This window comes from Caldalkalibacillus thermarum (genome assembly GCF_014644735.1).
GTDB lineage: Bacteria > Bacillota > Bacilli > Caldalkalibacillales > Caldalkalibacillaceae > Caldalkalibacillus > Caldalkalibacillus thermarum.
Window position 1 is genome coordinate 1 of record NZ_BMKZ01000017.1, and the last position, 57,671, is coordinate 57,671.

59 protein-coding genes (1 of these 59 running past the window's edge) are annotated in these 57,671 nt (G+C 47.9%); 5 read left to right on the top strand and 54 right to left on the bottom strand.

Translation table 11 applies throughout. The annotated features are described in order from the left end of the window. Positions 1 to 153: 153 nt before the first annotated feature. The gene (locus IEW48_RS08325; RefSeq protein ID WP_188623407.1) at positions 154 to 741 is read right to left on the bottom strand and encodes a class I SAM-dependent methyltransferase; all 588 of its coding nucleotides are present in this window, start codon (positions 739 to 741) and stop codon (positions 154 to 156) included. 401 nt (positions 742 to 1,142) lie between these two features. Here IEW48_RS08325 and IEW48_RS08330 point away from each other — a divergent pair, with 401 nt between their 5' ends. After that, a complete protein-coding gene (locus IEW48_RS08330; protein ID WP_229703998.1) occupies positions 1,143 to 3,293 on the top strand; it encodes a thioredoxin domain-containing protein in 2,151 nt (716 codons plus the stop codon). On the opposite strand, the gene parC is transcribed toward IEW48_RS08330, so the two are convergent. After that, entirely contained in the window at positions 3,245 to 5,542 is a 2,298-nt protein-coding gene (parC, locus tag IEW48_RS08335) for a DNA topoisomerase IV subunit A (protein ID WP_188623408.1), read from the bottom strand. The genes IEW48_RS08330 and parC overlap by 49 nt on opposite strands. 1 nt (position 5,543) lies before the next feature. Then, positions 5,544 to 7,520, bottom strand: coding sequence for a DNA topoisomerase IV subunit B (parE, locus tag IEW48_RS08340; RefSeq protein WP_188623409.1), 1,977 nt, complete (start codon positions 7,518 to 7,520; stop codon positions 5,544 to 5,546). Positions 7,521 to 7,918: 398 nt separating this feature from the next. On the opposite strand from parE, the gene ispG reads away from it, so the two are divergent. Next, on the top strand, positions 7,919 to 9,016 hold the full coding sequence (ispG, locus tag IEW48_RS08345) for a flavodoxin-dependent (E)-4-hydroxy-3-methylbut-2-enyl-diphosphate synthase (protein ID WP_276529776.1): 1,098 nt from the start codon (positions 7,919 to 7,921) through the stop codon (positions 9,014 to 9,016). Positions 9,017 to 9,054: 38 nt separating this feature from the next. Next, positions 9,055 to 9,453 carry a hypothetical protein gene (locus IEW48_RS08350; RefSeq protein WP_188623411.1) on the top strand — a complete coding sequence of 133 codons (399 nt, stop codon included), beginning with the start codon at positions 9,055 to 9,057 and terminating at the stop codon, positions 9,451 to 9,453. A gap of 98 nt (positions 9,454 to 9,551) precedes the next feature. On the opposite strand, the gene nth is transcribed toward IEW48_RS08350, so the two are convergent. From nth to IEW48_RS08390, 8 genes are all read right to left on the bottom strand, one after another. Further along, the gene (gene nth, locus IEW48_RS08355) at positions 9,552 to 10,205 is read right to left on the bottom strand and encodes an endonuclease III (protein ID WP_188623412.1); all 654 of its coding nucleotides are present in this window, start codon (positions 10,203 to 10,205) and stop codon (positions 9,552 to 9,554) included. Positions 10,206 to 10,211: 6 nt separating this feature from the next. Continuing rightward, positions 10,212 to 10,955: a DnaD domain-containing protein gene (locus IEW48_RS08360; RefSeq protein ID WP_007505573.1), complete on the bottom strand. Its 744-nt coding sequence runs from the start codon at positions 10,953 to 10,955 to the stop codon at positions 10,212 to 10,214. A gap of 26 nt (positions 10,956 to 10,981) precedes the next feature. After that, entirely contained in the window at positions 10,982 to 12,271 is a 1,290-nt protein-coding gene (gene asnS / locus IEW48_RS08365) for an asparagine--tRNA ligase (RefSeq protein WP_371874847.1), read from the bottom strand. Positions 12,272 to 12,372: 101 nt separating this feature from the next. Next, a complete protein-coding gene (locus IEW48_RS08370) occupies positions 12,373 to 13,548 on the bottom strand; it encodes a pyridoxal phosphate-dependent aminotransferase (protein WP_188623414.1) in 1,176 nt (391 codons plus the stop codon). Between the two features lie 77 nt (positions 13,549 to 13,625). Beyond that, complete coding sequence (locus IEW48_RS08375) at positions 13,626 to 15,122, bottom strand: AAA family ATPase (RefSeq protein WP_188623461.1); 1,497 nt, start codon at positions 15,120 to 15,122, stop codon at positions 13,626 to 13,628. Then, positions 15,115 to 15,645, bottom strand: coding sequence for a hypothetical protein (locus IEW48_RS08380; RefSeq protein ID WP_188623415.1), 531 nt, complete (start codon positions 15,643 to 15,645; stop codon positions 15,115 to 15,117). The genes IEW48_RS08375 and IEW48_RS08380 overlap by 8 nt, the downstream gene beginning before the upstream one ends. Positions 15,646 to 15,753: 108 nt before the next feature. Further along, on the bottom strand, positions 15,754 to 16,230 hold the full coding sequence (locus IEW48_RS08385) for a hypothetical protein (RefSeq protein WP_188623416.1): 477 nt from the start codon (positions 16,228 to 16,230) through the stop codon (positions 15,754 to 15,756). Position 16,231: 1 nt separating this feature from the next. Beyond that, on the bottom strand, positions 16,232 to 17,002 hold the full coding sequence (locus IEW48_RS08390) for a hypothetical protein (RefSeq protein ID WP_188623417.1): 771 nt from the start codon (positions 17,000 to 17,002) through the stop codon (positions 16,232 to 16,234). Between the two features lie 222 nt (positions 17,003 to 17,224). On the opposite strand from IEW48_RS08390, the gene IEW48_RS08395 reads away from it, so the two are divergent. Next, positions 17,225 to 17,404 (top strand): hypothetical protein, encoded by a 180-nt coding sequence (locus tag IEW48_RS08395; protein WP_188623418.1) that lies wholly within the window; start codon positions 17,225 to 17,227, stop codon positions 17,402 to 17,404. Between the two features lie 66 nt (positions 17,405 to 17,470). Here IEW48_RS08395 and IEW48_RS08400 read toward each other — a convergent pair whose 3' ends face one another. The 12 genes from IEW48_RS08400 to dapB form a co-directional block, all read right to left on the bottom strand. Then, positions 17,471 to 18,772, bottom strand: a complete 1,302-nt coding sequence (locus IEW48_RS08400) for an amidohydrolase (protein WP_188623419.1) — start codon at positions 18,770 to 18,772, stop codon at positions 17,471 to 17,473. A gap of 67 nt (positions 18,773 to 18,839) precedes the next feature. Further along, positions 18,840 to 19,715: a ComEC/Rec2 family competence protein gene (locus tag IEW48_RS08405; RefSeq protein ID WP_007505585.1), complete on the bottom strand. Its 876-nt coding sequence runs from the start codon at positions 19,713 to 19,715 to the stop codon at positions 18,840 to 18,842. Continuing rightward, positions 19,712 to 20,902, bottom strand: a complete 1,191-nt coding sequence (locus IEW48_RS08410; RefSeq protein WP_188623420.1) for a tetratricopeptide repeat protein — start codon at positions 20,900 to 20,902, stop codon at positions 19,712 to 19,714. The genes IEW48_RS08405 and IEW48_RS08410 overlap by 4 nt, the downstream gene beginning before the upstream one ends. An 88-nt stretch (positions 20,903 to 20,990) precedes the next feature. After that, positions 20,991 to 21,374: an aspartate 1-decarboxylase gene (gene panD, locus IEW48_RS08415; protein WP_188623421.1), complete on the bottom strand. Its 384-nt coding sequence runs from the start codon at positions 21,372 to 21,374 to the stop codon at positions 20,991 to 20,993. A gap of 1 nt (position 21,375) precedes the next feature. Further along, on the bottom strand, positions 21,376 to 22,248 hold the full coding sequence (gene panC / locus IEW48_RS08420; RefSeq protein WP_188623422.1) for a pantoate--beta-alanine ligase: 873 nt from the start codon (positions 22,246 to 22,248) through the stop codon (positions 21,376 to 21,378). Further along, a complete protein-coding gene (panB, locus tag IEW48_RS08425; protein WP_188623423.1) occupies positions 22,245 to 23,096 on the bottom strand; it encodes a 3-methyl-2-oxobutanoate hydroxymethyltransferase in 852 nt (283 codons plus the stop codon). Before panB ends, panC begins: the two co-directional genes overlap by 4 nt. 332 nt (positions 23,097 to 23,428) lie before the next feature. Continuing rightward, a complete protein-coding gene (locus IEW48_RS08430) occupies positions 23,429 to 24,409 on the bottom strand; it encodes a biotin--[acetyl-CoA-carboxylase] ligase (protein ID WP_188623424.1) in 981 nt (326 codons plus the stop codon). Further along, a complete protein-coding gene (locus IEW48_RS08435) occupies positions 24,399 to 25,607 on the bottom strand; it encodes a CCA tRNA nucleotidyltransferase (protein WP_188623425.1) in 1,209 nt (402 codons plus the stop codon). Before IEW48_RS08435 ends, IEW48_RS08430 begins: the two co-directional genes overlap by 11 nt. Positions 25,608 to 25,820: 213 nt before the next feature. Beyond that, a complete protein-coding gene (gene bshA, locus IEW48_RS08440; protein ID WP_188623426.1) occupies positions 25,821 to 26,963 on the bottom strand; it encodes an N-acetyl-alpha-D-glucosaminyl L-malate synthase BshA in 1,143 nt (380 codons plus the stop codon). Further along, positions 26,953 to 27,690 (bottom strand): bacillithiol biosynthesis deacetylase BshB1, encoded by a 738-nt coding sequence (gene bshB1, locus IEW48_RS08445; protein ID WP_188623462.1) that lies wholly within the window; start codon positions 27,688 to 27,690, stop codon positions 26,953 to 26,955. Before bshB1 ends, bshA begins: the two co-directional genes overlap by 11 nt. A gap of 80 nt (positions 27,691 to 27,770) precedes the next feature. Further along, positions 27,771 to 28,160: a methylglyoxal synthase gene (gene mgsA, locus IEW48_RS08450; protein ID WP_188623427.1), complete on the bottom strand. Its 390-nt coding sequence runs from the start codon at positions 28,158 to 28,160 to the stop codon at positions 27,771 to 27,773. Positions 28,161 to 28,181: 21 nt separating this feature from the next. After that, positions 28,182 to 28,982, bottom strand: coding sequence for a 4-hydroxy-tetrahydrodipicolinate reductase (dapB, locus tag IEW48_RS08455; RefSeq protein ID WP_188623428.1), 801 nt, complete (start codon positions 28,980 to 28,982; stop codon positions 28,182 to 28,184). A gap of 130 nt (positions 28,983 to 29,112) precedes the next feature. Here dapB and IEW48_RS08460 point away from each other — a divergent pair, with 130 nt between their 5' ends. Beyond that, a complete protein-coding gene (locus IEW48_RS08460; RefSeq protein WP_188623429.1) occupies positions 29,113 to 29,976 on the top strand; it encodes a YitT family protein in 864 nt (287 codons plus the stop codon). Between the two features lie 109 nt (positions 29,977 to 30,085). Here IEW48_RS08460 and IEW48_RS08465 read toward each other — a convergent pair whose 3' ends face one another. From IEW48_RS08465 to spoIVA, 31 genes are all read right to left on the bottom strand, one after another. Continuing rightward, a complete protein-coding gene (locus tag IEW48_RS08465; protein ID WP_188623430.1) occupies positions 30,086 to 30,760 on the bottom strand; it encodes a zinc metallopeptidase in 675 nt (224 codons plus the stop codon). 100 nt (positions 30,761 to 30,860) lie between these two features. Further along, a complete protein-coding gene (locus tag IEW48_RS08470; RefSeq protein WP_188623431.1) occupies positions 30,861 to 31,709 on the bottom strand; it encodes a sporulation protein YpjB in 849 nt (282 codons plus the stop codon). Positions 31,710 to 31,766: 57 nt separating this feature from the next. Next, on the bottom strand, positions 31,767 to 32,363 hold the full coding sequence (locus tag IEW48_RS08475; protein ID WP_188623432.1) for a DUF1405 domain-containing protein: 597 nt from the start codon (positions 32,361 to 32,363) through the stop codon (positions 31,767 to 31,769). A gap of 122 nt (positions 32,364 to 32,485) precedes the next feature. Then, positions 32,486 to 33,283 carry a menaquinol-cytochrome c reductase cytochrome b/c subunit gene (locus IEW48_RS08480; protein WP_188623433.1) on the bottom strand — a complete coding sequence of 266 codons (798 nt, stop codon included), beginning with the start codon at positions 33,281 to 33,283 and terminating at the stop codon, positions 32,486 to 32,488. A 33-nt stretch (positions 33,284 to 33,316) separates the two neighbouring features. Next, positions 33,317 to 33,988 carry a menaquinol-cytochrome c reductase cytochrome b subunit gene (gene qcrB, locus IEW48_RS08485; protein ID WP_007505605.1) on the bottom strand — a complete coding sequence of 224 codons (672 nt, stop codon included), beginning with the start codon at positions 33,986 to 33,988 and terminating at the stop codon, positions 33,317 to 33,319. A 3-nt stretch (positions 33,989 to 33,991) separates the two neighbouring features. Next, positions 33,992 to 34,510, bottom strand: coding sequence for a Rieske (2Fe-2S) protein (locus IEW48_RS08490; RefSeq protein WP_188623434.1), 519 nt, complete (start codon positions 34,508 to 34,510; stop codon positions 33,992 to 33,994). A 156-nt stretch (positions 34,511 to 34,666) separates the two neighbouring features. Continuing rightward, positions 34,667 to 35,122 (bottom strand): DUF2487 family protein, encoded by a 456-nt coding sequence (locus IEW48_RS08495; protein WP_188623435.1) that lies wholly within the window; start codon positions 35,120 to 35,122, stop codon positions 34,667 to 34,669. 79 nt (positions 35,123 to 35,201) lie between these two features. After that, positions 35,202 to 35,753, bottom strand: a complete 552-nt coding sequence (locus IEW48_RS08500; protein WP_188623436.1) for a ReoY family proteolytic degradation factor — start codon at positions 35,751 to 35,753, stop codon at positions 35,202 to 35,204. Positions 35,754 to 35,838: 85 nt separating this feature from the next. Continuing rightward, positions 35,839 to 36,912: a hypothetical protein gene (locus IEW48_RS08505; protein WP_188623437.1), complete on the bottom strand. Its 1,074-nt coding sequence runs from the start codon at positions 36,910 to 36,912 to the stop codon at positions 35,839 to 35,841. Positions 36,913 to 37,033: 121 nt separating this feature from the next. Continuing rightward, positions 37,034 to 38,290 carry a tetratricopeptide repeat protein gene (locus IEW48_RS08510; protein WP_188623438.1) on the bottom strand — a complete coding sequence of 419 codons (1,257 nt, stop codon included), beginning with the start codon at positions 38,288 to 38,290 and terminating at the stop codon, positions 37,034 to 37,036. A 229-nt stretch (positions 38,291 to 38,519) separates the two neighbouring features. Next, entirely contained in the window at positions 38,520 to 39,860 is a 1,341-nt protein-coding gene (aroA, locus tag IEW48_RS08515) for a 3-phosphoshikimate 1-carboxyvinyltransferase (RefSeq protein WP_188623439.1), read from the bottom strand. A 75-nt stretch (positions 39,861 to 39,935) separates the two neighbouring features. Continuing rightward, a complete protein-coding gene (locus IEW48_RS08520) occupies positions 39,936 to 41,045 on the bottom strand; it encodes a prephenate dehydrogenase (protein WP_188623440.1) in 1,110 nt (369 codons plus the stop codon). Further along, positions 41,042 to 42,133, bottom strand: a complete 1,092-nt coding sequence (gene hisC, locus IEW48_RS08525; protein WP_188623441.1) for a histidinol-phosphate transaminase — start codon at positions 42,131 to 42,133, stop codon at positions 41,042 to 41,044. Before hisC ends, IEW48_RS08520 begins: the two co-directional genes overlap by 4 nt. A gap of 56 nt (positions 42,134 to 42,189) precedes the next feature. Beyond that, positions 42,190 to 43,071, bottom strand: a complete 882-nt coding sequence (trpA, locus tag IEW48_RS08530; protein WP_188623442.1) for a tryptophan synthase subunit alpha — start codon at positions 43,069 to 43,071, stop codon at positions 42,190 to 42,192. After that, positions 43,068 to 44,291, bottom strand: a complete 1,224-nt coding sequence (gene trpB, locus IEW48_RS08535; protein WP_188623443.1) for a tryptophan synthase subunit beta — start codon at positions 44,289 to 44,291, stop codon at positions 43,068 to 43,070. Before trpB ends, trpA begins: the two co-directional genes overlap by 4 nt. Then, positions 44,278 to 44,988: a phosphoribosylanthranilate isomerase gene (locus IEW48_RS08540; RefSeq protein ID WP_188623444.1), complete on the bottom strand. Its 711-nt coding sequence runs from the start codon at positions 44,986 to 44,988 to the stop codon at positions 44,278 to 44,280. The genes trpB and IEW48_RS08540 overlap by 14 nt, the downstream gene beginning before the upstream one ends. Next, positions 44,978 to 45,757, bottom strand: coding sequence for an indole-3-glycerol phosphate synthase TrpC (gene trpC, locus IEW48_RS08545; RefSeq protein WP_007504665.1), 780 nt, complete (start codon positions 45,755 to 45,757; stop codon positions 44,978 to 44,980). The genes IEW48_RS08540 and trpC overlap by 11 nt, the downstream gene beginning before the upstream one ends. Then, entirely contained in the window at positions 45,750 to 46,778 is a 1,029-nt protein-coding gene (gene trpD / locus IEW48_RS08550) for an anthranilate phosphoribosyltransferase (protein WP_007504664.1), read from the bottom strand. Before trpD ends, trpC begins: the two co-directional genes overlap by 8 nt. Further along, positions 46,771 to 48,351, bottom strand: a complete 1,581-nt coding sequence (gene trpE, locus IEW48_RS08555; RefSeq protein ID WP_188623445.1) for an anthranilate synthase component I — start codon at positions 48,349 to 48,351, stop codon at positions 46,771 to 46,773. The genes trpD and trpE overlap by 8 nt, the downstream gene beginning before the upstream one ends. 285 nt (positions 48,352 to 48,636) lie before the next feature. Next, positions 48,637 to 49,746 (bottom strand): 3-dehydroquinate synthase, encoded by a 1,110-nt coding sequence (aroB, locus tag IEW48_RS08560; protein WP_188623446.1) that lies wholly within the window; start codon positions 49,744 to 49,746, stop codon positions 48,637 to 48,639. Further along, a complete protein-coding gene (aroC, locus tag IEW48_RS08565; RefSeq protein ID WP_188623447.1) occupies positions 49,746 to 50,918 on the bottom strand; it encodes a chorismate synthase in 1,173 nt (390 codons plus the stop codon). Before aroC ends, aroB begins: the two co-directional genes overlap by 1 nt. Before the next feature lie 106 nt (positions 50,919 to 51,024). Next, positions 51,025 to 51,801, bottom strand: a complete 777-nt coding sequence (locus IEW48_RS08570; RefSeq protein WP_188623448.1) for a CheR family methyltransferase — start codon at positions 51,799 to 51,801, stop codon at positions 51,025 to 51,027. Between the two features lie 92 nt (positions 51,802 to 51,893). Next, positions 51,894 to 52,343, bottom strand: coding sequence for a nucleoside-diphosphate kinase (ndk, locus tag IEW48_RS08575; protein ID WP_007504657.1), 450 nt, complete (start codon positions 52,341 to 52,343; stop codon positions 51,894 to 51,896). A 95-nt stretch (positions 52,344 to 52,438) separates the two neighbouring features. Further along, entirely contained in the window at positions 52,439 to 53,398 is a 960-nt protein-coding gene (hepT, locus tag IEW48_RS08580) for a heptaprenyl diphosphate synthase component II (protein ID WP_188623449.1), read from the bottom strand. A 42-nt stretch (positions 53,399 to 53,440) separates the two neighbouring features. After that, positions 53,441 to 54,154, bottom strand: coding sequence for a demethylmenaquinone methyltransferase (locus IEW48_RS08585; RefSeq protein WP_188623450.1), 714 nt, complete (start codon positions 54,152 to 54,154; stop codon positions 53,441 to 53,443). Between the two features lie 21 nt (positions 54,155 to 54,175). Next, a complete protein-coding gene (locus tag IEW48_RS08590) occupies positions 54,176 to 54,889 on the bottom strand; it encodes a heptaprenyl diphosphate synthase component 1 (protein WP_188623451.1) in 714 nt (237 codons plus the stop codon). 61 nt (positions 54,890 to 54,950) lie between these two features. After that, positions 54,951 to 55,481 carry a hypothetical protein gene (locus IEW48_RS08595; RefSeq protein ID WP_188623452.1) on the bottom strand — a complete coding sequence of 177 codons (531 nt, stop codon included), beginning with the start codon at positions 55,479 to 55,481 and terminating at the stop codon, positions 54,951 to 54,953. 119 nt (positions 55,482 to 55,600) lie between these two features. Next, complete coding sequence (gene mtrB, locus IEW48_RS08600) at positions 55,601 to 55,825, bottom strand: trp RNA-binding attenuation protein MtrB (RefSeq protein ID WP_007504650.1); 225 nt, start codon at positions 55,823 to 55,825, stop codon at positions 55,601 to 55,603. Between the two features lie 41 nt (positions 55,826 to 55,866). After that, positions 55,867 to 56,496 carry a GTP cyclohydrolase I FolE gene (folE, locus tag IEW48_RS08605; RefSeq protein ID WP_268236558.1) on the bottom strand — a complete coding sequence of 210 codons (630 nt, stop codon included), beginning with the start codon at positions 56,494 to 56,496 and terminating at the stop codon, positions 55,867 to 55,869. A 140-nt stretch (positions 56,497 to 56,636) separates the two neighbouring features. Further along, a complete protein-coding gene (gene hbs / locus IEW48_RS08610; RefSeq protein ID WP_007504647.1) occupies positions 56,637 to 56,909 on the bottom strand; it encodes a non-specific DNA-binding protein Hbs in 273 nt (90 codons plus the stop codon). Between the two features lie 203 nt (positions 56,910 to 57,112). After that, positions 57,113 to 57,671 carry the 3' portion of a stage IV sporulation protein A gene (spoIVA, locus tag IEW48_RS08615; RefSeq protein ID WP_188623453.1) on the bottom strand. It continues 920 nt past the right edge of the window, so the window shows 559 of its 1,479 coding nt (coding positions 921-1,479); the start codon falls outside the window, past its right edge; the stop codon is at positions 57,113 to 57,115.

The following is a 57,671-nucleotide window of genomic DNA, read 5'->3' on the forward strand; positions in this document are numbered from 1 at the left end:
CTTCCCCCTCCTAACCTTAATCTTATCACTTCCAGTTCATATAGGGAATATATGTTTGTGCCCGATTCATCCCCCACTTACACTTCGTTTAGAAGTGGGGGTCTTCTCGGATAATTTATGATAAAAAGCACCCTGCTTCCTGCTGGGTGCCTTTCACCTGGATGGCTTGCGGGCCAGCATGGTCACCAATCCTTCCTTCTCCTGCTCATAGTAATAGAGAACATGCCATCCTTCAAACACGCTTAACAATTCTTGTGGCTGAAGTTTGTATGCCGGCCGGATATGGGGGTTGGCGTCATGTTCTGTTTGTAAAAACGTCTCCACAAACACAAGCCCGCTGGGTTTTAAAGTTCTTTTCACTTGCTCAAACAAGTCCCTTTGCAAATAATAGGTCTTAATCACCAAATCATACTGCGCTGGAGGCAGCTTGATCTCTTCCAAATCAACAACACGTCCATCAATAGGCAGTTGTTCTTCCTCTGCCAGCTTGGCCAAACAATTGATAGCTACGTCAGAGATATCCAAGGCGGTGACCCGAAACCCTTGTCTGGCTAAATACAGGCTGTTTCCGCCCAAACCACAGGCCAAATCAAGGGCTTCCCCTTTACAGTTACTTTTTAGTCCATTTGTTAAAACAGGCATTAACAGAGCAAGCCTTTTATTGGGCGGGGAAGGTTGAACCGTTTTAGCCAGCTTTGATTCATATTTATGATTCCATTTGATGCGGTCCTGTTCGGCCATCAGCCTAACTCCTTTGGTTGTAAAGCTTGTAGACCTGCAGTACTCTCGGTACTCTGTCTACAAGCTGAAGCAGGTGACATCCTCCTATTTCACATATCACGTTTTTCTTTTAACAATTGGCTAATGGGTTTTCAAACCTGATCTTTTTTGATGCAACTTCACGTATCACATCTTGTGTCTTAATAATAGAAGGGCCTGAGTTGTACTGTCGAAAGGCTTTTTGTGTATCCTGATTTCACCTCATATTTCGATTTTCTTATTGCAAAATCCTTCAAAGAACTATAAGAACTTCTTATAACACATAACACATAACACATAACACACTGTATCACCGAATTAATATCATGTGTTACAATAGGCATAATGGGAAGTTCTTCCTTGCCCATAAACCATCATGGCTTATGGACACCGGTCACTGTGAGGAAGCGCAACATCAATACGTTAAAAAGGATGTGTTTCTATTGGTTACAGACTCCAAAAATCCTAAATACACAAACCGATTAATACATGAAAAGTCACCCTATCTTCTTCAACATGCCCACAATCCTGTAGATTGGTACCCTTGGGGTGAGGAAGCCTTTGAAAAAGCAAGACGGGAAGATAAACCTGTTTTCCTCAGCATCGGCTATTCCACTTGCCACTGGTGCCATGTCATGGAGAGGGAATCATTTGAAGATGAAGAAATTGCTGATATTTTGAACAACCACTTTGTGTCGATCAAAGTGGACCGGGAAGAACGGCCTGATGTGGATGCAATCTATATGGCCGTCTGCCAGGCGTTGACCGGGCACGGAGGGTGGCCGCTGACCATTGTGATGCACCCTGATCAAAAGCCCTTCTTTGCTGCCACCTATCTGCCCAAAGAGGGAAAGTGGGGGCGTTCCGGACTAAAAGAGATTTTGCAAAAAATCCATCACCTGTGGCTCCATGACCGTCAAAAGCTCAATGAGGCAGGAGCAAACATTATAAAAGCCATCCAGGAGATGAAAAGCCGCCCAAAAGGAGCCGAGCTGACCAAAGAGATCCTGCATCACGCCTATGCCCAATTTGAGCGCACCTTTGATGCGGACTATGGCGGCTTTGGCCAAGCACCTAAGTTTCCTCTGCCCCATTCCTATTTGTTCTTATTGCGTTACTGGCAAATGACGGGGGAGCCAAAAGCCCTGGAGATGACGGAGAAGTCCCTGCAGGCCATGCACCGCGGCGGCATCTATGACCATTTGGGCTACGGATTTGCCCGCTACTCGGTAGATGAAAAATGGCTGGTCCCCCATTTTGAAAAAATGCTGTACGACAATGCCCTGCTGGCTTACAGTTATACGGAAGCTTACCAAGCCACAAGAAATCCTTATTACAAGCAAGTGACGGAAGAAATTTTTGAATATGTCCAGCGGGTGATGACCTCTCCAGAAGGCGGATTTTATTCGGCAGAGGATGCCGATTCGGAAGGAGTAGAAGGTAAGTTCTATGTATGGACACCGGAAGAAATATTCGAGGTGCTGGAGGAAACAGAGGCAGAACTGTTTTGTGACATTTATGATGTAACCGAACAGGGCAATTTTGAAGGGAAAAATATTTTACACCTGATTGATGTTGACCTGGAGCAAAAAGCAAAGCAGTACGGCTTGTCCCTTGCACAGCTCGAACAGAAACTGGCCGCTGCCCGGCACAAACTGTTTCTCCACCGTGAAAAACGGGTCCATCCCCATAAAGATGATAAGATTTTAACCGCCTGGAACGGTTTGATGATTGCTGCCTTGGCCAAAGCGTCCGCCGCTTTTGGGCGCTCAGATTATCTGGAGCTGGCCCGTAGAGCGGCAAACATGATTGAACGGCACTTAACCGACAGCGAGGGACGCCTGTTGGCGCGCTACCGGGATGGTGAAGCACACTATCTGGCTTACATCGATGACTACGCCTTTTTCATCTGGGCCTTGCATGAGTTGTATTTTGCCTCTTCAGACGCCTCCTGTCTACAACAGGCCAAATCCTTGCTGGATCAAACCCTGGAACGTTTCTGGGATAAACAAAACGGAGGCTTTTTCTTCTATGCCAAGGACGCCGAGCGGCTGATTACCAATCCAAAAGAGATTTATGACGGGGCCACCCCCTCCGGCAATGGAGTGATGGCCTTTAATCTGGTCCGCCATTACTTGCTGAGCGGTGAAGATGTTTACCGGGAGACTGCGGAAGCGTTGCTGCAGGCTTTCGGGCAGCAAATTAACGAGTATCCGTCCGGACATGCGTTTTCTTTGCTGGCCTTGCAACTTTCGAGCGGCAATCATGCCGAGCTTGTGATCGTGGAAGGGAAAGACCGGCATACTTATGACAAAATGGTCGAAACGGTGCAGCGGGCTTATCTGCCCTTGGCCGTTGTCTTGTATAAAACACGTGAGCAAAACCAGCGCTTGAATGCTCTGGCTCCGGCTCACCAGGACAAACAAGCGGTAGACGGCCAAACCACTTTTTATCACTGTGTCAATTTTGCCTGGATACACCTTCATCAAAATCTGCCTGGATTTAATTCATCCTGTTCCGTAAAAATCAGGTAATCCTTCACTTTAGTCAGGCTGTTCCTTTTCAGTAAAGCAGTTCCGCGACGGGCCCGGGTCATTTTCTCCACCTGGGCCAGATCGACGGAACGGAGCGCTCCCCGCCCTGTTTCAATCTGGATTTGAACCGGTTTCTCACCTTCAGGGATCACATATCCAGTCACTACCTCATCTCCCTCTTTTAGGTTAATGCCTTTCACCCCCTGTGCTTTCTGGCCCACCTCACTCACCTCTTCTCCGCTGAACCATAACAAATAACCCTGCTGGGTTCCTATCATGATATCTTCATGCCCAGTGGTCAGACGAACATCAAGCAGCTCATCCCCAGCTTTTAATTTCAAGGCTACCAGAGGTTTGGAGTAACGCTGGACCTCATACTCGGCCAAGGCTGTCTTCTTAACCATGCCCTGGCGGGTAAAGAAGAGCAGCTTCCGCTCGTCCTCAGCGAAATCAATGACATTGTGAGCGGCAATAATGCGCTCGTCCTTATCGATGGGGATCAGATTGCTGATATGCTGCCCCAGCTCTTTCCAGCGGATATCGGGCAGTTCGTGCACAGGCAGATAGAGATACCGGCCTTTGTTGGTAAAAAGCAGCAAGGTATGGGTGGTGTTAGACTCATACAGAAAGAGGAGTTCATCCCCTTCTTTCATCCCTGCCTCTTCCCCATTTGAGGCAGCATAGGAACGGAGGCTGGTCCGCTTCACATAGCCGTCCCTTGTCACAGTCACCATTACATTTTCCGACGGTACCAATACCTCCAAATTGATGTTCAACTCTTCGATTTCCTCTTGGATCTCAGTGCGCCGCCGGTCGGCATACTTCTCCTTGATTTGCACCAGCTCTGTCTTGATCACATCGATTAACCTGGCCTCACTGCCCAGAATCGCCTCCAGCCCCTCAATCTTGTGCTTCAGTTCCTGCGCCTCTTTCTCCAGTTGGGAAATATCCGTATTGGTCAAACGGTACAACTGCAGGGTGACAATGGCTTCTGCCTGCTGTTCTGTAAAACCGAACTGAGCCATTAAATTTTCTTTTGCATCTGCTTTGTTCTTGGAGGCCCGGATCGTGGCGATCACATCGTCCAGGATGGAGATGGCTTTAATCAAGCCTTGTACAACGTGCTCCCGCTCCCGGGCCTTGGCCAGATCGTACTGGCTGCGCCTTTTGACCACTTCTTTCTGATGGTCAATATAGGCCTGTAGCAATTGCTTCAGGTTAAGCAGCTTGGGTGTTTTGTTATGGATAGCGACCATGTTAAAGTTGTACGAAATTTGCAAGTCGGTATGTTTATATAAGTAATGAAGCACACCTTCCGCATCGGCATCCTTTTTCAGCTCTATGACAATGCGTAACCCGCTGCGGTCTGTTTCATCGCGCACTTCAGCAATACCTTCCACTTTGCGGTCCAGTCGGCATTCATCAATTTTGCGCACCAGCTGGGCTTTGTTCACTTCATAAGGGATTTCCGTGATCACAATTTGCTCCCGGCCGCCTTTGACAACTTCAAAGGAAGCTTTGGCCCGCAACACAATTTTTCCTTTGCCCGTTCGGTAGGCCTGTCTGATCCCGTCTATCCCCTGGATAATGCCCCCCGTGGGAAAATCGGGCCCGCGAAGAACGGTCATCAGTTCGTCCACCGTCACAGACGGATTGTCCAGTTGCATCAACACCGCATCAATCACCTCGCCCAAGGGATGGGGCGGGATTTCCGTGGCATATCCGGCGGAAATGCCGGTCGAGCCGTTGACCAGCAGATTGGGAAAGCGAGCCGGCAACACGGTGGGTTCCTGTGTCGTATCATCAAAATTAGGGGCAAAAGGGACTGTTTCCCGGTCGATATCCCTGAGCATCTCAGCGGCAATGCTGGACAGGCGGGCTTCTGTGTAACGCATGGCCGCTTGCGGGTCTCCGTCCATACTGCCGTTGTTACCGTGCATTTCAACCAGAATATGGCGCATTTTCCAATCTTGGGACATGCGTACCAAGGCATCGTACACGGATGCGTCACCATGGGGGTGGTAATTGCCGATCACTGTGCCCACAGTTTTAGCCGACTTGCGGAACGGCTTGTCATGGGTGTTTCCCTCTTTAAACATGGCGTATAAAATCCGCCGCTGCACCGGCTTCAGGCCGTCCCGCACATCCGGCAGGGCCCGGTCCTGAATGATATATTTGGAGTAACGGCCAAACCGGTCGCTGATAATCTCTTCAAAAGGCAAATCCAGAAATTTCTCCAGCACAGACAACCTATCTTCCCTCCCCTGTCAGCACAAGTTTTTGGTTCAAGAGCAGCTTTTCATCATCTTCCAGGTTAAAGGCGACGTTGTTTTCAATCCACTTGCGGCGCGGCTCCACTTTATCCCCCATCAGAATGGACACGCGCCGTTCGGCTCGGGCCGCATCATCCAGGGTGACCCGGATTAAGGAGCGGGTTTCCGGATTCATCGTGGTTTCCCATAATTGGTCCGCATTCATCTCGCCCAAACCCTTGTAGCGCTGAATGGTGTAGCCTTTGCCCACCTTTTTGATTGCCGCAGCCAGCTCATCCTCATCCCAGGCATATGCCACCACTTCAGTTCGGCCTGCCCCCTTGCTCACTTTATACAGGGGAGGCATGGCGATGTACACTCTTCCCGCCTCAATCAGCGGACGCATATAGCGGTAGAAGAAGGTGAGCAGCAAGACCTGGATATGAGCCCCGTCGGTATCGGCGTCGGTCATGATGATCACCTTGCTGTAATTGGCTTCTTCCAGTGTGAAATCCGCGCCGACACCAGCTCCGATGGTATGGATAATGGTGCGGATCTCTTCGTTTTTCAAAATGTCCTCCAGCTTGGCCTTTTCGGCGTTGATCACTTTACCCCGCAATGGCAATATGGCCTGAAAACGGCGGTCCCGCCCCTGCTTGGCTGATCCGCCGGCAGAGTCCCCTTCCACCAAAAACAGCTCATTGCGCGACGGATCTTTAGATTGGGCCGGCGTCAATTTCCCGCTTAACAGCGCTTCTTTTTTCTTCCCTTTCTTACCAGAGCGAGCCTCCTCACGGGCCCTCCTGGCCGCTTCCCTGGCTTGGGCGGCCCGGATCGCCTTCTTGATCAGGGTGTTGGCCACATCAGGATTTTCCTGCAAGTAGATCAAAAGCTGCTCGGCGACAAAGGTATCCACGGCCGAGCGGGCCTCAGGCGTGCCCAGCTTGCCTTTGGTTTGGCCTTCAAACTGCAATTTTTCCTCCGGCACCCGGACAGAGACAACGGCCGTTAAGCCTTCCCGCACATCGGACCCTTCCAGGTTTTTATCCTTTTCTTTTAAGAAGCCAACTTTACGGGCATATTCATTAAACTGGCGGGTCATAGCTGTTTTAAAGCCTGCCTCATGGGTTCCCCCGTCTTTGGTGCGCACGTGGTTAACAAAGGAAAGCACATTTTCAGACACCCCGTCATTATATTGGAAGGCAATTTCCATCTCAATACCATTCTGTTCGCCTTGAAAATAAACAACAGGGTGGAAAGTGGTTTTATCTTCATTGATATATTCCACAAAAGCCTCAATGCCTTTTTCAAACCGAAAAATGTCATGCCGTGGCTGGCCATCCCGTTCGTCTGTCACTTCAATGGTTAAGCCTCTCAGCAAAAAGGCGGCTTCGCGGCAGCGTTCGGCCAAAATATCGTATTGGAATTTCACCGTGCTAAAAATAGAAGTATCTGGTTTAAAGCGCACACAGGTTCCGGTCTGCTTGCTGGGTCCAATGACTTCCAGCCCCGTCACGGGTTTTCCGCCATCTTCAAAACGTTGGTGGAATATTTTCCCGTCGCGCTGAATAGTCACTTCCAGCCATTCGGACAGGGCATTGACCACGGAGGCACCCACCCCGTGCAAACCGCCTGAAGTGGCATATCCGCCCTGGCCAAATTTTCCTCCAGCGTGCAAAACTGTAAAAATCACTTCTGGTGTAGGTTTGCCAATTTTATGTATGCCAGTGGGAATGCCTCTGCCTTTATCCTTTACACTGACACTTCCATCCGAATGGAGGGTCACCTTAATGTGATTGCCAAATCCGGCCAGGGCCTCATCCACCGCGTTATCCAGTATTTCATACACCAGGTGGTGAAGACCTCTGGTATCGGTGCTGCCTATGTACATACCTGGGCGTTTACGCACCGCATCCAAGCCTTCTAGCACCTGAATGGCATCATCATTGTAATCATGGGTGATGTTTTTGGCCACAGACTCGCACCTCTCTCAACACTTTTATTTCCACTTAGTCCATTTATGTACATCTACCAGGTTGTCGTACGGAGCATATGTATTTTATCATGCTACCATCTTCGGCTCATGTATACAATCTCATGACAATATGTTACTGAACCTTCATCCAAAATGGAAGGGCTAACCAAACAAGAACGTATCGCAGTGCCAAGGGGATGAACCGGACACTCGATAGGCAAAAACTCTGAGCTGACATAGTATCGGAAGAGCGAGCCATAAAGGCTGTTACTCTGATGAGCAAGTAATAGTCTTTTTCTTTATGGCTCATATGCGTTATAATGAAGGGAGCAGCTTTTTTATTCCTCTTCCTTACATACTTTCTTCAGGTTAACTTTTGGTGAAACAAAGGAGCGATCATGATGTTCCATCGTACCCAAACGCGGCCTGTACGCGTAGGTAACGTAACGATCGGCGGCAATGACCATGTTGTCATCCAAAGCATGACCACCACCAAAACCCATGACGTTGAGGCGACCGTGGCCCAAATTAAGCGTCTGGAAGAAGCCGGGTGTCAAATTGTGCGCGTGGCCTGTCCAGACATGCGCGCTGCCGAGGCTATCCCTGAAATTAAAAAACGAATCAACATCCCCCTTGTGGCTGATATTCATTTTGATTATAAACTAGCCCTTAAAGCAATTGAAGGCGGTGTTGACAAAATCCGCATCAATCCCGGTAACATCGGTAAAAGGGAAAAAGTTGAAGCGGTGGTCAAAGCAGCTAAGGAACGGGGGATTCCGATCCGCATCGGGGTGAATGCCGGGTCACTGGAAAAGCGGATATTAGAGAAATATGGTTACCCAACTGCGGACGGTATGGTAGAAAGTGCCTTATATCATATTTCCATTTTGGAAGAGCTTGATTTTCATGATATTGTGGTCTCCCTGAAAGCGTCAGACGTGCGGCTGGCCATTGAAGCTTATCAGAAGGCAGCAAAAACCTTTAATTATCCTTTGCATCTGGGAATTACGGAAGCGGGCACCTTGTTTGCCGGTACGGTTAAAAGTGCTGCCGGGCTGGGGGCCCTTTTAGCCCAAGGCATCGGATCCACCATTCGGATCTCGTTAAGTGCCGACCCAGTGGAGGAGGTCCGGGTGGCCCGCGAATTGTTAAAAGCATTCGGCCTCGCTGCCAACGCGGCTACGCTGATTTCCTGCCCGACTTGCGGGCGGATTGAAATTGACTTAATTTCTATCGCCAATGAAATCGAAGAGTATATTGCCAAAATCAAGGCTCCCATTAAAGTGGCCGTCCTAGGTTGTGCAGTAAATGGACCGGGAGAAGCACGGGAGGCGGACATTGGCATAGCAGGTGCCCGGGGAGAAGGTTTGTTGTTCAGACACGGAAAAATTGTACGCAAAGTACCAGAAGAAAAAATGGTGGAAGAGTTAAAGAAAGAAGTGGATAAGCTGGTCGAGGAATACTTTAAAAAACAAAAGGCGGAACAAACACACTAGGGGATCACACCTGGCGAGGAGGTTGCGGGAGGATAACGATGTTTTTTTCAAAAAGGAGCAGGTATCATGGCTTAGTGTTGTACATCTATCATGACCAGCCCCACCCCCTGCTCCTGGTCATGCCCGAGGACGTGGCAGGGGACGTGCTGTCTACGATCAAAAAGTTTGAAAAATCGGCCCTAAACGCCCAAGAATATATTGGACAACTGGGTCCCTTTTCAGTTGTCCATGAAATCCAAGGGTTTGAAAAAATAACCATCCATCATGACACATTAAGCTGGAGCGAGCCCATCCTGTATACTGACTTTGCCAAAAAAATCAGTGACCGGTTGCAAGACCTAATGGACCAGATCCAGCCAGATCTTGAAGAAGAACTCGTTTATTTCATAGGTGAATTTACCATGATGCAGGATAACGGCTTTGTGGCTCCATTTTAAAGTTGCTGCGGCACGCGGGGATATGAGATTCCCCGCTGTTTTTATTTAATTAAAAACCCGTCTTCCAGAATGAGCGGGCCAGAGACCACAAAACCCGTTCAGACACATTTCTGGTTTAAACGCTTCTTTCCTTCACGGCATAGTTCAAAAAGCGGGCATACGTGACACTGGGGATTTTGGGCTTTGCAATGATAGCGCCCAAAGAAAATGAGCCGATGGTGGGTAATAGCCCACTCTTCTTTGGGCACTTTTTTCATGAGTGTCTTCTCCACTTGCAAAGGTGTATCTTTCCACCGGCATATCCCCAGGCGCTTAGTTACCCGTTCCACATGGGTATCTACGGCAATGGCTGGATAACCAAAAGCCGTAGACATGATCACATTAGCTGTTTTGCGGCCGATGCCGGGCAATTGAATCAGCTCTTCCCGGGAACGGGGAATCTCGCCGTTATATTTCTCAATCAAAATTTGGCACATCTTTTTGATGTTTTTAGCCTTATTACGGTACAAGCCGATCTGACGGATATCCTGTTCCAACTCTTCCAGCGGAACGCGCACATAATCTTCAGGTGTATGGTATTTATTAAACAGCTCTTTGGTGACTTTATTCACCATCTGGTCCGTGCATTGGGCTGAAAGCATAACAGCAATGGTTAATTCAAAGGGATTGGAATGATTTAATTCACAATGTGCATCGGGAAACATCTTGGCGATGGTATCCAGCACGTGGCGAATCTGTTTCTTGGTAAGCAAGATTAATCACCTTTCAAGCCAATTATAAAACGGAAAGTCAACTGCCTCATTATACCCTCTTTGCCCCGATTTTGATGCTTGGTGGCGTCGAAACCCTTTAATATGGTTAAGGACCTGATCCACCGTCGTTAAACCGTTTTTCTGCCACTCAAGCAAGATTTTATCGATGTAGCGCAGAGAACGCTTGTTCGCGATCACTGCTTCTTTTAAGGCAAGCAAAATGATCTGTGGATCAAGTTGATCTTCATCCAGCCAGGTGGCAATCGTTTCACACTCCATCGGGCTTAACGGGCGGCCGAACTCCTGTTCAAAGCGCTTAAAAACCCGACCTTCTGCATCCTTGCTGCTGTCTGGATGATGTTCAGCTGGCCACACATCCCGGTCTTTCGCTGCTGCCACTTCCTCTACATTAATCGTCAAGTAACGGAATAACTTTTCCCATAACGGCTCTAAGGAATAGTGTTCAACCACACGGTTATTTTCATCCAAGTTGGAACGAATCTCGAGGAATCTTTCCTTCCGCAGCCGATTCAGCATCCTGGTCAATTCCACCTGGGAACAGGTCATACGCTCCTCCAGCTGTTTAATGCTGGGAAAAGAAATGCCTTCACTGACAAAAGAGTGAATATGGATGAGCAACATCATCTCTGTATCAGACAGATGCAGTTTTTTATAGTTTTCCAGCAGCAGATGAGGAATTGAGGCACTTCCCTTGTTCATCCATTTGGCCCAGTCCTGTACAGAAATCACTGCCTCTCTCCTCCCCGCGTCAAAATTTACGGGTATAAACGGTTTAACAAGCGAGGAAACGGAATGGTTTCCCGAACGTGTTTTGTTCCCGTAATCCAGGCTACCGTACGTTCAAGGCCTAAACCAAACCCTGAATGGGGAACGGTGCCATACCGTCTGAGATCCAAATACCACTGGTAAGCTTCCCGTGGAAGCTGGTGTTGTTCAAAACGTTTCTCCAATAAGGCTGGATCATCAATGCGCTGGCTGCCGCCGATAATCTCCCCGTACCCTTCTGGGGCGATGAGATCGGCACAAAGCACCACTTCAGGCCGTTCAGGATCCGGCTTCATATAAAAGGCCTTAATGTCTGTCGGGTAGTGAGTAATAAACACCGGCTTGTCAAACTGTTCGGCAATCGCTGTTTCATCGGGTGCTCCGAAATCCTCGCCCCACTTGATATGATGTCCTTTGTCTTGCAACAGACGGATGGCTTCATCATAAGTGATGCGCGGAAACGGTGGTTCAACCTTTTCAAGGAGTGTCGTGTCCCGCTCTAAAATCTCCAGTTCACGCTGGCAGTTCTTGAGCACCGTTTGGACAATGTGCGTCACAAAATGCTCTTGAATCTTCAAATTTTCCTCATGATCCACAAAAGCCATCTCCGGTTCTACCATCCAAAATTCAATCAAATGCCGGCGGGTTTTTGATTTTTCCGCCCTAAATGTGGGGCCGAATGAATAGACCTTGCCAAAAGCCATGGCGGCTGCTTCCATATATAATTGTCCGCTTTGGGACAAATAAGCATCTTCATCAAAGTATTTGGTATGGAACAGGGATGTTGTGCCTTCCGCCGATGTAGGGGTTAAGATTGGCGGATCCACCTTGATGAAGTTTTCTTTGTTAAAAAAGTCGTGAATGGCTTGAATAATGTGATGGCGGATGGTGAGCAAAGCGTGCTGTCGTTTGGAACGGATCCAAAGATGGCGATGATCCATCAAAAACTCGGTCCCATGCTCTTTAGGCGTAATGGGATAATTTTCAGCAATTTGTATGACCTCAACGTTGGTGACGGATAATTCATAGCCGCTTGGTGCCCGCTCATCCTTCCGTACGACCCCCGTCACATACAATGAACTTTCCTGGGTTAATGCTTTGGCCGCTTCCCACACCTCGGGAGAAACTTCATTCTTTACCATCACCCCTTGGATAAACCCCGTTCCGTCGCGCAATTGCAGAAATTGGATTTTTCCGCTGGAACGTTTGTTATAGAGCCATGTTCCGATGGTTACTTCTTGGCCTACGTAACGGCCTGCTTCAGCTATTGTGATTTTCAAAGCCATTCCCTCCAGCACTGATGATGTCATCTTAGAGCACGTTTAAATGCGTCCACCGTAACATTATACATGGTTGTGTCCAGATAAGAAAGCACAGGTGCTTATTTTTCCATAAAGCGTCTGATGCGCTTAATGGCTTCTTCCAGTGCTTCTAAGGAGGTGGCATAAGAAATGCGGACGTTGTGCGGTGCTCCGAAGGCACTTCCTGGAACCAAGGCCACCTTCTCTTCTTCCAACAACCCTTTGGCCCACTCATCCACCGTTGGATATGGGCTGTTTTGTACCACTTGCTGCACATTGGGGAACAGATAAAAAGCCCCCTCAGGTTGAACACAAGTAACCCCCGGCAGTTCAATCAGCTGGGCGTAGATTTTATCACGACGTTCTTGAAAAGCCTTCTTCATCCGCTCCAAAGGTTCCTGCGTGCCTTCAAGAGCGGCCAGGGCTGCGTATTGAGCCACCGACGTCGGATTAGACGTGCTATGGCTGGACAAGTCGGCAATGGCTTTCATGTAGGGTTGGGGACCAGCCACATAACCGATTCTCCAGCCCGTCATCGAATACGGTTTGGACATACCATTGACCACAAAGGTTTTGGCCCATACCTCATCAGAGAGGGAAGCTATGCTGACATGCTCAACGTCTCCGTAGATCAGCTTCTCATAAATCTCGTCAGAAATAATGAAAATATTGTGTTTCATACAAACATCAGCCAGTGCCGCCAACTCATGTTTTCGGTACAGGCTGCCGGTCGGGTTGCTGGGTGAATTGATAATTACCGCCTTGGTTTTGGGCGTAATGACCTCCTCCAGCTGTTCGGGTGTGATCTTAAACTGATTCTCTTCCTTTCCTTCCACAAAAACGGGAATCCCCTCAGCTAATTTAACCTGCTCCGGATAACTCACCCAGTATGGAGTAGGAATAATCACTTCATCCCCAGGGTTGACCAACACTTGGAAAATATTGTATAACGCATGCTTAGCCCCACTGCAAACAACAACCTGATCCACATTGTATGTCAAATTATTATCCCGCTTGAGCTTATGTACAATCGCTTCCCTTAATTGGGGGATACCAGCGGAAGGGGTATATTTGGTATGCCCCTCTTTCATGGCCTGGTAGGCTGCTTCTATAATATGTTCAGGTGTATTAAAATCGGGTTCCCCCGCACCCAAGCCGATCACATCATGCCCTTCTGCACGCAGCATTTTAGCTTTAGCTGTGATGGCCAAGGTAGATGAAGGTGTTAATTTTGACACTCGGTTTGCTAGTGGCATACGCTAACGTCCTCCTCATCTTGTATAACATTGTTCTTTTATTATACAACAAAAAACCCCTTCGTCTCCAAAGGGGTTTAAGAAATTTCTTTTGTTTTGCCGTATTTGTTCAACAACTGGCGAAACGCATCGCCGCTTAAACGTTCTTCATGCACCAGGATATCAAAAGCTTGTCTGAAGACGGCATCATGTTCCACTAGCAGCTGCTTTGTCCGCTCAAACAGCTGGTCAATGATAAAGGTCATTTCTTCTTGCAGCCGGCCTTTAGGCACATGCTCAACCGAGACAATCCCTAGCCGGGACAACCCTGTCTCAATCATGTGCTGAGCACACTGTAAAGCCTGATCAAAATCATTTTTGGCGCCTGTACTCCGTTCACCAAAATAGATCTCCTCGGCTGCCGCCCCTGCCAGGCAAATCATAATCTGTTCTTCCAGATAGGATTTGGTATATAAATGTTGCTCTTGAGGAGGGGATTGACGCACGTATCCAAGGGCGCCTCCTCTCGGAACCAAGACCACTTGAGCAACAGAGCAGGGACGGAGCACTTCCGAGCAAATAGCATGCCCCAGCTCGTGATACGCTACACGCCGTTTTTCTTCCCCTGTGGACTCCTTATCCGTTTGCTCACCTAACATGACCTTTTCAATCGCTAGGGCAATATGGTTGCGGTTAATTGTTTTCTCTTCCGCTCGGAACGCATAAATGGCTGCTTCGTTAGCCACACTCTCCAGCTGTGCGCCTGATAAACCGTACGTATCCTTGGCCACTTCATCCAGGTTAACATCGCCAGCCAACGGTTTATGGCGGAAGTGAAGCTCGAGTATATGTTTGCGGGCCCGTTTGTCAGGCAAGTCGACACGAATCAGCCGGTCAAACCGTCCTGGCCGGAGCAAAGCCGGATCAAGCATATCCACACGATTAGTCGCTGCTATGATCAAGAGGCGTGGATGCTCTGTCGTGTTGATTCCGTCCATTTCCGTCAACAGCTGGTTTAACGTTTGGTCATATTCCTTTTGCTGGCGGCCATCACGCTTGCCCCCAATGGCATCAATCTCATCAATAAAGATGACACCGCGGGAGAGGCCTTTCTCCAGGGCCAGCTGCTTTACTTCTTTAAACAGGTCACGTATCCGGCTAGCCCCCACCCCCACATACATTTCCACAAACTCACTGCCTGAGGCAGCCACAAAAGCAGCTTCAGCATAGTTTGCTGCTGCTTTTGCCATTAACGTTTTCCCGGTTCCAGGGGGACCTGTTAACAAAATGCCTTTCAAGGGACGAATGCCATATCGCCGTGCCCGTTCGTCAAATTTCAGAAAATCAATGGCCTCTTTTAGTTCCTGTTTTGGTTTTTCCAGCCCACCGATATCTTCAAACGTGACACCGGTATCGTTCACTTCGTGGTAACGCTTGCGCTTATCCTTGCCCACAGGCAAGGAGCCTTGCCGATGGAGAACATAGACAAGTCCCGCTATCAAAGCCACAAACAAAAGCGGACCGACGTTAACACCTAAATAAATAAGGAAAAGGATAAAAGGAGGAATTGCACCAATCAGCCATTCCTTAGTCATCATCAAGCATGCCCCCTGTCCGTTCAGGTGCAGGAAAATGAAGATAAACCTCTCGGCCTGTGGAGGGATCCAGATAAATGAATACGCCTTTTTCCGCGACAATGACGTAACCATCCCGCACCTCATCGTTCGCCTTCAGTTTCTCAATGTAATGCTGGATGTCACGATAGCGGTGATGATAAATGCTTTCGGCAAACGCGGCAGAATGCTTCAGCCAAAAAGGGTTAAACTCTCCTTGTTCGGCACTAATCGTCATGACGTATGGTAAATCCAATTCTTGTAAAAAACCATCCAATTTTGCGTATAAGGGGTAAAATTGATCAGGGTTATGAAAACGGACCGTTATTTCGACACCTTTCCGGGTGGCATTCAATTCCACCAATTCAATGCCTTCTTTATCTTCAAACCATGCTTGGATGGGTTTTTCCGTATTGAGATGCTGATATCCAAACCAACTGCCAAATAAAACCAAGGCGGTAATTAATGAGGAGAGGAGGACTGTTTTCCACTTCAGTTTAACCATCTTTAACTTCCTCCCTGTTATCAAATGCATAATTGAGTATATCATACCTTGATATACTTTTCCTTGTTACTTATTTCCATTAAAAAACCCCCGCCCTGGGGACGGAGGTTAATTTTCCAATGTATAGCGTTTGATGAATTGACCGTTGTCCATGGCATAATATACATAATGCCAGCGCCCTTCCTCGTCAATGGCCACGATCTCCCAGCATAACTCATGATTGGTATACGCTGGCCTGACGGCTTTGACTGTCCTGTATGCGCGATCAGTTAACAGCCGAAGCACAGCTTCTTCTTCGCTCAGCTGGACATGTTCATCAACAGCAAAAGTCTTAACTTGTCCTTCTTCATCTACAACAGCAAAAACCGTCTGTTCTTGATCATCCCGCATCGTGAAAATAAAGTAAGTTTGATCGCAATGAAAACGGGATTGATCCACTATCTTCCAGCCTGTTTCCGCTTCTGCTAAAGCTTGTGCTTCAGCTAAACCTGTCTGCTGGTCTTGCTGAAGGGAGAGTACGATATCGACGATTAACCATAGGATAAGTGCCAGACAAACACTGCTTGCGATCAGCCATTTTTTCATGTTACTCGATCCTTTGCTTATTTAGATTTACCTCCTTCCTCAAGTCAAAATGGAGTGTCTCTAACGGGTAACCATGTTTTTGCAATTGGAATGTAAAGCCTTTTATCTGCCAGTCCCCTTGCTTTTCATCAATGAGGAGCTGATACTTAACTGAAAAATCGGCAAGGGATGCTTGCCAGGGCACATCCAAATGCGCCGTTAAATATTTAGTAAAAAAATCACTGATGACCTGCCCTGGCAAAGAGAAGTCCACTTGCCACTGTGCTTTGGAAGGGCTAAATGAGACGTATTCATACTGCCTGTGCTTAACGGCTTCATGCAACAGCTGGATATGATATACAGGAAGCAATAAAGCCACTTCCTTCTCCGATATGTTCCGTATGGCAGAGCCGTGTTGAAGGGTGATTTTTCCCCCTTTATTTTCCAGGCTAAATAACGGTTCATCTTCACTGACAGCATTTAACTCCCAGTGATTCTCATTTCGGTAGTGAACCGTATAGATCCGCTCTTCTTCTTCACCGACATTAATGACGTACATCCGCTCTTGGCCATCATCTGCTTCCCATACTTGTAAACTCTCGGCCAAAGCGGTTTTGTGTAAATCATCATGGACTTTTTCCCATGTTTGCCATGAGCTGTGCCCATTTGCTTGGAGTGTGCTGCCAGCTGAAATCGTTCCTGGTCCAGCCGGTTCTGGATCGTTTTGCTTTCCTTGACAGGCCATTAAGCCCATCAGCAAAACAACCGCTATTAAACATATGGCTCTTTTCACCCTCCGCTCCTCCTTATAATAAGACCCCTGTATGGATTTAACTCCCTGTTGAACGGGCTGCTATTATCATGTATATCTTTTTTGCCAGCCAGATATGTCGGTAACGTATCGTTAAAGAGTGGAGAAGGTGGCAGATCCATATGCTTTGCCTAAATACTGTTACTTATAGTGTGCGCTAATTGACCCATACTAAACTTACCGCTCTTTAAGGAGGGCGAAGAAATGCGCAGCGAACCGCTGGACAGGCCAACGCCACCTTCTTTTCAAGACAGCTGGGATGCCCCTTATCATCCCGACCTGTTTGAAAAAACCAAGAAGTGGTACCGCCCGCATGCCGCTTTGGAGAAAAACAGGCGTGAAGAAATGACGTACCGCCACATTTTTTTCCCGCATCACATTTAAAAAATCCCCTACCCTACACCCGGCTCAACCGTAAAGGTTGAGCTTACATAGTTGGTGAACCTGAAATCAGTATACCTGAAACAGCTCTTTAAGCACACGGTTTGCTTCATAAATAATTTTCTCCTCATCCAGAGTGACACACTGGCCATCTTTGACCACCTGTTTCCCTTGAACATAGACATGACAGACATCGCTTCCACTTGCAGAGTAAACAATGTGTGAAACCGGGTCATGGACAGGTTGCAAATGGGCTTGGTTTGGGGTAATGATGATAAAATCAGCTTCTTTTCCGGGCTCAAGCGCACCCACATGAGGAACAAAGGCACATTCAGCCCCCCACCTTGTTCCCATTTTAAGTGCCACTTGAGCCGGAACAACAGTAGGATCTTGATTCACCCCTTTGTGGATCAAAGCAGCCAGGCGCACTTCTTGAAACATATCTAAATTGTTGTTGGAGGCGGCGCTGTCTGTGCCAATGGACAAGCGGAAACCTCTTTCCAATAATTTAGGAACCAGTGCGATGCCTGAGCCCAATTTCAGGTTGCTGGCCGGATTGTGAGATATTTTTACATCATATTCCTGTAAAATATCCATTTCCTCTTCTTCCAGATGAACCGCATGGGCCACAAGTGTCGGACGCTCAAAGACACCGATATCCCGCAAATGGGGAACCGGACGTTTGCCGTATTGGCTTACATTTTGCCGAACTTCCCCGGCTGTTTCCGATAAGTGAATGTGCACAGGCAGATCAAGTTGATGAGCCCGGTCCACGATGCGGTCAATATAAGCCGGTGGGCATGTATACGGCGCATGGGGAGCCATCATCGTCGTAATCCGCCCCTCAGCCTGACCATGCCAGTTGCGGGCAAATTCTGTCGCTTCTTTCAACTTGGCGGTCTGTTCCTCCTGAGAACACAGCCCGATAATGCCGCGGGCTAATACCCCACGGATCCCCGCCTCTTCCACCACTTCTGCTACCGCATCCATATGGTCATACATATCCACAAAACAGGTGGTTCCCGACTTGAGCATTTCCACCACGGCCAAAGCAGTTCCCCAGCGTACCGTATCCCGGTTAAAGCGGGCTTCCATGGGCCACATCTTTTCCTCCAGCCATTCTTTTAAAGGGGCGTCATCGGCGTAACCCCGCAAAATGGACATGGCCGCATGCCCGTGAGTATTGACCCAGCCTGGCATGACCCACTGGCCTTTTAAATCGATGACCTGATCAATATCTGCTTCCTGTTCGGGTTGTCCCGAACCAACAGCAACAATGTTTTTGCCTTCAACCAACAGATAACCTTCACGAAACCACTCGTTCTGTTCATTGGCTGTTATAATCACGCCATTTTTAAACAATGTCTTCAATGTCCATCATCCTCTGCTAGAGTGATTGCCTTGTTTTCTATTCTCTTCCGGTCATTTAAATTCCTGCTTAAGAAGGCAAAACAAAGACCAAGTAATCCTCCTTTTGGCTGACAACGAGAATGTGGCCGTGTTTTCTGACCGGGTAGACGTCCAGCCATGATGATTCCAAACGTTCCATCACTTCAGGTTCATCTGTATCTGCTGAGCGGTAAAAGATGATGGCCACATGGGCATCTACTTCTTCCAAAAAATCCTCACTGGAAGCGTTCATACTGCCAAAATTGCTCACTTTCAATATGTGGGAGCGTAAATCGTATTGCTTCATTAATTCTTTTTCAACTTTTTTCGAAATCGTCCCGGTAAACAAAAAACGCTGCTGACCATGAACCAATTGAAAAACCAGGGAATTGTCCGGCAAAGAAAGGGACAACCGCTGTTGGGGATGAAACACTTTCAGTTCACAGGCTTCATCTAACCTGATTGTGTCGCCTGCAATCAAGGGCTGGAGCTCAGCATGTTCTGTTTTTTCTAAAGAGGTAAACAGGCCATCCAGATAAAAAGGATAATAAATATGCCGGGGTTCATATAAATCTACAATCAGCTCCAAATTGCCCACAAACTCTTCTTGCTGGCTGGTAATCACTAAGTGGTGGATATGTTCAATTTGCTGTTCTCTTAAGAAACGGATTAACTCCCTTTGTGAGGCCTTGCTTCCCGTGTCAACCAGCATCGCTTCACCGTTTTCCAGTTGAATTAATGTGGCTTCACCTTGTTTAAGTTGAATGAAATATACTCTCATGCCCTCATCAGGAATTATCTTGCGCAGGTTTTTGGGACTAAAGGCTTTGCCGGTTCCAGCGTCTATGATCAGGCTGACAAGGAAGACAATGAGCAAAAGCACCATTAACCTGCGCTGACTGCGGGAAAGAAGCCTTATCTTCATCTTCCACCTGAGTGCTCCTCTTCCTTTATAACTTGCTGGGAAACAGACGCCTCAACGTGGGGGAACTGCCCTTCGTAAAGCCCGCGCAATCCTCGTACCAAAGGGTGGGCAGGTGCTTGCCGTTCCAAACGGGCAATCGCTTTGCGGGCTTTATGTTTGTGATTCCAAAATAACAGCATCCATGTATAGGAGAGCTGAAGGTCCACTTCTTCGGGAAAAAGGGACAAAGCTTTAATAAACAACGGCTGACTGCGCTCTATATCTTTGGTCAATCCGTAATTCCAGGCTAAACCAGCCCACACTTCAGCATCCAAGCATCTTTCATCCCGTTTAAAAATGCGTTGATAGCACTGGATGGCCATTTGATACAAAGATTTTTGCTCAAAATGTTTAGCCATCTGTTTTAAAAGCTCCGGGTTTTCCTCCACTTGCAGCGCTTCAAACCAATAGGCGAATGCTGTATCCTCATCGCCTAGTTGCAAATACACATTGCCAACCATATAAGGTCCCCGCCAGTCCCCAGGTGACAAATGCAGGTATAGCTTAAATTTTTCTAAACTTTGCTTGTACCTTTGCAACTGATATAGAGTCTGGGCTTGATTAAACAGAATAATCCCTTTCCATTCATCCCGCACCTGTTCCAGATCAATCTTTTCAAAATAGTAATGGGCCTGTTCGTAGGCCTTTAACGTTCCCTGCAAACAAGCCAACCCATGGGCAGCCAGATGGTAAATATCCTCTTCTTTCGCGGTGTCAAGCAAAAATTGCATATGGTACTTCGCTTGTTCCAGCTGATTGGTAGCCAGATAAGCGTGAGCCAGAAACAGGCGTGCCACTTCAAAATCAGGATATTGCTCCAATACCCGGCTAAAATAAGGGATCGCTTGTTCAAACATCATGAGATCATAAAACGCCTTACCCTGTTTCCACTCCGGCCAATCGGTCACATCGATACACAGCGGGGAAACGGGTATCTGTTCGCAAACCGTTCCATCTGGTCCGCTATAGGAAAGTTTGGACAACGCATCCTCAAATTTGATCCATTCCTCTAAGATTAATTCACTTTCCTTCTGCAACAAAGCCAGTTCATCCTGATACTCCGTTTGTGGTAACAAGCCTTTATTGTATTGCTGATGTAAGTCTGTTAATTTTTTGTGAAGCTGCTCAAAATATAATTTGATTTGCATAAAACAACCACCCATAATGTTTGTTTGTAGTGTTTCACACCGTAACGGTAGCTATACAACACATGATGGGTGGATAGTTGCGAAAATCCTATTTCACTGAGCCATGGACTTCATAATCGATTAGCTCGGCAATCCGGTTATCTTTATCCATAATGGCCACTTTCGGTCTAAATTGAGCTGCCTTTTCTTCCGGGACCAGCGCATATGAGATAATAATGACCGTGTCACCTGGTTGAACCAGCCGGGCTGCTGCGCCATTCAGACAAATGGTGCCTGACCCCCGCGGTCCTGGAATCACATAGGTTTCCAGGCGGGCACCATTGTTATTGTTAACCACTTGGACTTTTTCATTGGGTAAAATGTCAACAGCTTCCATTAACGCTTCATCAATGGTAATGCTGCCCACGTAGTTGAGATTGGCCTCCGTCACCGTAGCCCTGTGCAGCTTAGCTTTCATCATGTGACGGAACATGTCAGTTACCTCCCTCCATGTCGATGATAACATTGTCAATCAGGCGGGTACGGCCTATTTTGACCGCTACAGCAACGATCACTTGTCCTTTCAACCCGTGCAGCGATTCAAGGGACTTAAGTTCTGGAAACGAACGAATATCGATGTAATCTATTTCAATTAACGGCTGACTCCGCAGCATTTTTTCCATGCGTGTTTTGATCCGGTCTGTATTCCGTTCGCCTCCCTCAACCAGCGCCTTAGCTTCCCGCAAACTTTTGTACAGATAAAGTGCCTGCTTGCGCTCTTCCTCTGACAAATACACATTACGGGAGCTCATTGCCAGCCCGTCCTTTTCCCGCACAATCGGACAAGGTTTAATCGTAACGGGTATATTCAGATCTTTTACCATTTGCTGAATAACGGCCACCTGCTGGGCATCTTTCAAGCCAAAGTAGGCATAGTCAGGCTGGATAATATTAAATAATTTGGTTACAACGGTGGCCACACCTGTAAAATGACCGGGACGGGAAGCTCCGCACATCACCTCTGTGATGGTGGAAACTGATACGGACGTCAGCGGATGTTGAGGATACATTTCATTCACATCCGGTACAAATAGATAGTCTACCCCATGTTCCCTGGCCAGAGCCTTATCCCGTTCAAGGTCCCGCGGATAACGGTCAAAGTCTTCATTCTCACCGAATTGCAGCGGGTTGACAAAAATACTCATGACGACCACATCACACTCTTTTCTGGCCTCTTTCACCAAACTGAGATGTCCGTCGTGCAAATAACCCATGGTAGGCACAAAGCCGATTTTACACTGGAAATCTTCCTTTTTTAACTGGCTGTATTCTGCTCTCCATTGGGCAATTGAAGGAATCACTTTCATCGTTCATCATCCTTTCCGCCGTACAGCCGAGCAACTACGGCTTCATCCGCCTGATAGCTGTGGTCGTCGGTGGGAAAACGCCGCTGGCGGACCTCTTCCACATACTGGCGGACGGCATCAACCACCGCACGGCCAATTTGTGCATATTGCTTGACAAATTTGGGCTGAATATCGCTGCCGAAGCCCACAAGATCATGAAAGACAAGAACCTGCCCGTCACATTCCGCCCCGGCACCAATGCCGATCGTGGGCACCTGTATTTGTTCTGATATATATTTTGCTAAAGCGGCAGGCACACACTCCAGGACGATGGCAAACACGCCTGCTGCTTCCAAAGCCTTGGCGTCAGCGATGATTTTTTTGGCAGCTTCCTCGTCTTTGCCCTGCACTTTGTAGCCTCCAAGCTGATAAACTGACTGGGGCGTTAAACCCAGGTGACCCATCACGGGGACTCCGGCCGCCGTCAAACGTTCAATACAGCCTGCGATTTCCTGGCCTCCTTCCAGTTTGACCGCCTGAGCCCCTCCTTCCTGTAACAGTCGGCGGCAAGCATCAAGCGTGCGGTCAAAGGAGCCGTGATAAGTTAAAAACGGCAAATCAGAGACAACTAACGCCTGTTTCGCTCCTCTTGCAACCGCTTTCGTATGGTGTAGCATGTCTTCTAAGGTGACGGGAATCGTAGAATCGTAACCGAGGATCACCATGCCCAGGGAATCACCAACGAGAATGACATCAATCCCCGCTTCATCCACCAGTTTCGCTGTGGGATAATCGTAGGCCGTAACCATGGTGATGGGTCGCCCTTCGGTTTTTAACCGCTTTAAGGTGGCAGCTGTTGTTTTATTCATCCTTTTTCCTCCCTTGTTGTGTGCATATCATCTATTTGTGGCCAATGTCAACAAATCGCTGAACAAGACGGGAGGAATCGTTAATCAAAAAAGCCTTCCGCAGGTGCAGAAGGCTGAAAAGACATACGGAGCTGTTCCAATCATGTCTCTAACGATCCCTCTGTCCCTGTCCATAAAGGTTCAAGGCAGATTGAGCGTTGAACTTGTCTAAAAGATTATTGCAGTTTTCAACTCACCGTGTCCTCATCTAACAGGACATGAGTATGGCTCCCGGAGGATGCCATCTCATCAAGAACGCTTTAGCCTCAACTTAAGTTCATTATAGCAGATGGTCATGATAATGTCTCGATATCTGCCGAATAAATTTTGTGCATGGTGCCCTGTCCGTCTTCCAGCAACAACACCCCTTCATCAGTAATGCCACGGGCAATGCCTTCTACTTGACCATGAGGTGTTCTGGCTACGATGTGCTGCCCCAAGGAACAGGTATGGGCTTCCCACAAAGTTTTGATCGGTCCAAATCCGCTTTGCTCATACAACCCATACAATTTTTCCCATTCTTGAAGTATGGCGATGGCCAGTTCCTTACGGGAGAGCGCTTTTTGAGCCTCGATCCGTAATGAGGTTGCTTTAGTCCTTAGCTCGGTGGGAAACTCCTCCTCCTGTTGGTTTACATTTATGCCGATACCAATGATCACATAACGGACCCGGTCTGCTTCAGCGTCTAACTCGGTCAAAATACCTGCCACTTTTTTTTGGCCGCATAACACGTCATTGGGCCACTTTATGTGCAGGGGGATGGAGACCAGCTGTTTGACAGCCCTCAGAACAGCCACAGAGGTCAATAACGTGAGCTGGGGAACCGAGGTCAAGGGAATGTGGGGACGGATGAGCAGGCTCATCCATAACCCTGTTCCCTTTGGCGAAAACCATGACCGCCCCAGCCTGCCTTTACCTGCCTGCTGGTGGTCAGCTAATACAACGGTCCCCGAAGGAGCCCCTTCCCTGGCCAAGCGGTGGGCAATGGTCTGGGTAGATTCCACTTCCTCAAAATAATGAAGGTTTTGCCCTAGCCATGTTGTCTGCAAATGGGATATAATTGAAGACGGTGATAAACTTTTTGGCTCAGCAACTAACCGATAGCCCTGTTTGCGTACCGCTTCAATCTGATATCCCTCTTTGCGCAGCTCCTCAATATGTTTCCATATTGCCGTACGGGAAACACTGAGTTTCTGGCTTAATTCCTCTCCAGAAACAAATCCACGGCTTTTCAACAACTCGTGCAAAAGTTGTTTGCGAATTTCATTCATCATGCTCATCCTCCATCACGTAAGCCCGGATTGCTTCAGGGTCATTGGCCACCTTTCCTTCTACGACTGCTTTGGCCAACCGGTTCAGCGCTTTTTGGATCCAGGGGCCTGGGGGACGATTTAAAAATGTCTGCAGATCTTTGCCGTTCACACACAGCTCCTGGGGATGACGGATGGGCAGCTGCTTGAGAACAGCTTTCACTTGTTGCCCCACATTAATGTCAAGAGACTGGGTAAACCTTAATTGATTTAACTTGAGCAATGAAACTGCATCCTCTTCTCCCAAACAAATCAGGTCGTAAGCAGGGATCTGTTCCGCCTGGACAATGCTTTCATAGCTGTCCAAGATATCCAAGAGCCGCTTGACCTTTTTTACAAATTTTTTGGTCAGACGCAAGCCTCGCAAAAACTGCATCCTGTGTTCACCCGGCACATGGCACAGAAGCAGTGCCCAGCGTTCGGGCTCGGTTAAACCCTGCATAGAATAGCGGGATGCCTCGTTAAGGCCTTCCTGTATATAACAAAAAGGCGGAATGTCTGTCGCAATCCGGCTGCTGATTAGGGTGCGCAATCCGTGCTCAACAAAAGGCGCTTGCATTAATTTTTGGAACTCCTGAGTAATGCGCTCCCGGGCCACTTTTTCCAGTAATTGGCGTTGGTTTTGGATCGCATTTAATACCTCCGGTTCCACACTAAAGCCCAATTGCCCGCTGAAGCGGACCGCTCTGAACATCCTTAAGGCATCTTCCTCAAAACGGTCTTCAGGCTCACCGACTGTTCGGATCACTTTACGCTTAAGATCGCGTTGACCGTCGAAGTAATCATATATGCGTCCAAAGCGGTCCATGGCTATGGCATTGATGGTAAAATCACGCCGGCTCAAGTCTTGCCGCAACGAATCCACGAAGTGAACCCGGTCCGGCCTGCGGTAATCTGAGTAGCCTTGCTCAGTACGGAACGTGGTCACTTCAAACGGAATACCTGCTTCAACTACAGTGACCGTCCCGTGCTTTAATCCGGTGGGTACCGTTCTTTCAAACATGTTCATCACTTGTTCTGGTCTTGCTGAGGTACAAATATCAATATCCTGTACGGGAAGTTTTAATAAGAAATCCCGTACACACCCGCCGACCATATAAGCCTCATAACCGTGGGATTCAAGTTTTTCCAGTATCCGTTTGGCCGTCCTCATCAGCTTCATGTCGATCACACACTTTCACATAATCAGCTTCATATACCATATACTAAGAAGGCTCAAGCGCTCACGAAATGGTTACTCAGGCAGGGTGGGTTTTGTGAGTATGTACGAAAGGAGGCTCTGCCGTTGAGAACATTATACGGCTTATTTATCTTGATTGCCAAAATGCTTCAGGGACGGAAACGCATACGTTAATTCTCTTACGAAACCTTTTGCTCACCTGTTTAAGACCATTCTGTACAGGGACAAGTATTGCTCCAAAATATTGTCCGCCGCAAACAGGGTACGGGCTCGTTCCACAGCCGCTTGGGAGAAGCGGCTGTATACATCTGGCCGACTCAGTAATGTAACAGCACCTTCAGCCATCCCCTCAATATCCCCGATTGGATAGATCAAACCTGTCCGTCCGTGTTCAACCACCTCAGGTATGCCTCCCGCATTAGAGGCGATCACTGGCACTCCGCAAGCCATTGCTTCCAAGGCCACAAGTCCGAAACTTTCTTTTTCAGATGGCAACAGCATCAGATCGATTTGAAACAAGATTTCAGCAACGTCATCCAGTTTGCCCAAAAAATGAACATAGGGATCCAGCTGGTGTTCCCTTAACCAGTGGTACACTTTGGTGAAATCCGGCCCTTCGCCGATAAAGATAAGTTTGGCCGGTATCTTGGTGCGGACAATCTGGAAAATTTTAGCTACATCCAAGACCCGTTTGACTGGCCGGAAATTCGAAATATGCACAAGCAGCTTTTCTCCCTGGGGGGCATATTGCTGCTTGAACAAGGTGTTGGCCGGGCGTTCATACTGCCTGTGGTCAACGAAATTGTACACCTTATATATATCTTTACTGACGTTTAAAACCTCATACGTTTCGGCGATTAAATGGTCAGATACAGCAGTGACCAAATCAGATTGTTCGATCCCGTAGCGGATCATCTCCTTTAATGTTTCATCATAAGCCAAAACAGTGATATCCGTGCCATGCAAGGTGGTCACTACTTTGAGGGGATGTTTCACCATTTGCCTGGCCAAAATGGCACAGACAGCATGGGGCACTGCATAATGAACATGAAGTAAATCCAATTTTTCCCGGCTGGCCACTTGAGCCATCTTACTGGCCAGTGTTAGATCGTAGGGGGGATAGCGGAAGACATCATATTGGTTGACTTCAACTTCATGATAGTAAATATTATGATAATATTTTCCCAAACGGAAAGGTACACCAGCCGTAATAAAATGAATTTCATGCCCCCGTTCCGCCAGCAATTTTCCCAATTCTGTGGCCACAACACCTGAACCGCCCAGGGTGGGATAACAGCTGATCCCGATTTTTAAAAAAGGGGGACGATTAGCTTCCACTCCGGTCAGCCTCCGTTTCTGCCGGCCAGATCAACTGGGGTAAAGCAAGAGGAGCTTTAACCATAAACCCTTCTGCATAAGGGACATTGATCATGCTGCCAAAGAGGCGCTCTCTTCCTTCAATAGCTCCGATAAACCCTGTATTTAACCTTGTGGACACACGGCCCTCCGCCTGCTCAAACTGTGACCGGTAAGCGTGCAAGGCTTTCTTCTTGATTTCCATCTGATCTGTAATATCCACCACGATATCTGGTTTGGCCACACTATTAATGAAATAATAATAGACCTGTCGAACCTGGTGGGGAGCTTGTCTCTCTTCATCCCACTGATATTTGCCAATATTGGCCGTAAAGACCGCTTCTTCAATCCATTGTGCGGTATGGTTATGGTCTGGATGGCGGTCCTGATCATAAGGGGCAAACACGACTTGGGGACGCCAGCGGCGGATAAGCTGCACAAGGGATCCAATAATGGTCTCCCGATCCGTCAACCCGCGGTCAGGAAATTTTAAATTGACACGCTGTTTCACCCCCAGAACCTGGGCGGCCTGCTCGGCTTCCATCTGCCGGGTCTCCACGGTCCCGTTGGAAGAAAGCTCAGCCAAGGAAAGATCTATGATACCCACCTTATATCCCCGGGCCACATGCTTGGCAATTGTACCGGCCATGCCAATCTCCACATCATCGGGATGGGCGCCAATACAAAGCATGTCAACCGTTTCTCCCACAACGCTTCCCTCCCCCTGTTCATCATTTAACAGCCTTGCAGCCTGATAGACATGTCTGGCCGGTTTCATAATGTGTCTTTTCACAACTTTCTCCAGTCCAGATAACCTGCTTCCATGGCCCGTAAAATGATCTCGGCCGTGGCCATATTCGTCGCCAACGGAATCTGGTGCACATCACACAGGCGCAATAATGCAATGATATCTGGCTCATGAGGCTGAGCCGTTAAGGGATCCCGGAAAAAGATCACCAAATCCATTTTGTTTTCGGCAATAAGCGCCCCAATTTGCTGGTCCCCTCCCAAAGGGCCAGATAACAGGCGGGTGATGTTAAGATCTGTATGAGCCATGATTAACTTGCCCGTCGTCCCAGTGGCATACAGATTGTGCCTGTTTAGCACTGACTCATAGGCAATAGCAAAATTGACCATGTCTTGCTTCTTCTTGTCATGGGCAATCAGGGCAATATTCATCAATTGATCCCCTTTCCACATTTATTCATCCATCACCTTATCTAAACCATATACCAAACATTCCAATTTCACCACTTTTTTGATCGCCATGTTTACCCCAGGCATAAAGGAGGTGCGGTTGATGGAGTCGTGGCGGATGGTCAGCGTTTGCCCTTCGCTGCCAAAAATCACTTGCTGATGGGCCACTAAACCGGGCAGACGGACACTATGTATGGGAAATCCTTGATAAAAAGCACCACGGGCCCCTTGCAGCTCCTCTTTCTCTTCCGGATGGCCCTGTCTGTGCTCTTCACGCACCTCAGCGATCATCTCTGCTGTTTTAATCGCTGTGCCAGAAGGGGCATCCAATTTTTGATCATGGTGCATCTCAATAATTTCAACTTCAGGCATGTATCTGGCTGCCATTTGGGCAAATTTCATCATTAAAATCGCACCGATGGCAAAGTTGGGAGCAATGATACCTCCTATTTTGTGTTGGTCAGCCAATGCTTGTAACTCTTCAATATCCGCTTGTGTTAATCCTGTCGTGCCAATGACAGGCCTGACCCGGTGGTGAATGGCCAGCTGGGCATGTTGTTTTACAGACTGGGGTGTCGTAAAGTCAACCATGACATCGGGATTAAAATCAAGCAGGGCCCGCTCCAGATCGTTGACAAAGGGGACACCAATAGGACCGATGCCGATCACTTCTCCCACGTCAACATTGTTTAATTTAGAATCAACACCACATACTAATTGAAGCTCATCGTCCTTTTGAATCATTTTCACCGTTTCAGATCCCATTTTTCCTTTTGCTCCTACAACAATCACGCGGATAGCCATTATGATCACTCCTGTTGAATCATGGTTATGATACGACTACAATTTTACTATGGATCGTTGCTTTAATTTTACTATTTTAATTTTACTATATGGATATTTGATTTGCGAACGAGGCAAAGGAGAGAATGACATGCCGCTAAAATTGAAAAATATGGCGATGATCATGCTAGGCGCGGCTATCTATGCTTTTGGCTTAAACTATTTTAACATTGCCAACCAGCTTGTGGAAGGCGGATTTACGGGACTGACCCTGCTGCTTAACTATTTGTTTGGCTTTAGCCCTGCTGTAATGAATCTGCTGCTTAATATTCCCCTCTTTCTGATTGGCTGGAAAGTGCTGGGTTCCACCGCTTTTATCTACACCATTTTAGGCACGGTTTCCCTGTCATTATTTTTGTGGCTGTTCAAAGGTTTTCATTTATACCTTGGTGAAGATTTGCTGCTTGCTGCCTTGTATGCCGGCGTCACAGCTGGAGTTGGCCTGGGCATTGTTTTTCGCTACGGAGGGACGACTGGCGGGGTAGACATTATTGCCCGCCTGGCCAAAAAATATTTGGGCTGGAGCATGGGTAAAACCATGTTCGCCTTTGATGTGGGTGTCCTTACCCTGTCCATGATCTATTTAGATCATAAATTGGCGATGTACACAGTCATCGCGGTCTATATTGGTGCCAGAGTGATCGATTTTGTCCAGGAAGTGGCCTACGCAGGTAAAGCAGTGATGATCATTTCGGACTCAGCCCCTGAAATAGCCCAAATGATCATACAAAAACTAGACAGGGGTGCAACCTTGTTAAAAGGAAAAGGGGGATATACTGGCAGCCAGAAAGAGGTGCTCTATTGCGTCATTAGCCGCAACGAGCTGTTCCGCCTGAAAAACCTGATTCGGGAGATTGACCCCTACGCTTTTGTCGTTGTTCATGATGTGCGGGATGTTCTGGGCGAAGGGTTTACCCTCGACGAACAAAAGAAGCCGTTAAGGGATGATGTGTAATAATAAAAATGCTTGCAGACGTGCAGTCTACAAGCTTTCAGGCCAGATCGTCATTTAAGGGATATCACCGTTACAGGTTTATATGGGAGTACTTCTCCTTTGCCATAGGTTACTCGTTGTTCATACCGGCATAAACCATGATAAAACGCACCAACTCCAGTACAGCAACCACGGTTGCTGCAACGTAAGTGAGTGCTGCGGCATTGAGCACTTTTCTGGCCGCATGCTCTTCATTCATGCCGATCACATTAAGGCTGACCAGTTGGTTTAACGCCCGGCTGCTGGCATTAAATTCAACGGGCAAGGTAACAATCTGAAACAGCACGGCAAAGGCCATGGTGATAATCCCCAGCAGAATCAAGTTAGCTGAATACAGAACAATGCCCAACAAAATGAAGAAAAATGACGCATTGGAACCAAAAGTAGCCAGTGGCACCAACGCATGTCTGAAGCGCAAAAAGGCGTAGCCCTCAGCATCTTGAATAGCATGGCCAACTTCGTGGGCGGCTACAGACACACTGGCAATAGAAGAGCCATAATAGTTGTCACTGGAAAGGCGGACCGTTTTGGTCGTCGGATCATAATGGTCTGTCAGTTTTCCTCTGACTTCCTCCACTCTGACATTATACAAACCGTTGGCATCCAAAAGTCTTCTGGCCACTTCTCTGCCAGTCAGGCCGGACCGGGCAGCAATGCGCAGATGCTCTGCATAGGTTCGTCTCAAATAAAGCTGGATTAAAATGGGGATGGCAATGATCAGCAGAAAATAGATCAACATTGTCATTTGACCGCCTCCTTCCCACCTGTGTCAGTCTTATTCTCATAAACATTATATGCCAAAGGTCAAACTTAGTCAATAATAGCCTGTGTGAAGAGCGGTGCCGCTATACCCTGCTCACACCACGCCAAGGGACGGTTTCCGCCTCCTGCTCACCCCGATATTTTTTCCAGCCCGCATAGCTTAACACACTAACAATCAGGACCGACATTCCTACCATTAACAGAATAAAGTTGCTCTGCTCCCCAGATTCCTGGAAGAAGGCGATGCGAATCTGGCTTTCTAACCTGTCCAGCAGTTGGGCCGTTTGCTCTTTTTGCTGCCACAGTTCTGCTGAATGGCGGTCAAGATAAACAATAAGGGAATCAAGCTGGTTATACATCTGAGGAGGATGGCTGACAGCGATGGCTGGACGGATAAATTCGTATTGATTGAACAGGCGGGTCAAATGGCGGTAGAACTGATCCCTGTCCTGAGTGGTCAGCGCCTGCTTTAGATCAGCAATATCTTTAGCCAGCTTGGGATAAAAATTAATCCATAAAGGTTTTTCAGTATGACTGACGGCATTGATGGCCAGGCGCATGCGCAAAACCTGCTGGTAAACCTGGTTTTCGTCCAACCTTACTTGAGTTAAAGCCCCTTTGGCTTGGGTTGCTGTTTCCATTAAAATATTGGCCTGTTCTACATATTGTAAGTACTGTCCCAATTGCACATGTAACAGCCGTTCAGAAATTTCCAGCACAGTTTCCCGGGCTTGTTCATACTCATTTTCTTCAACCAAATGAAAAGCTTTATCTGCCAAGCGGCTGATTGCCAGCCATTTCTCCAACTGTTCATCTATCGAATGGTTAGGGCGCTCCGCATAGGTAATGCCGGTATTTAGCACAAGTATGAACATCCACGTTAAAACCAGTGTTTTAGTTGTCAGACAGCTAAACACGACTGGTCTCTTCATCTTATCCCCTCCCCTACTAAGACATCCTATGGACATCCTATGGGACAAGGGACAAGTTTAGACCTGTTTTTTTCGAACCACAAGAAGATAAAAGAGGGCCAAACTGATTAAACTCAAACAAACTGTAAAAGCATAAATCTCTGACAAATACGGATGAAGTCTGTAATCCAACCACGGGAAAATACCTAATGTGTAATCGAACACATCATTGGTTAAAGTCCATATCCCCACCAGCAGCAAATGGGGCAGCCTGAAACTGAAATAAGGGATGAATAGTAAAGCTTCCACTGCCATGCCAATATGGGAAAAAATCAGCATGTAATGCTCCCAGGTCAATTCCCCGCCCAAAAGACCCGTCCAGATGATCATGACCGTGGCCCAGACACCATATTTGACCAAAGTGACGGCTGCAAATGCTTCCACAAACGGCCACCGTTTTCCCAGTATGAAGGCCACCAGAACAAAACAAAAAAATAAACTTGCGGTCGGACTGTCGGGGACAAAGGGCAACAAATACCAGTCAGTGACCGCTAACTGATTTTTGTACCAGTAATAGCCATATAACGTTCCTAATGAATTAATGACCAGTAACGTCCACAAGGTTGAACGACGGCCCAACCAGCTTATCATCCATGTGTAAGTTAACTTGATCATGCTCACCAGCCCCTAAACCCCTCTTTGCTTAATGATGAACGCAAAAATTTAATAACATTGTTCTTATAACCTCTCATCAAACGGAAAAAGCTGACTTAAAGCCAGCTTTTCCCTTGCTGCTCTTATTCGTCTTCACCATCGAGTGAAGCAAGCCATTCAGCCAAAGCCTCTAGATCCTCTTCATCAGTCACGAGTCCGCCGGGCATGGAACCTTGACCGTTAATAATAACTTCCTTGATTTCATCTTTATTTAATTCACTGCCAATTAAGTTTAGGGGAACGCCGACAGCCCCACCTTCCAGGTTTTCCCCGTGACAATTGATACATGTATATTGGACATATAACTCATAGGCTGGATGGCTAGTGTCGATTTCCACATCAAAATAGGGGCTGTCCCAAGCATAAACCTCATTTTGCGACCAATCATGCGCCTTGTAAGCATCATAAGTTAAGACAAATATCGAGGCGATAACCAGCAGCATAATCGAAGTGGCGATCGGACGCTTAACCGGCCGCCGTTCCTTGCTACGGTCTAACCAAGGCGCCAGCAACAGGGCGGCAAAGGCCAGACCTGGGATTGCAACTGTGCCAATAACGGTGTAGTCACCTGAAGCATAGGTATACTTTAATAATTGATACAAGAATAAGAAATACCAGTCTGGCACCGGTGCATAACCGGTATCGGTCGGATCAGCAAGACGTTCCAAAGGCGGTTCGTGGGCCACCGTCAATACAAGAAAGCCGATCAAAACGACTGCTCCAACCATCCATTCTTTTAACAGAAAGTTAGGCCAGAAGGGCTCTGTTTTGCCCGGATACTCTGAGTAGTCCTTGGGAATGTTCGGCACACGCCTGGCCAGGATACGTGAATCTTCCACATATTTTACATCTTTGTGATGATTGTCATGATTACTCGCCATGTTTTACCCCCCTAGATTGGAGAGAACTCCATTTTATAGTGGTCCAGAAATTCCCTGTCTGCGGATCAGGATGAAGTGGATACCCATTAAAGCCAGCAAAGCAGCAGGCAGGAAGAAAACGTGAATGGCAAAGAAACGGGCCAGTGTTTGGGCACCCAAAACATCACCGCCAGCCAAGAAGGTTTCAATCATTCCGCCAATAAGCGGCACACTTGAAGCGATCTCAATTCCGACCGCAGTGGCAAAGTAGGCTTTCATATCCCAAGGCAAAAGGTAACCGGTAAAACCAAGGCCCAGCATCACGCCAAAGATCATCACACCGACAACCCAGTTCAGTTCGCGGGGTTTTTTGTATGAGCCAGTAAAGAACACCCGTAGGGTATGTAAAAACATCATGACAATAACCACACTGGCTCCCCAGTGGTGCATGCCGCGCACAATCTGCCCGTAAGCAACTTCATTTTGCAGATACTTCACTGATTCATAAGCATTGACGATGTCCGGAACATAGTACATGGTGAGAAACATCCCGGACAGGATTTGGATCACGGTGATGAAAAAGGTTAAACCTCCGAAACAATAGATAAACGCGGAGAAATGATGTGCCGGGTTCACATGTTCAGGAACCTCGTGATCGGCCAAATCCCGCCACATCGGAGTAATATCTACCCGTTCATCAACCCAATCATACAATTTCTGCAACATGGTTTATCCCAACTCCTCTCGTGGCACTGCTCGACCTAGATACAGTTTGCCGTCTTCCCCCACTTCATACTCGTAGACATCAAGCGGGCGCGTTGGCGGCGTACCGGGAATGTTAATGCCGTTTTCATCGTATAACCCGTCATGGCACGGACAGAAGAAGTGATTGGGATAATCATCGTGGGTGTCCCATTGTACAGTGCACCCTAAGTGCGTACAAACAGGAGACAAAGCTTGTACTTCACCGTTGTCCAACACTCTGACCCAGGCGGAGTGCAATCTTTCGTATTCGGCCCAACCGTCCTTGATCAGCAACTTAAAATCGACCCGTTTGTATTCTTTACCGAATTCAGAAATGTCGCCAACAGGAACCATCTCCCGATCCTCGCCGACTTTTAAGACAGGGTCTATGGCAAAGCGGATCATGGGAGTGATCGTCGCTGAGACAAGGAAACCGCCGACGCCCATTAAGGTGTAGTTCAGAAATTGCCGTCTAGACACCTGCTGTTGCTCTTTGTCACTCATCCTTTAACCTCCCTGCACACATGAACTAAAACCAACGGATGAAGCCGATAACATAAAACAGACTAGGACATAATCATGATAGCTCATGGGCAAATACTCGTCAAGAATTATCAGTTTTGGTTAGGCCGCTCCCCCAACTTGCCACACGTTAACATTTTACCCTTTTTTCCACAAACTAATGAGGCTGGGGACAAACTTTTGGGACAAGTCAAACAGGGCTTGGCTGGACTGGTCCTCCATGTCCACTTCAGAAGCATCAATATAAAACAACCCGCCGCGCAGCTTCTCTCTTCTCTTCTCCCATTCCTCTTCCACTGTGATATAGACTTGATGCTTAAAGCCGCTTTGAAGCACATATTCTGTATACCTGTTGAGATAGGCCGCCAGCATGTCTGCTTCATGGGCTTCAGTATAAGTCAAAGCAGGGAGCAAAAGCACACGGCCCATCAATTGCTCCTCCAGGTGATTGACTACTCCTGAAAGCCAGGTGGCCTGCACCGCAGATAGACGGGCGTTGTTTCCCAGCTCCATTTTAATCAAGGGCACCAGAGCAGTATCAATATACTGCCGATTTTCAAGATAGTCATCAATGGTTAAACGGTCCCACTTCATTATTTCACCACCGTTCCAATAAATAAGACCCGATCAGGTGACCGGGCAGTTCATTTTTTTATAAGATTATTATACTCTATTATTCATTCTCACTGACTAGCTTCAACCATTGTTCACTTAATTGTAAAAAACGCTCCTTATCCCGTTGGTCCAACGCCTCATTAATTTTACGTTGCAATTGTTGCTTCTTAAACTGGTAAACAGCTTCATCCAAGACCATCTCAGCCAAAAGGGCATACATTCCGTTGGAGGTCAGCTTCTGCTTTTTCATGGGACCGTCCTCCTTCACGGCGGCATATTCAGGACACATCTGGGCGGATTTATAATTTAATTTAATTTGCAGGATTTGATCGGGATGATGGCGCAAGTCATAAAAAGCTTTTTCAACATCCGTGGTTTGCAAATCTCCTTTTCTAAACTGGAAAGACACACCGTCTGTACACTTGGTAGACATGATAATAGACCGTTCAGCTGCATCTATTTCATCCACGAACCGGACCTTCGCCAATAAATTGTCGTCACTCATAATATAGGTTAACAGCCAGGCACCTTCACGCTTCTGCAGCTCATATGACTGAAGAAACCATTCCAAAAACCGTTTCTTTTCTGCATTTGTGACCAATGGATTCATGTCTACCCCTCCTTACGTTTTATACTATAAATATTCGCTTTCATAAAAAAATTCCCTGCTAAGGCGAGGGAATTTTTTTAAATGTTCATTTAATTTTTACATACTGTTCTCCACTGGCTTCATCTGTCAGGATGGCCAAAAGACCCATGTGGGCCATCATGCCCAGTATGCGCTCGTTGGCCAGGGTGGCCACATCGTCAAAATAGTAAGCTCTAAGCCATTGAGATAGGAAGGAAGTCACCCTTCCTCTTTCAATCCAATGTCCGTTCAAACTAGTTGTAAGCAGCTCATACAAAAAGGGCAGAGCAGGAATGGGTTGCTGGTACAGGATTAACCAAAACCTGGTTAATTGGCTCCTGAGATCATCCTCGTCCGGTTCGTCAGCCAGTTGGCTCTCCCCTTTCAAGGTCAGGGATAAGACCCCTGCCTGCTCCCTAATCCAACCCTTGGCATAGCAAAAGTCATAGATCAGGGCGAAGCGGTTGGGATAAAAGGGAAAACGCCGTCCGTAACCAAACCGCCAACGCTGTTTGGGCAAAGGATCCTCGGGTATAGCTAGAGAGTGAAACAACTGCAGTTGATAACGCTTATGAATCACACCTGCTTTGGTCAAAGGGACCCGGCCGGAAGCTACGAAGCGGAGAAAACGATACAGGTCCTCAACAATCGCTTGCTGTTCGTCCCTTATTTTGAACTCCTTCCTTTGTGTTAATAATTTTTCCTCCACAGGCTGTACTTTTCGTAGTAACTTTTCTGCCAACAGTTGGCGTAGAAGTTGATGAACATCAGCAGGGATTTCCACTTGCTGATGGCAGGCATGGCGAATCACAAACAACCAGCCACGCTTAATGAGTTGGGCCAGCCATTGCTCCGGCTTTCCTTTGGCTCCGGCAACCACTTGCACCAGACGCCCCTTGGTCATCAATTCCTCTAATGCAAACGTGCGCTTGGGTTGAAAAGCAAGAAACAGCACAAAGGACATTAACTCTTCACCCAGTTCCTGAAGGGCTGAGCGGCAAGTCTGTTGATGCAGCAGCTGAAAGTGAATGGACTGAACCAGCTCTAACTTAGAGTGGCGGTTACACTCACAGTGATAGAATGAAGCTAAATGGCGCAATTCACGGATATCCTGCTCGAGCAAACAGTCCAACAATTTCATAGGGTGTCCCCTCGCTTGCCTGCTGCTGTAGGTTCAGCTGACTTAAGCTTAGTATGGGGAGACGCCGGGCCGTTTATGCTATTTTAACTTTTTTTGCTGGCCAATATCTCATCTTTTGTCCCTAATCTTCCTTCTGATCATACCGCTCTAACAGATCCATAATCTCCCATTGATCAGGTTGAAGCTCTAGCGACTTCTTCCACAAGCGGACCGCTTCTGTCAGTTCCCCTTCATCTCGCAGCAGATAGGCTAACCGATTCAATAAATTGACATCATCAGGAGCAAGGGACAGGCCTCGCTCATAACTTTCCCGGGCCTTCTCCCATTCCTCGAGCTCCTCATACAGACGCCCTTGTTCATACCACAAGTCTGGCCGTTCAGGACTCAACTCAAGCAGCTGACGGATGCCCTCCAAGCGTTGTTGATCATTCCCTGTTTCTTTTCCTAAATGGATCAAGGCTTCAAGGGCTTGTAAATGACCAGGTTCAAGGGTTAAAACATGGCGCAGCGCCTGCTCAGCTTCCTCATACTCCTTCAGCTTGAACAAAATCTCGCCATGCAGGTAGAAAAGCTGTGGATTTGTTTCATCATACCTTACTCCTTTTTCAACTGTGGCCAATGCCTGATCGAGATTATTCAGTTTGAGATAGGCTTGAGCAAGGTAAATATAAGCTGAGGCGTAATACGGATCCATGTCCAATAAATCTTGTAAATATTGAACTGCTCGCTCCCATTCCTCTAGGCGAAGGGCAACAAATCCTGCCCCAAACAGCACATCAGGGGTTTTCTGCTGTTTCAGCGCTTGCTCATAGTGGGTTAAGGCCTCTTCCAACTGTCCAATATGGGCGTAACAATCAGCCAGCTTGGCCAAAGGCGTGTGCGTCCCTTTTTTGAAGTTAAGCAGCGCTAAAGCATATTCTTTCTGATCATAATAAATTTCCCCCAATGCTTGATACAATACTTTTTCTTCAGGATAGTGCTTAAGGACCTGTCTAATTTTGTCCGCAGCCACTTCGGGCAACCCTTGTCTTAAACTGATTTCTGCTGAAAGGAGAACAGCGCGCAGGTAATTTTCATCATCTAAGGGCACCTCCCTTAACAAGGCGAGCGCTTCATCTTCTTGTCCGTCCTCGGCATAATATTCAGCAAGGGTGACGATAAGCTCCGATTCTGCAGGGTAGCGATGATGCAAATCACGTAAAATGGAAATGGCGTCTTCTAAAAATCCATGGGAATAAAGAACAGTTGCTAGTTCAAAACGCAATTCATCTGACATCTCCTCCCGTTCCAACAGCTTTTTTAGAGCAGCTAACCCCTGATCGACCTTTCCTTGCTCCAGTTGACGTAACGCTTGTTCAGTCTCTTTCACAATATCCATTTTCTTCCACTCCTTCTCTTTTTGTGGCCTAAAAGGAGTTTTCGATGAGCACACACGCTTTGTTACACTTGCACTGTATCACAATTCACAAACAAAAAAAAGCTGCATACCGAAGCCTTTTGTAAGGGCTTTCAATATGCAGCAACCAAAAATGAACCAATGGATAGGAGTGGAGAGAAACCATACTGTACTTTCCATTATACTTCCTCCACTCCCCTTGTCAAGTTTTTTACGCTATAAATTTGATTGGAACCCCGATTTTTTTCATTTCTGAGTAGAACATCGGGCAGGTTTTGGAGACACAGCCTGGGTTTTCAATGATGATCCCTGGCACCTTCAATCCGAGCAGCGTAAATGTCATGGCTTGCCGGTGATCATCATGGGGATCCAAAGTAGCCCCTGTGGGTTGCCCTGGATAGACAGTAAAACCGTCTTCCCGTTCCTCTACCTTAATCCCTATCTTGCGCAGGGCAGTACAAATCACAGCGATCCGGTCTGATTCATGATGGCGGATATGGGCCACATTGGTCACCGTAACGGGGGCATCCGCAAAAGGGGCCAGGGCCGCAATAGTAATGGCTTGATCGGACATAGGCTTCATATCAACCGTGAAGCCGCCTTTTAAGCGGGCTGGTCCTTTCACCTGCAAATAGGTCTCTGTTTTTTCACACTGGCATCCCATGCGCTCCAGCACATCAATAAACTTCGCATCCGGTTGCAAAGACTGATAGCCTACATTGGTAATCCGAACGGTCCCTTGTGTTAATGCGGCTGCCGCTAAAAAGTAACAGGCAGTAGAGGCATCCGCTTCCAGCACTGTTTCCCGCCCCGTATAGCCACCAGGCTGAACAACAAATGATCGAAAGTCGTGATCATGCTCAACTACTGCACCAAATTGACGCATCAACTGGACGGTGATACCCACATAAGCTGGCTGAACCAATCCTTTCTCCACCTCAATATGAACAGGACCGGCTGCCAGCGGGCTGGCCAGGAGCAAACCACTTAAAAACTGGCTGGAGACATGTCCTTCAATACGCACCTTCCCCCCTTTCAGGCCTGTCCCTTCAACTTTCAAGGGCAGACCTCCTGCTTCCCCATAAGTTTCAATGTTGGCTCCCAGGTGTCTCAGTGCATCAATCAAGGGGCGCAAAGGGCGCTTGCGCAGCTGTTCAACCCCATCCACCTCGTAGTGTCCGCCCTTGCCCGCTGCCAAAGCGCCGGGCAGAAAACGGGCAATGGTGCCGGCTGCGCCGATAAACAGCCGGGCTTTTTTTTGCGGCCACTCTCCCTCCACGCCCTGAACTAGTACCTGGTCACCGTCTACGCTAACAGTCACCCCCAACCGGCGCAGGGCATCGATACACCAGTATGAATCATCACTTTTCAAAATGCCGGAGAGCCTGGATGGCCCCTTGGCCAGGGCAGCAATCGTCAGCGCGCGATTGGTGAAGCTTTTGGAACCAGGTACTCTCAGCCGGGCAGAAATGGGTTCAACGACAGGCTTAATTTCCGCCAACCGGTAGTGGGTGGCTTGTGACCACGGAGATCGTGAGCTTTCCTGTTGCACTAACACATACCCCCTTTTCTAACCAAATATAACAACCACACTTCTCACCAATACCCTATAACGTCAACGGCCCGCCTAATCGCGCCGGTACACCAGAAAGTTAGCATCGCGCAGTACTTTTTGGGCTTTTTCCATATCCCGCTCATGCCGGAACGTTAAGCAGAGCACTCCCATAATATCCTCCCTGGTTTCCAGTATGGCAATATTGGTGATGGAGATCTTATGAATGCCCAGTAAAGTGGTCACTTGTCCAATGACGCCCGGATAGTCAGGGATGTCCACATATAGATCATAAAAACTGGGGATAGCCCCCCGTTTGGTCTCCGGCAAACCATCACGCACTTCTTTGGCATGACGGAAAAATTGTTCGATTTTCTCTCCGTCACCGGAGTCAAGCAAGTCTAACACTTGCTCCATCTCTTTCAGCCAATCTCTCATTTGTTGCACAATAAACGACTGATTGCTTAAAACAATGTCTCTCCACATCTTGGGGTTGCTTGAAGCAATGCGGGTGATATCCCGAAACCCTCCCGCTGCCAATCTCCAGTACCATTCACTTTCTTGCTGGTATTGATAAACATGCTCCACCAGAGCAGAAGCAATCACATGGGGGAAATGGCTGATCGCTGCCACAACCCTGTCGTGCTCGTCCGGCTTCATTTCCACCACCTTAGCCCGGGTGGCTGCCAATAAAGTTTTCAACCGTTCAATATAATGGTTTTCTGTCCCTTCAACGGGTGTTAACACATAATAGGCGTTCTCAAACAACCGTTCCGTAGCTGCTTCCACTCCAGACTTATGGGAGCCAGCCATGGGGTGGCCGCCTATAAACACGCCTTTAGTCTGGGCGGACAATGTTTGGGCACAGCGGACAATATTCATTTTTGTACTGCCTACATCGGTTACGATGGCGCCTTCCTTCAGTGCCGGAGAAAGCATGATCGGCTTAAGTAACTGACAAACAGATTGGACTGGCGTGCAGATAAAGACCACGTCCGCTCCGGCAACAGCGTCATCAAGCTCCGTTGTTCCCTGGTCAATCACACCCAGGGCACGGGCCAGCTGAAGATTTGATTCTTTAATATCATAAGCCTGTATGAATACGTCCTCTGGATAGTGCTTCTTGATGCTGAGAGCAATTGAACCTCCGATTAAGCCGACTCCAATGATAGCAATGCGGTTCATGACACGTTTTGCACCATGTGAGTTAAAAGTTGAATGATTGTTTCATTTTGCTCTTGAGAACCAATGGTAATCCTCAAGCAAGTCGGCATCCCCAGCATCTTGCCGGAACGAACGATCACCCCTTGGCGCAACATGGCCTCAAACACAGGGTGGGCCGGACGCCCCAGATCAACCATGATAAAATTGGCTTCCGTAGGATAACAAGCTAAATTTAGGGACTCAAAATGACGGTAGTAGTACTCTTTACCTTGCTTGTTTTGTTCATAGCAATGGGCCACGTAGTCTTGATCAGATAATGCAGCTAACGCAGCTTGTTGGGCAACACGGGACGTATTAAATGGCTCCCGGACCCGGTTTAACAAATCAATGACTTCTTGGCGGGCTATGGCATAGCCGATTCGCAAGGCGGCCAGACCATAAATCTTGGAGAAGGTACGCAGAATGATGATATTTGGATATTGCTTAAGCATAGCAACGGTATCTGGATAATCATCCGCCGTCACATATTCATAATAGGCTTCATCCACAACAACCAGTACATCTTGAGGGACGCGTCTTAAAAAGCTGGTCAGGGCCTCTTCGTTCACATACGTACCCGTGGGATTGTTCGGATTGCATATCCAAACGAGTCTGGTTTGCTGGTTCACTGCCTCAGCCATCGCTTCAAGATTATGAACTCCGTTTTGTAACGGCACTTCCACAGCTTGTGCGCCTTCAATAATCACGTTTGCTTTGTAACGGGGAAAGGTGGGTTCAGCCATAACGGCATTGCTGTCCGGTGTTAAAAAGGTGCGGCAGATAATTTGTACAATTTCGTCCGATCCATTGCCGAACAGTAACTGATCAGGATGGACCTGATAGAATTCCGCCAAGGCCCGGCGCAATTCAAACGCCGCTCCATCCGGGTACTGGGCCAAGTTATGACAAGCTTCGGCTATAGCCTGCTTGACCTTGGGTGAAGGTCCAAATGGATTTTCATTAGAGGCGAGCTTGATCACCCTCGTTAAGTTAAATTCTCTCTTAACTTCCTCAATCGGCTTTCCCGGGTTATACGGAGCAAGCCCGGTAATCTGTTTCTTTGGTTTCATTGAGAACCTCACCACTCCTAATGAACTTTTTTAAAAATTATTTAACCCTTATCATACTATGAATTGCGTTCTAAACATAGGGTTTCAACAAAATTTTTTAACTGGTCAAGCCCTTTTTTTCTGAGATCAGGATCAGTAAACAGATGCTCGTTTTTTTTCAATTGCCTGATAAGAGCGCTGCCAATAACCACGCCGTCCGCTTTGCCTGCCAAACGGCGGACATGTTCCCTTTTAGATATCCCAAAACCGACGGCAACAGGCACCCGGGCATGTTGTTTCACTTCCAGCAGAAAATGTTCCAGTTGCGGAGGCAAGGTTTCCCTTTCACCTGTAACCCCTAAAGAAGAGATGCAATAAACAAACCCCTGTGCCTGAGCCACAATTTGCTCGATCCGCTGCTGTGATGTGGGGGCGACAAGGGAAATAAGAGGCAACCCTCTCCGGTTGCAAGCCTCCCTCACTTTTCCGGCCTCCTCAATTGGCAGATCTGGGATTAAAACCCCGCTGGCTCCCACTTCCCTGGCCCGTTCAGCGAAGCGGTCAATGCCAAATTGGAAGACCGGGTTCACATAACAAAAAATAATAATGGGAATGTGTACCCCCCGCCCGCGCAAATGCTGGATCAGATCTAATCCTTTCTTGAAAGTCATGCCCCGTGTAATCGCTTTTTGGCTTGAATATTGGATGATGGGACCGTCAGCAAGGGGATCGGAATAAGGGAACCCCAGCTCCAATACAGCGGCCCCTGCTTCCTGCAGTGTTAAGGCAATGTCAGCAGTAGCCGCAGCCGATGGATAACCGGCGGTGATAAAGGGAATGAAAGCAGGCTGGCCTTCCTGACTCCTGTTGTTAAATGCAGCGGCCAGGTCAGCCTGGCCAGCAGCTGTTGATGCCCGCACCAGTGCCTTTTCTTGCAGGGTCTGTTGCTCGCGCCTCATCCTTTCCTCTCCTTTCTGACATACTCCCGTATGGTGTGGACATCTTTATCTCCCCGTCCCGAAAGACATACGACCATCACCTCTTCAGCGCTGGCCTCCCGGGCTCTTTTTCTGGCCTCGGCCAAGGCGTGGGCGCTCTCCAAGGCAGGTAAAATTCCCTCCAGCCGGCAGAGATCCTCTACAGCCTCCAGCGCTTCTTCATCCGTGGCCGTACAGTAGGTGACACGTCCACTCTCCTTCAGGTAAGCGTGTTCCGGACCGACGCCGGGATAATCTAACCCGGCCGAAATGGAATGAGCTTCCAGTATCTGCCCCTCCTCATCCTGCAGTAGATAAGTCAACGCGCCATGGATGACACCGGGACGCCCCTTGGTCAAGGTGGCAGCATGGGCACCAGTGTGCAGTCCTTTTCCTGCTGCTTCCACTCCCACCAACTCCACTTCGCTCTCCTCAAGGAATGGATAAAACATGCCCATGGCATTGCTTCCCCCGCCAACGCAGGCTATGATGGTATCAGGCAGACGCCCAAGGATTTCCATTATTTGAACTTTGGTCTCATCACCGATCACCCGTTGAAAATCACGCACCATTTGGGGATAGGGATGGGGTCCAATCACAGAACCAATTAAGTAGTAACAAGTGTCCACATGGCTGACCCAGTAACGGATCGCTTCGCTGGCCGCATCTTTTAACGTTCGGGAACCGGATGTGACAGAAATCACCTCGGCTCCCAATAGTTGCATACGAAACACATTGAGTGCCTGGCGGCGAACATCTTCTTCACCCATAAACACTTTACAGGAGAGGCCGAAACGGGCAGCTACAGTGGCCGAGGCCACGCCATGTTGGCCGGCACCTGTTTCCGCAATCAGATGTTTTTTGCCCATCCGTTTAGCCAGCAGTGCCTGGCCAATGGCATTGTTAATTTTGTGGGCCCCAGTATGATTGAGATCTTCCCGTTTCAGATAAATCTTTGCTCCCGCTCCCCATTCCCTGCTCAAACGCTCAGCAAAATACAAAGGAGTGGGACGGCCAGAATATTCCTGCAGCAGCTCGCGGTAAGCCTCTTGAAACTTTGCATCCTGCCGGGCCTCCCTATACGCCTCTTCCAGCTCAGCCAACGCGCTCATCAGCGTCTCAGGCACATATTTGCCTCCGAAAGAACCGAAACGGCCGTATGCATCAGGGAAAAGGGTATTTCTCTCATCAGTTTTGAGCATGTTCTCTCACCTCATGAACAACAGTTTCTATTTTACGCGCATCTTTTCTGCCATCGGTTTCAGCACCACTGGCTATGTCAATGCCATCCATTCCACCCATGGCCAACAGACGGCGGATATTGGCAGGACCTATGCCCCCGGCTACAAACAACTGTACCCGCTCCCCTTTGGGACCCTTCTTGTCCTGCACCTGGGCGTAAATGCCAGGAACCAGGCGCCAATCAAATGATTGCCCAGTTCCTCCCGCCTGGCCTTTTACTTGCGTATCCAGCAAAATCACATCAACCGCAGGAAGGTAGTCCTGAACGTGCTTCGATAATTGAACAAGCTGATCTTCTCCCTGGACATGCTCTGCATGCTTGGACACAGGAATCATCTTCCAAATCGTCAACTGCGGAAGACGGTGGCGCAACGCTTGACAATAAGCCGCAGATTCTGTGCCGTGCAGCTGCACATGGCGAATGCCCGTGTTTTCAAGCACGCGGCACACCTCTGTTAAAGGCTGATCTAAAAAGACGGCAACCGCTTTAGCAATGAGACGGGGATCACGCTGCAACCATTGTTTAACACAGGCAGGGGAGACATACCGTTTGCTGTGGGGTGTGAAAATAAAGCCCAAGTAGTCAATCTGGCCGGCATAAGGGGCAAGCGCTGCTAAGTCCTGAGGATTATGATTACCGCAGATCTTAAGCTTCACCATACAATCTCCTCACCGCGCTTTCAATATCGTCCTGGCGCATGAAATGTTCTCCAATTAAGAAACCGCCCACTCCATGCTTTTCTAAATCTTGAACCATTTCGGGACAATTGATCCCGCTCTCACTGATCACCAGTATATCTGGCGGAATAAAGGGCAAAAGGCTTTTAGTCCGCTCCGGATCAGTGGTAAAAGTCGTCAAGTCCCGGTTATTAATGCCGATGATGGGCGGGTGAAGGTGTTCCAGCACTTCCTCCAGTTCTTCCCGGCTGGCCACCTCAATCAAACAGTCCAACCCGGCATGCTCCGCCTCCCGGTAAAGCTTGACCAAAGTGGAGCTGGGCAAGGCCTTGGCAATAAGTAAAATGGCATCTGCCCCCAGGGCTGCACTCTCCCACACCTGAAGGGGATCAAGAATAAAGTCTTTGCGCAAAACAGGCAGGGACACCTGCTCCTTGATGAGCCGGATATAATCCGGATGGCCTTGGAAAAAGGGCACATCGGTTAAGACAGACAACGCGTCCACTCCGGCGGCCTGATAGGCGCGGGCAATCTCCACCGGATGGAAATCAGGACGGATCACCCCTTTGGATGGGGAGGCTTTTTTCACTTCAGCAATCAAGGCTGATGAGCGGCGCGGGGATCGCAAGCGTTGAAGAAAAGGATAACGGGGAATATCCTTCTGTTCAAAGGAGAGATTCAACTGCTGTTTGCGGTCATACAGTTTCTGAATCTCTTCCCGTTTCACTTCTAAAATCTGGTTAAGCATAGCGGATCGCCTCTTTATTTTTAATCATGTCCTGGTAATGTTGATATGCTTGGCCGGAGTCGATTAAACCTTTGGCCAGCTGGATCCCTTCTGCTAAAGTCGGCACTTTTTGACCCACATACAAGGCTGCTCCAGCATTAAAACAGACGATGTCATAGGCAGCACCCTTGTCTTGGCCGCTGAGGACATTTAAAATGAACTCCGCGCTCTCTTCAGCTGACTCTACCTGAATAGCACTTAACGGGTGGCGGCCAAGACCGAATGCTTCCGGAGTGACCCTGTACCGGCTAAGCTGACCATCCTTCAGCTCGGTGACACGTGTGGGGGCTGAGACAGACAATTCATCCAGTCCGTCTTCACCTGCCACAATCAGTACATGACGGGCGCCCAGCTGGTGCAGGGTACGGGCTACTTTTTCGCTGTAACTGTCATCAAACAGACCAATCACTTGATGTTTGATGCCGGCAGGATTAGTCAATGGTCCCAAGAGATTAAACACGGAACGGAAACCGATCTCTTTGCGCGGGCCAGCTGCATATTTCATCGCTTGATGATAGATGGGCGCAAACATAAAACACATGTTGAACTGCTCCAGGGCTTTGGTTATGGCAGCCGGTGTCATTTCAACCGGCAGCCCCAGCACCTCCAGCACATCGGCACTGCCGCTCAAACTGGATGCGGCCCGGTTCCCGTGCTTGGCCACCGGGACTCCCGCGCTGGCCACCACAATGGCACTGGCAGTTGAAATGTTAAAAGTTTTAGCGCCGTCTCCTCCTGTTCCGCAGGTGTCAACAACTGGACGGTCAATTTCCAGACGCACTGGCAAGGCACGCTCCCGCATCGCCCGGGCGAGCCCTGTCAACTCTTCCACTTCTACTCCGCGATAGGTCAAAATGGAGATAAAACTGCTGATTTGGGCTGCCGTGGCCTTCCCGCTCAGGATTTCTTCCATCACTTGATAGCTTTCCGCTTCTGTTAAGGTTTTCCTGTCCATCAATTTTTTCAAGGCTTGTTTAAGCATGGACAATATTCCCCTCCCCCTTAAAAATCTGCTCGGCAAGCTGGATCGCCACCAATAGGGCACGGGCTTTGTTGCGTGTTTCATTCCATTCCATCTCCGGCACGGAATCGGCTACTATCCCGGCCCCAGCTTGAATAAAGGCTGTGCTGCCCCGCATAAAAATAGTCCGGATGCTGATGCAGGCATCCATGTTGCCAGTAAAGGAAAAGTAACCGATTGCCCCGGAATAACCGTGCCGGGCTTCCTGTTCCAGTTCTGCAATAATCTGCATCGCCCTTACTTTCGGCGCTCCTGTCACGGTCCCAGCCGGAAAACAAGCCGCCAGGCAATCAACCAGATCACACTCCGGTCTCACCCGTCCCTCAACGGCAGAAACAATATGCATTACATGGGAAAAACGCTCGATCACCATCTTCTTCGGCACCTTTACCGTTCCGTATTGGGCTACCCGTCCTACATCGTTTCGCCCCAGATCTAAAAGCATGTGATGTTCAGCACGCTCTTTTTCATTAGCCAATAATTCCTCGGCCAACGCTTGATCCTCCTCAGGCGTGCGCCCCCGGCGGCGGGTTCCCGCGATGGGATTGACCAAAATTTTTCCATTCTCTACCTGAACCAGGCGTTCCGGAGAACTGCCCACCACTTGCATGCCGTCACCCAAGTCTAAATAGTAGAGGTAAGGTGACGGATTAACCATGCGCAATACCCGGTAGATATCAAACGGCTTTACACAGGTCTCGGCCATAAAACGCTGGGAAAGGACAGCTTGGAAAATATCGCCCGCCTCAATATAGGCCTTAATTTTTTGAACGGCTTTAGTAAAAGACGCTTTGGAGAAATTGGAGCTGACACGATTCCAATCAACTTCCAGCTGTTGTTCCGGCAACCTGAAAGCCTGAGGCTCATCACGGCTCATCAAAGCACATAAACGCTTAATCTTTTGGCGCAGCTGGCCCACTTTTTGCTCGTATGTTCTGCGTACGGTTTGTTCATCCATATCCGCTGATATCTGCAGGTGACCTATAAACGTCACTTCCTGTTTGAGGTGATCAAAAGCAATCAGTTCATCACAAAACATGAGCCGGATATCGTCCTGATCCATAACCGGCGACCGATGAGGGGACACCTTTTCAAACAAAGTCACCGCATCATAAGCGATGTAACCAACCGCCCCGCCGCTTAAGCGGGGCAAATTTAAATGTCCTGGCGACCTGTATTGGGCCAGCAGATGTTTCAGGTGCAGGAGCGGATCCCCTGACAGCTTCTCTGTCCGTGTGGGTCGCCTAGCCCCGGTCCCTGGTTTATGCTCTGCTTGATTGTCTGGCTCAAAATATTCGAGGTAAGCTTGCCCTTGCCTCACCCGAAACACCAGGAACGGTTCATTGCCAATAAAGGAATATCTGGCCCACATGGCCCCGCCTTCAACACTTTCCAGCAGAAAAGAATAAGGGCCTTTGACATGTTGAAACAGACGTATGGGGGTGAAATTGTCAGACCAGATACTTTCAGCGATGGGAATCAGCGTGTACTCCTTGCGCAAGGAGAGAACTTGGGATAAGGAAGGATAGGCCATTGGATCAACCCCTTCAAGTGTACTTGAAGAGGAGGTTAAGTGGGGGAAAACAAAAACAGGACTGGAACAGCCCTGTTGGAGGTTGGCGCACGAATCTCCACTCAGGCTCTTCTCCACTTAACTTCCTCTTGCTCAGCTCGACTCACTCTCAACTTACTCGTGCCTGTATGCCTTTTTTAGACACTCATCAAACAATAACAATGCTAACCCATCATGCCGTTATTGATTGTCATTTATCATAACGCACCTTCTGCCAGTCCGTCAAGGAGTTCTTGGGAAGCATGTTCACAGTTGGTTTTGGAAGGGGAGCGACCACACAGCCCGGAGGGTCGTTTCAGCCACATGATCGGCAATGACGGCCCGTCCCATCCGTTCCAAGAGCACCAGCCTTAACCTGCCTGCTATCACTTTTTTGTCGGTGTACATTTTTTCCAGCACCTGTTCAAATGACCAGGGCAGGGTATGCCATTCCACGGGCAAACCGTAAGTAGAGAGCAGGCGGGTGACCCGCTCCGCCAACCCTTGCTGCCCATAAACCGCTTCGCTCACATGGGCAGCCACAGCCATGCCTATCGCCACCGCCTCACCGTGGGTGAAGTCCCGGTAATGTCCCAAAGCTTCAAAGGCATGGCCGAAGGTATGGCCAAAATTTAAGATGGCCCGAAGCCCGGTCTCTTTCTCATCCTGACTGACCACCTGGCTCTTAATGTGGCAGGCGCGGTATAATGCTTCTGACAAGAAAGGTTCCTGTAAGGCACGGCAAGGGTTGGCATTCTCTTCTAACCAATCCACAAAAGCTTCATCCCAAATAAAGCCGTGCTTCAATACTTCGGCGAAACCGCAGGCCACTTCCCGTTCGGGCAATGTTGACAAGGTGGCCGTATCATAAATAACAGCCAAAGGCTGATGAAACGAACCGATCATATTTTTGCCAAGGGAATGATTGATGGCCACCTTGCCCCCCACGCTGCTGTCATGGGCCAACAAGGTGGTGGGCAGTTGGACAAAAGGAATGCCCCGCATGTAGGTGCTGGCCACAAAGCCAGCCAAATCTCCTACCACGCCTCCACCTAAAGCCAGGATCACACTTTGGCGGTCCAGCTTGTGCTCCAAGGCATAGGTGATGATTTGCTCATAGTGGGACAGGGATTTAGCTTGTTCACCTGCGGGTACAGAATAGCTGAACACCCGGAATCCAGCCCTTTGCAAGCCTTTCAGCACTGGCTCAAGATACAAGGCACCCACGTGGTCGTCGGTGACTACCAACAAGGTTTGGCTGCTCGTGATACCTAATGTTTGCAAATAAGCAGGCAACTTGGACAACAATCCCTGTCCAATCCAAATGGGATATGAGCGTTCCCCCAGATCCACTGTCAGTGTTTTAACCGATTCCATTAAAATGTTCTCGCCTCCTCCAGGTAACGTTCATAATGGGCTTTCATCTCAAAGATGTGATCATGGCCAAATTTTTCACAAAAGGCCCTGGCCACTTCCCAGGCCACCACATTTTCCATCACCACACAAGCAGCCGGCACCGCACAACTGTCTGAACGCTCCACGCTGGCTTCAAAGGGCTGTTTGGTGTCAATATCCACGCTTTGCAACGGTTTGTACAAAGTGGGGATCGGTTTCATCACGCCGCGGATCACAATGGGCATCCCGTTCGTCATTCCCCCTTCAAGTCCGCCCAACCGGTTGGTTTTGCGGTAATAGCCCCGCTCTCGGGACCAGGCAATTTCGTCTTGAACCTGGCTGCCGAACCGTTTGCCCGCCTCAAAACCGATACCGATCTCCACTCCTTTAAAGGCTTGGATACTGAGTACCGCTTGTCCCAGCCGTCCGTCCAATTTCCGGTCCCAATGAACATGGCTGCCTAAACCAACAGGAACCCCATACACAATGACTTCAACAATGCCCCCGACACTGTCACCTTCTGCCTTAGCCTTGTCAATCACCTGCATCATTTTTAGAGCTGCTTCCTGATCAAGGCAGCGTACCGGAGAGTCTTCCGTGATCCGCTGGATCTCTTGGGGAGAAAGCTGGTCCAATTGGTCGAGAGAGGCCTCAACAGGCCCGATCTGCTTGACGTGGCCTACCACTTCCATACCAAAGTAGCGGAGCAGCTTTTTGGCCACCGCTCCGCAGGCCACCCGAATGGTGGTTTCCCTGGCACTTGACCGTTCAAGAATGTTGCGCATATCCCGGTGAGCATATTTAACCGCCCCGTTCAGGTCGGCATGACCCGGTCTGGGACGGGTGACCCTTTTACGGCCGACATGGGCTTCATCCAAGGGTTCCACACTCATAATATTGCGCCAATGTTGCCAGTCTTTATTTTCTACAACCAGGCAGATCGGAGCGCCGGTTGTTTTACCGTCACGAACCCCTGCCTTAATCTGCACCTGATCTTTTTCAATCTGCATGCGCCGCCCTCGCCCGTAGCCTTTTTGGCGCCGGGCCAGTTCCCGATCAATATCCTCCTTCAAGAGGGGAAGATGGGCGGGAACCCCCTCAATAATAGCCGTCAACTGGGGGCCGTGAGATTCCCCGGCGGTTAAATATCTCATGTGGATAACCTCCTTACCCCTTTACTCCATTTAAGCGATAAAATAATAAAGTTTATTATATCTAATCTTCTAAAAAAAAGATAGATTAACAAGCATATTTCATGTTTTATATCTTGCGGTAAAAAAACGTATCTTCTGTTTCAAACTGATACTTTTCAGGATGAAAAATTTGCTCCGTACTGCCTACAAACAGAACCCCGCCCTGATTCAAAGCCTTGCTGAACTTCTGATATAAAAGGTCCTTGGCTTCATCGGTGAAGTAAATCATCACATTGCGGCACATGATCAGATCAAAGCCTGTCCCAAAAGGATCAGTTAGAAGGTTTTGCCTTTTAAACAACACCCTGTTTTTTATTTCGTCACTAAGATAATAAAGTCCATTCAACTGTCTAAAATAGGTTTTTAGATAGGGGGCCGGCACTTCCTTGACTGCCCGCGCTGGATAAATGCCCTGCCTGGCTTTGGACAGCGCCACCTCATCAATATCTGTGGCCAAAACCTGAAACTTTTTTGCTGGCATCATTTGATCCAAAAGCATCACCAGCGTATAAGGTTCTTCTCCGGTGGAACAGGCGGCACTCCACATTTTCAGCGGCCGGCCTTTCTGGAGCAAACGGGGCAAAATTTTCTGCTCCAACACACGCCAGCGGTTGGGATTGCGAAAGAATTCGGAAACGTTGATGGTTAAACGGTCCAGACAATCGTTTACCAGCTGGGGATCCTTTTCCATCGCTTTAAAAAAACGGGTAAAAGAATCAAACCCTTTTTTGTCCCGCAAGGTAGTTAAACGCCTCTTCATTTGGGGTTCCTTGTACAGGCTTAGATCGACGCCCGTTTTTTGCTTAAATTGTTTGACAAACCACTCAAAGTCCTTGTCTCCCACGCCATATCCCCTCTCACCCGGAAAGTGACAGATTGAAAAAAAGCCCTGTACAAGGGCTTGGACATAAAGTTTAGCTTCTACACGCTTATTTCTTATATCCATTTATTGATATCACGGGTGTACTCCAAAAGCTCTTCCGGCTTGAAAAACAGGTTGATTTCACGCTCAGCGCTTTCTTTAGAGTCAGAACCGTGAATCACGTTCATACTCACCTGGACGCCATAGTCGCCCCGAATCGTGCCAGGTGCCGCATCAGCAGGGTTGGTTTTGCCCATCATATCACGGGCGATTTGAATCACATTTTCCCCTTGCCATACCATGGCAAACACAGGACCTGAGGTAATAAAATCGACCAATTCACCAAAGAATGGTTTCTCTTTGTGTTCACTGTAATGCTGTTCAGCCAATTCCCGGGAGATGTGCATCAGCTTGGCACCAACCAATTGAAATCCCTTTCTTTCAAAGCGTTGTACAATCTCACCAATCAGTCCCCGTTGAACTCCGTCGGGCTTAACCATTAGGAAAGTTTTTTCTACAGCCATGTGCGTCAACTCCTATCTGTAAGTGTTGTACAAGGATGACTCAACCGGCTAAATTGTACCAAATGATACCGCTTTAAGCAATGACGTTTCCGAAGTTAATAAGTACGCTGCTCGATAAAATCGGTGATTTGGATAAACGTTTTCTTGCTGTATACCGACTGCAAGTCCTCCAGAGACCTTCTGGCTTTTTCCAAATAACGCTGGGCAATGGTTTTGGCCACATGAATACCGCCGCTCTGCTTAATGAGATTAATGATTTTGGGCATATCTGGTGAACCCGACTTAAACTCATTGATAATCGCGTCACGAATGGCAGGGTTTCTGAATGAGGCCAGAACAGGAAGCGTAATGTTGCCCTGTCTTAAATCACTCCCCGCTGGTTTGCCCAGTTGCTTTTCGCTTCCGGTGAAATCAAGGATGTCATCTGTAATTTGAAAAGCCATGCCAACATAATATCCGTAACGGTATAAGGCCCTCACGACCGGCTCCGGCGCATTACAGACCAGTCCGCCCAATTGACAACTGATGGCCATTAACAGGGCTGTTTTTCGTTTGATACGCATAAAATATGTTTTCAAAGACTGATTCCATTGATACAGGGCCTGTATTTGCTCGATTTCACCCACACACATATCCACAATGGCTTTGGACAAAATTTGATGAACCCGGGGATCGGACAACCGGGTGATGCGGGATAAAGCTTGGGCAAGGATAAAATCCCCAGTGTACATTGCCACGCGGTTATCCCACTTGGCTTTCACGGTTGGCTTTCCCCGTCTTGTTTCAGCATCATCGATCACATCATCATGGACCAAAGTCGCCATATGAATCAACTCAAGGGCTACGGCCACATGTTTTAAACGTTCAATATCATACACTCCGCTTTTGCCGCCGAGCAAAACAAAGATCGGCCGGATACGTTTACCCCCTGCTTTTAACAGATGGGAAGCTGCTTCCTCGATAAGGGGATAATGGCTGTCAATGGACCGAAATAATTCCTGTTCAATGACATGTATATCGTCTTTTAGTTCCTGATAAATATCCATTAAATTCATAATGCTGAATCCACCTTGTCTCATTCTGCTTGTTTGTCTGGATCACGATCTAGGTTTATACCCGATGTGCAGTGCAGCGACACCGCCGGTCAAAAGATAGATCTCCACCCTTTCCAGGCCTGCCGTTTCAAACATTCGGCCAAGTTCTTGGCTGTCCGGAAAATGTTTCAATGATTCTGGCAGCCAGCTGTATTGCTCATAACGGTTGGCAAATACTTTCCCCAAAAATGGCAACAGCCGGTTAAAATACAGGTAATAAAGCTGTTTAAACCCGGGCCAAACCGGTTTAGATAATTCCAGCGAGGCTACCACACCACCGGGTTTGACCACCCTGGTCATTTCCGTCAAAACTTGATGAATATCAGGAACATTGCGCAAGGCAAACCCTATTGTTGCATAATCGAACGTATGATCTTCATAAGGCAGGGACATGGCGTTACCATGTACCAGTTTAAGGTGATCATATTGCTTATCTGATTTCTTTTGTTTTGCGATCTCTAGCATTTTTTGGCTGAAATCCAGGCCAACAACGCGGCCTTCCCGGCCTGTTTTTTCGGCCAAGGCAATTGCCCAGTCCCCCGTGCCACAACACACGTCAATGGCGCTCTGTCCAGGCTGTACATTTAACTTTTTCATGGCAAATTTGCGCCAGGCCTTGTGCCTCCGAAAACTGAGCAATGTATTCATCATATCATACTTGTCGGCAATGCTTTCAAAGACTTGGTGGACAAACTGCTCCTTTGATTGTTTGTTCATGCTTTAATGCTCCTCTTCCCATTATGGCTCGATAACCAAATATGCTTGTTCAATCTTGTCCAGCCAAAGTGTAAGTTCCCCTTCTAATGTACGGTCTCCCAAGCGATCAATAAGCTCCTTTAACCGTTCCACATTGGATTCAAAAGTCTCATCAGGGGGGAATCCCTCTTCCACATGTGTGGAGAGGCAGACAAATCTCTCTAAAATTGCGTACCAAAGGTCTGGGGCATCAAACCAGTTTAAGACACTCTCAGGAATCCGGCGCTTAATTTGCCGTTTTAAACATAACACATCTTCTTGAGAAAGGAGGTCGTGCTCCATGTACAGACGGGTCTTGTCCTCATTAATGGTTTTAACCACGCCTGCCCATTTGTGAATCAATTCCACTTCTCCATGCTCGGCCAAATAATGATAGTAATGGCCACTAAAATGATCACCTGACAATATGGTCAGCTGTCTCTGTTTAAGTGAGTCGTCGGAGCTCACCTTCTGATTATCAACATTGTCGTGGCTGTCCAAACCCAGTTGGATTAACATCTGGGAAATGCAATAGTGTCTGCGTAACGCGGAGGAAATCCCGGTCTGATGCAGAAAAAGAAACAAAAAATGCAGCTGAAACAGGTTAATGTCAGGATAGCGGACATAGCGCTGAACGTAAGGGTGATATGCCCGCTGCTCAACTTCTTTGAGCATGGATTCCAATTCATCGCGATAAACTGAATCTCGTAAAATCATCTTATAGCCTCCACTTGATATGACACGCTTCCATTATTCAGTATCAGTATAACATAAATTTTTATTTCCTCCAGCCAGTTCCGTAGACCAAATGGGCAAACTGGTTTAAAAATTCTTCTGTTGGCACAGTTTGTTCTTCAGTTTTAGCCAACTCTGTCATAAGCGCTTCAGTCCGCTCACAACTGACAGCCAGAATCAAATCGGGCTCTGGGCTATTCTGGTCGAGAAAGCGCAAAAAGACCTGATCCATATTGCTGGTTTGGGTAAAGGCTGAGACAATCAGTTGCCAGGCATCCATGTAAACCGCATCATATTTCCGTTTGTCCGGGACATCCTCAGGCCAGACAAGATCGATAAATAATTCGTTATTCTTTATTTTAACCCGTTTGTATTCATAATTTAAAGGGATTTGTTTTAAAAAAGGGACGATAAGCATGTGATCCAGCTCAACGGGTTTGATGGCCTGGAAGACCGGCTGTCCCAGCGCTCTTTGTCCTGGATAAAGCGAGTCGATAGGCAGCCAGGCGTTTAATGCTGTTCCCAACCCCACAGACAGAAGCAAAGCGATGATTAATCCTCTGGCCACTTTCAATGTTATCCCTCCCTCACTAATATTTATTCCACTGCCACTGGTTAAAGAAGAAAAAAGCCGTCTCAACTGATGAGACAGCCACTTTCCATCAGATCTCTGGGAGGGATGATTGGACTTGCTTATTCATCTACATCTGTATGCAGTGTGCCGAAGCGGGACATAATGACCGCTTTGCCACGAATCTTAACAGCTGAAGTATGTTCGGTAAATTGGGCTAACATCACTTCACCTTTATCCAATTTTTCGGAGTGGTGAAAACGGGTATCCTTTCCTCTGGTTAAGCCAATGACGTTCACTCCGTTTTCTTTAGCCTTGATGATGAAAAAATCATGCATATGGTTCATGATGACTCCCCCATTCTTTCACTGTTATCCCTTGATCACCATCATCCCTTAATCAGGCTGAAAACTTCAGCGCGGGCTGCGGCATCATGTTCGAAACACCCACGCACAGCCGATGTCACCGTTTTGGCTCCGGGCTTCTTTACTCCTCTCATTGTCATGCACATATGCTCCGCTTCCACAACAACCACCACGCCATGGGGATCTAACTTCTCTACCATTGTATCGGCCACCATAGCAGTAATCCTTTCTTGCAGCTGGGGTCTTCTGGCTACGGCCTCGACAGCACGGGCCAATTTACTCAGCCCTGTCACTCTCCCTCCCTTTGGGATGTAGGCAACATGCGCCTTGCCAAAGAAAGGAACGAGATGATGTTCACACATCGAAAAAAAAGGAATGTCTTTAACTAACACCAATTCCTCATGATCTTCCCCGAAAATCACATCAAAATAGTGTCCGGGATCAGTGCGCATACCAGAAAACACTTCTTCGTACATACGGGCCACCCGCTTTGGTGTATCGACCAATCCCTCCCGGTCAGGATTCTCTCCTATTGCTTCTAAAATCATGCGCACCGCTTGTTCGATTTTCGCTTTATCCACTTCCTGCGGTTGGGCGGGAGAATCTATGTGAGCAAAGGTTTCTGTATCAGATTTTGCATCAGCTTTTGACATCGAAAGTGTCCTCCTTGATTCAACTCATTACAGAAAATATAGCATAATTATGTCCCATTAGCAAAACAAGAGTTGTGCATGGCACACAACTCTTGTTCTTGAACATGATGATAACTATGTAAAAACCTGCTTGTAAGTTCCTACTTGATACCTTCCTTTAATCCCTTACCGGGCTTAAAAGCAGGCACTTTGCTGGCAGCAATTTCAATTTCTTCACCTGTTTGAGGGTTGCGTCCTTTACGGGCGGCTCTTTGACGCACTTCGAAGTTTCCGAAACCAATAATTTGGACTTTTTCCCCTTTTTGCAACGCTTCAGTAATGGCGTCAAAAACGGCATCGACCGCTTTGGCCGCATCTTTTTTGGTCAGTTCAGCCAATTCAGCCACTCTGGCCACCAATTCCGTTTTATTCATTCCTGTCACCCCCTTTCACGAAGCTTGTCTTATTCTCCTTCATTACCGCATTTTATTGTTTTTATACGTGTTTGCACCTGATTTAAGAGCATTTATCTGGCTTTATGGTAATACAGGCCAAACAAAATTGCAAGAACGGTTTGGTTATTTTCTTTTGCCCAGCAAAAAAAGCCTCCACTAAAGGAAGCTCTTTGCAGATAGAATTATAGAATAATGGCAATTAATCCGCCAGATCCCTCGTTTATAATTCTTTCCAGTGTCTCTTTCAGTTTATAGCGGGCATTTTCTGGCATGCTGGCCAGCTTGGCGGAGATGCCTTCTCTGACAATAGAATGTAACGAACGACCAAATACATCAGACTGCCAAATGGCAAGCGGGTTATCTTCAAAGTCTTGCATCAAATAGCGGATTAACTCTTCACTCTGTTTTTCCGTGCCAATAATTGGTGCAAATTCTGACTCCACGTCCACCTTGATCATATGGATGGAGGGTGCTGTTGCTTTGAGACGGACCCCAAACCTTGAGCCTTGGCGGATGATTTCCGGCTCATCCAAAGTCATGTCTTCTAACTGCGGAGGGGCTATGCCGTAACCTGTCTGTTTCACCATTTTTAGTGCTTCAGCAATGTTGTCATATTCCCGCTTGGCTATGGCAAAATCCTGCATAAGTTCAAGGAGATGATCTTTGCCTCTGATCTCTACCCCAACAATCTCTTTTAGCACTTCATCATACAGTGAATCTGGGGCATTCAGGTCAATATCG

Bases quoted from the DNA above. Each gene is read 5' to 3' on its own strand.
- IEW48_RS08480 (WP_188623433.1), bottom strand. From the start codon at position 33,283: ATGGCGAGTAATCATGACAATCATCACAAAGATGTAAAATATGTGGAA.
- dapB (WP_188623428.1), bottom strand. From the start codon at position 28,982: ATGGCTATCCGCGTGATTGTTGTAGGAGCAAAAGGAAAAATGGGATCT.
- IEW48_RS08330 (WP_229703998.1), top strand. From the start codon at position 1,143: ATGGACACCGGTCACTGTGAGGAAGCGCAACATCAATACGTTAAAAAG.
- ispG (WP_276529776.1), top strand. From the start codon at position 7,919: ATGATGTTCCATCGTACCCAAACGCGGCCTGTACGCGTAGGTAACGTA.
- trpE (WP_188623445.1), bottom strand. From the start codon at position 48,351: ATGGCCTATCCTTCCTTATCCCAAGTTCTCTCCTTGCGCAAGGAGTAC.
- IEW48_RS08585 (WP_188623450.1), bottom strand. From the start codon at position 54,154: ATGAACAAACAATCAAAGGAGCAGTTTGTCCACCAAGTCTTTGAAAGC.
- IEW48_RS08325 (WP_188623407.1), bottom strand. From the start codon at position 741: ATGGCCGAACAGGACCGCATCAAATGGAATCATAAATATGAATCAAAG.
- folE (WP_268236558.1), bottom strand. From the start codon at position 56,496: ATGTCAAAAGCTGATGCAAAATCTGATACAGAAACCTTTGCTCACATA.
- IEW48_RS08475 (WP_188623432.1), bottom strand. From the start codon at position 32,363: ATGATCAAGTTAACTTACACATGGATGATAAGCTGGTTGGGCCGTCGT.
- trpD (WP_007504664.1), bottom strand. From the start codon at position 46,778: ATGCTTAAACAAGCCTTGAAAAAATTGATGGACAGGAAAACCTTAACA.
- IEW48_RS08370 (WP_188623414.1), bottom strand. From the start codon at position 13,548: ATGCCACTAGCAAACCGAGTGTCAAAATTAACACCTTCATCTACCTTG.
- mtrB (WP_007504650.1), bottom strand. From the start codon at position 55,825: ATGAACCATATGCATGATTTTTTCATCATCAAGGCTAAAGAAAACGGA.
- IEW48_RS08395 (WP_188623418.1), top strand. From the start codon at position 17,225: ATGCGCAGCGAACCGCTGGACAGGCCAACGCCACCTTCTTTTCAAGAC.
- IEW48_RS08500 (WP_188623436.1), bottom strand. From the start codon at position 35,753: ATGAATCCATTGGTCACAAATGCAGAAAAGAAACGGTTTTTGGAATGG.
- IEW48_RS08520 (WP_188623440.1), bottom strand. From the start codon at position 41,045: ATGAACCGCATTGCTATCATTGGAGTCGGCTTAATCGGAGGTTCAATT.
- hisC (WP_188623441.1), bottom strand. From the start codon at position 42,133: ATGAAACCAAAGAAACAGATTACCGGGCTTGCTCCGTATAACCCGGGA.
- IEW48_RS08430 (WP_188623424.1), bottom strand. From the start codon at position 24,409: ATGATGAATGAAATTCGCAAACAACTTTTGCACGAGTTGTTGAAAAGC.
- ndk (WP_007504657.1), bottom strand. From the start codon at position 52,343: ATGGCTGTAGAAAAAACTTTCCTAATGGTTAAGCCCGACGGAGTTCAA.
- IEW48_RS08465 (WP_188623430.1), bottom strand. From the start codon at position 30,760: ATGACAATGTTGATCTATTTTCTGCTGATCATTGCCATCCCCATTTTA.
- IEW48_RS08490 (WP_188623434.1), bottom strand. From the start codon at position 34,510: ATGAGTGACAAAGAGCAACAGCAGGTGTCTAGACGGCAATTTCTGAAC.
- trpA (WP_188623442.1), bottom strand. From the start codon at position 43,071: ATGAGGCGCGAGCAACAGACCCTGCAAGAAAAGGCACTGGTGCGGGCA.
- IEW48_RS08460 (WP_188623429.1), top strand. From the start codon at position 29,113: ATGCCGCTAAAATTGAAAAATATGGCGATGATCATGCTAGGCGCGGCT.
- IEW48_RS08380 (WP_188623415.1), bottom strand. From the start codon at position 15,645: ATGGTTAAACTGAAGTGGAAAACAGTCCTCCTCTCCTCATTAATTACC.
- trpB (WP_188623443.1), bottom strand. From the start codon at position 44,291: ATGCTCAAAACTGATGAGAGAAATACCCTTTTCCCTGATGCATACGGC.
- hbs (WP_007504647.1), bottom strand. From the start codon at position 56,909: ATGAATAAAACGGAATTGGTGGCCAGAGTGGCTGAATTGGCTGAACTG.
- panB (WP_188623423.1), bottom strand. From the start codon at position 23,096: ATGAATAAAACAACAGCTGCCACCTTAAAGCGGTTAAAAACCGAAGGG.
- IEW48_RS08435 (WP_188623425.1), bottom strand. From the start codon at position 25,607: ATGAAGCTGATGAGGACGGCCAAACGGATACTGGAAAAACTTGAATCC.
- IEW48_RS08470 (WP_188623431.1), bottom strand. From the start codon at position 31,709: ATGAAGAGACCAGTCGTGTTTAGCTGTCTGACAACTAAAACACTGGTT.
- IEW48_RS08405 (WP_007505585.1), bottom strand. From the start codon at position 19,715: ATGAAGATAAGGCTTCTTTCCCGCAGTCAGCGCAGGTTAATGGTGCTT.
- aroC (WP_188623447.1), bottom strand. From the start codon at position 50,918: ATGAGATATTTAACCGCCGGGGAATCTCACGGCCCCCAGTTGACGGCT.
- IEW48_RS08590 (WP_188623451.1), bottom strand. From the start codon at position 54,889: ATGATTTTACGAGATTCAGTTTATCGCGATGAATTGGAATCCATGCTC.
- mgsA (WP_188623427.1), bottom strand. From the start codon at position 28,160: ATGAATATTGCCCTGATTGCCCATGACAAGAAGAAGCAAGACATGGTC.
- IEW48_RS08510 (WP_188623438.1), bottom strand. From the start codon at position 38,290: ATGGATATTGTGAAAGAGACTGAACAAGCGTTACGTCAACTGGAGCAA.
- IEW48_RS08350 (WP_188623411.1), top strand. From the start codon at position 9,055: ATGTTTTTTTCAAAAAGGAGCAGGTATCATGGCTTAGTGTTGTACATC.
- panD (WP_188623421.1), bottom strand. From the start codon at position 21,374: ATGTTCCGTCACATGATGAAAGCTAAGCTGCACAGGGCTACGGTGACG.
- panC (WP_188623422.1), bottom strand. From the start codon at position 22,248: ATGAAAGTGATTCCTTCAATTGCCCAATGGAGAGCAGAATACAGCCAG.
- IEW48_RS08495 (WP_188623435.1), bottom strand. From the start codon at position 35,122: ATGAAGTGGGACCGTTTAACCATTGATGACTATCTTGAAAATCGGCAG.
- aroB (WP_188623446.1), bottom strand. From the start codon at position 49,746: ATGGAATCGGTTAAAACACTGACAGTGGATCTGGGGGAACGCTCATAT.
- qcrB (WP_007505605.1), bottom strand. From the start codon at position 33,988: ATGTTGCAGAAATTGTATGATTGGGTTGATGAACGGGTAGATATTACT.
- trpC (WP_007504665.1), bottom strand. From the start codon at position 45,757: ATGCTTAACCAGATTTTAGAAGTGAAACGGGAAGAGATTCAGAAACTG.
- IEW48_RS08505 (WP_188623437.1), bottom strand. From the start codon at position 36,912: ATGAAATTGTTGGACTGTTTGCTCGAGCAGGATATCCGTGAATTGCGC.
- IEW48_RS08375 (WP_188623461.1), bottom strand. From the start codon at position 15,122: ATGACTAAGGAATGGCTGATTGGTGCAATTCCTCCTTTTATCCTTTTC.
- IEW48_RS08385 (WP_188623416.1), bottom strand. From the start codon at position 16,230: ATGAAAAAATGGCTGATCGCAAGCAGTGTTTGTCTGGCACTTATCCTA.
- hepT (WP_188623449.1), bottom strand. From the start codon at position 53,398: ATGAATTTAATGGATATTTATCAGGAACTAAAAGACGATATACATGTC.
- IEW48_RS08410 (WP_188623420.1), bottom strand. From the start codon at position 20,902: ATGCAAATCAAATTATATTTTGAGCAGCTTCACAAAAAATTAACAGAC.